The organism is Pseudomonas sp. P8_241, assembly GCF_034008315.1.
GTDB lineage: Bacteria > Pseudomonadota > Gammaproteobacteria > Pseudomonadales > Pseudomonadaceae > Aquipseudomonas.
Genome location: NZ_CP125377.1, coordinates 1511991 through 1569661, shown reverse-complemented (window position 1 = coordinate 1569661; position 57671 = coordinate 1511991). Strand labels below are relative to the sequence as shown.

General features: G+C 54.1%; 54 protein-coding genes (1 of these 54 only partly in view). 28 read left to right on the top strand and 26 right to left on the bottom strand.

The features are described from left to right. On the bottom strand, positions 1-266 hold the beginning of the coding sequence (locus QMK58_RS07020) for a dicarboxylate/amino acid:cation symporter (RefSeq protein ID WP_053162048.1). The gene continues 1069 nt to the left of window position 1, outside the view; 266 of the gene's 1335 nt are visible here — the first part of the coding sequence; the start codon lies at positions 264-266; the stop codon falls past the left edge of the window. A gap of 338 nt (positions 267-604) precedes the next feature. On the opposite strand from QMK58_RS07020, the gene QMK58_RS07015 reads away from it, so the two are divergent. Next, positions 605-1618 carry an AraC family transcriptional regulator gene (locus QMK58_RS07015; RefSeq protein WP_320396068.1) on the top strand — a complete coding sequence of 338 codons (1014 nt, stop codon included), beginning with the start codon at positions 605-607 and terminating at the stop codon, positions 1616-1618. Positions 1619-1750: 132 nt separating this feature from the next. Here the strand turns inward: QMK58_RS07015 and QMK58_RS07010 are convergent, their stop codons facing one another. From QMK58_RS07010 to QMK58_RS07000, 3 genes are all read right to left on the bottom strand, one after another. Further along, positions 1751-3097 carry an ATP-binding protein gene (locus tag QMK58_RS07010; protein ID WP_053162054.1) on the bottom strand — a complete coding sequence of 449 codons (1347 nt, stop codon included), beginning with the start codon at positions 3095-3097 and terminating at the stop codon, positions 1751-1753. Next, the gene (locus QMK58_RS07005) at positions 3094-3771 is read right to left on the bottom strand and encodes a response regulator transcription factor (RefSeq protein WP_053162056.1); all 678 of its coding nucleotides are present in this window, start codon (positions 3769-3771) and stop codon (positions 3094-3096) included. The genes QMK58_RS07010 and QMK58_RS07005 overlap by 4 nt, the downstream gene beginning before the upstream one ends. 150 nt (positions 3772-3921) lie before the next feature. Further along, positions 3922-4524, bottom strand: coding sequence for a hypothetical protein (locus QMK58_RS07000; protein ID WP_320396067.1), 603 nt, complete (start codon positions 4522-4524; stop codon positions 3922-3924). A 143-nt stretch (positions 4525-4667) separates the two neighbouring features. Here QMK58_RS07000 and QMK58_RS06995 point away from each other — a divergent pair, with 143 nt between their 5' ends. Both QMK58_RS06995 and QMK58_RS06990 read left to right on the top strand, forming a co-directional pair. Then, the gene (locus tag QMK58_RS06995; protein WP_320396066.1) at positions 4668-5459 is read left to right on the top strand and encodes a dienelactone hydrolase family protein; all 792 of its coding nucleotides are present in this window, start codon (positions 4668-4670) and stop codon (positions 5457-5459) included. Positions 5460-5563: 104 nt separating this feature from the next. Continuing rightward, entirely contained in the window at positions 5564-6289 is a 726-nt protein-coding gene (locus QMK58_RS06990; protein WP_218187263.1) for a 4'-phosphopantetheinyl transferase family protein, read from the top strand. Between the two features lie 121 nt (positions 6290-6410). On the opposite strand, the gene QMK58_RS06985 is transcribed toward QMK58_RS06990, so the two are convergent. Further along, entirely contained in the window at positions 6411-8021 is a 1611-nt protein-coding gene (locus QMK58_RS06985; protein WP_053162065.1) for an ATP-binding protein, read from the bottom strand. Next, on the bottom strand, positions 8018-8740 hold the full coding sequence (locus tag QMK58_RS06980; RefSeq protein WP_053162068.1) for a response regulator: 723 nt from the start codon (positions 8738-8740) through the stop codon (positions 8018-8020). Before QMK58_RS06980 ends, QMK58_RS06985 begins: the two co-directional genes overlap by 4 nt. 731 nt (positions 8741-9471) lie before the next feature. Between QMK58_RS06980 and QMK58_RS06975 the strand changes: the two genes are divergently transcribed. After that, positions 9472-12366, top strand: a complete 2895-nt coding sequence (locus QMK58_RS06975; protein ID WP_320396065.1) for a ribonucleoside-diphosphate reductase subunit alpha — start codon at positions 9472-9474, stop codon at positions 12364-12366. A gap of 149 nt (positions 12367-12515) precedes the next feature. Here QMK58_RS06975 and flgE read toward each other — a convergent pair whose 3' ends face one another. From flgE to QMK58_RS06945, 6 genes are all read right to left on the bottom strand, one after another. Further along, on the bottom strand, positions 12516-13856 hold the full coding sequence (gene flgE / locus QMK58_RS06970; protein ID WP_053162072.1) for a flagellar hook protein FlgE: 1341 nt from the start codon (positions 13854-13856) through the stop codon (positions 12516-12518). A 31-nt stretch (positions 13857-13887) separates the two neighbouring features. Then, the gene (flgD, locus tag QMK58_RS06965; RefSeq protein WP_053162074.1) at positions 13888-14610 is read right to left on the bottom strand and encodes a flagellar hook assembly protein FlgD; all 723 of its coding nucleotides are present in this window, start codon (positions 14608-14610) and stop codon (positions 13888-13890) included. Positions 14611-14625: 15 nt separating this feature from the next. Beyond that, entirely contained in the window at positions 14626-15069 is a 444-nt protein-coding gene (gene flgC / locus QMK58_RS06960; protein ID WP_007937507.1) for a flagellar basal body rod protein FlgC, read from the bottom strand. A gap of 3 nt (positions 15070-15072) precedes the next feature. Continuing rightward, the gene (gene flgB / locus QMK58_RS06955; protein ID WP_053162076.1) at positions 15073-15480 is read right to left on the bottom strand and encodes a flagellar basal body rod protein FlgB; all 408 of its coding nucleotides are present in this window, start codon (positions 15478-15480) and stop codon (positions 15073-15075) included. Between the two features lie 364 nt (positions 15481-15844). Then, complete coding sequence (gene cheR / locus QMK58_RS06950; RefSeq protein ID WP_053162078.1) at positions 15845-16672, bottom strand: protein-glutamate O-methyltransferase CheR; 828 nt, start codon at positions 16670-16672, stop codon at positions 15845-15847. Between the two features lie 45 nt (positions 16673-16717). Beyond that, positions 16718-17650 (bottom strand): chemotaxis protein CheV, encoded by a 933-nt coding sequence (locus QMK58_RS06945; protein ID WP_053162080.1) that lies wholly within the window; start codon positions 17648-17650, stop codon positions 16718-16720. 83 nt (positions 17651-17733) lie between these two features. Between QMK58_RS06945 and flgA the strand changes: the two genes are divergently transcribed. From flgA to QMK58_RS06925, 4 genes are all read left to right on the top strand, one after another. Beyond that, on the top strand, positions 17734-18492 hold the full coding sequence (gene flgA / locus QMK58_RS06940) for a flagellar basal body P-ring formation chaperone FlgA (protein WP_053162082.1): 759 nt from the start codon (positions 17734-17736) through the stop codon (positions 18490-18492). Between the two features lie 169 nt (positions 18493-18661). Further along, entirely contained in the window at positions 18662-18988 is a 327-nt protein-coding gene (gene flgM / locus QMK58_RS06935; RefSeq protein WP_053162084.1) for a flagellar biosynthesis anti-sigma factor FlgM, read from the top strand. A 48-nt stretch (positions 18989-19036) separates the two neighbouring features. After that, the gene (locus QMK58_RS06930; RefSeq protein WP_053162086.1) at positions 19037-19504 is read left to right on the top strand and encodes a flagella synthesis protein FlgN; all 468 of its coding nucleotides are present in this window, start codon (positions 19037-19039) and stop codon (positions 19502-19504) included. 91 nt (positions 19505-19595) lie between these two features. Next, positions 19596-20342 (top strand): flagellar brake protein, encoded by a 747-nt coding sequence (locus QMK58_RS06925; RefSeq protein ID WP_053162088.1) that lies wholly within the window; start codon positions 19596-19598, stop codon positions 20340-20342. 151 nt (positions 20343-20493) lie between these two features. On the opposite strand, the gene QMK58_RS06920 is transcribed toward QMK58_RS06925, so the two are convergent. From QMK58_RS06920 to QMK58_RS06900, 5 genes are all read right to left on the bottom strand, one after another. Further along, positions 20494-21864: an MFS transporter gene (locus QMK58_RS06920; protein ID WP_053162090.1), complete on the bottom strand. Its 1371-nt coding sequence runs from the start codon at positions 21862-21864 to the stop codon at positions 20494-20496. 71 nt (positions 21865-21935) lie between these two features. Further along, a complete protein-coding gene (locus QMK58_RS06915; RefSeq protein WP_172681854.1) occupies positions 21936-23180 on the bottom strand; it encodes a glutamine synthetase family protein in 1245 nt (414 codons plus the stop codon). A gap of 301 nt (positions 23181-23481) precedes the next feature. Next, the gene (locus QMK58_RS06910; protein WP_053162094.1) at positions 23482-24174 is read right to left on the bottom strand and encodes a sensor histidine kinase; all 693 of its coding nucleotides are present in this window, start codon (positions 24172-24174) and stop codon (positions 23482-23484) included. Beyond that, the gene (locus QMK58_RS06905; RefSeq protein WP_053162096.1) at positions 24171-25775 is read right to left on the bottom strand and encodes a tetratricopeptide repeat-containing response regulator; all 1605 of its coding nucleotides are present in this window, start codon (positions 25773-25775) and stop codon (positions 24171-24173) included. Before QMK58_RS06905 ends, QMK58_RS06910 begins: the two co-directional genes overlap by 4 nt. A gap of 308 nt (positions 25776-26083) precedes the next feature. Continuing rightward, a protein-coding gene (locus QMK58_RS06900) for an IS3 family transposase (RefSeq protein ID WP_320396064.1) occupies positions 26084-27306 on the bottom strand; the annotation gives its coding sequence in 2 pieces (ribosomal slippage) (positions 26084-26955 and positions 26955-27306; 1224 coding nt in all). A gap of 1877 nt (positions 27307-29183) precedes the next feature. On the opposite strand from QMK58_RS06900, the gene QMK58_RS06895 reads away from it, so the two are divergent. The 8 genes from QMK58_RS06895 to QMK58_RS06860 all read left to right on the top strand — a co-directional run bounded on the left by QMK58_RS06895 (position 29184) and on the right by QMK58_RS06860 (position 37895). Then, complete coding sequence (locus QMK58_RS06895; RefSeq protein ID WP_320396063.1) at positions 29184-30617, top strand: tyrosine-type recombinase/integrase; 1434 nt, start codon at positions 29184-29186, stop codon at positions 30615-30617. Then, complete coding sequence (locus tag QMK58_RS06890) at positions 30614-33916, top strand: hypothetical protein (protein WP_320396062.1); 3303 nt, start codon at positions 30614-30616, stop codon at positions 33914-33916. Before QMK58_RS06895 ends, QMK58_RS06890 begins: the two co-directional genes overlap by 4 nt. After that, complete coding sequence (locus QMK58_RS06885) at positions 33913-34512, top strand: hypothetical protein (protein WP_320396061.1); 600 nt, start codon at positions 33913-33915, stop codon at positions 34510-34512. The genes QMK58_RS06890 and QMK58_RS06885 overlap by 4 nt, the downstream gene beginning before the upstream one ends. 55 nt (positions 34513-34567) lie before the next feature. Continuing rightward, positions 34568-34876 carry a hypothetical protein gene (locus QMK58_RS06880; protein WP_320396060.1) on the top strand — a complete coding sequence of 103 codons (309 nt, stop codon included), beginning with the start codon at positions 34568-34570 and terminating at the stop codon, positions 34874-34876. Positions 34877-35099: 223 nt separating this feature from the next. Then, entirely contained in the window at positions 35100-35771 is a 672-nt protein-coding gene (locus tag QMK58_RS06875; RefSeq protein WP_320396059.1) for a hypothetical protein, read from the top strand. Between the two features lie 89 nt (positions 35772-35860). Beyond that, positions 35861-36484 carry a hypothetical protein gene (locus QMK58_RS06870; protein WP_320396058.1) on the top strand — a complete coding sequence of 208 codons (624 nt, stop codon included), beginning with the start codon at positions 35861-35863 and terminating at the stop codon, positions 36482-36484. 170 nt (positions 36485-36654) lie between these two features. Beyond that, positions 36655-37191 carry a hypothetical protein gene (locus QMK58_RS06865; RefSeq protein ID WP_320396057.1) on the top strand — a complete coding sequence of 179 codons (537 nt, stop codon included), beginning with the start codon at positions 36655-36657 and terminating at the stop codon, positions 37189-37191. Between the two features lie 197 nt (positions 37192-37388). Next, the gene (locus tag QMK58_RS06860) at positions 37389-37895 is read left to right on the top strand and encodes a hypothetical protein (RefSeq protein ID WP_320396056.1); all 507 of its coding nucleotides are present in this window, start codon (positions 37389-37391) and stop codon (positions 37893-37895) included. Positions 37896-38276: 381 nt separating this feature from the next. Here QMK58_RS06860 and QMK58_RS06855 read toward each other — a convergent pair whose 3' ends face one another. Continuing rightward, complete coding sequence (locus tag QMK58_RS06855) at positions 38277-38519, bottom strand: AbrB/MazE/SpoVT family DNA-binding domain-containing protein (protein ID WP_320396055.1); 243 nt, start codon at positions 38517-38519, stop codon at positions 38277-38279. Positions 38520-38633: 114 nt separating this feature from the next. On the opposite strand from QMK58_RS06855, the gene QMK58_RS06850 reads away from it, so the two are divergent. From QMK58_RS06850 to QMK58_RS06840, 3 genes are all read left to right on the top strand, one after another. Further along, entirely contained in the window at positions 38634-39344 is a 711-nt protein-coding gene (locus QMK58_RS06850) for a hypothetical protein (RefSeq protein WP_320396054.1), read from the top strand. A gap of 219 nt (positions 39345-39563) precedes the next feature. Continuing rightward, positions 39564-40889 (top strand): methylamine utilization protein MauJ, encoded by a 1326-nt coding sequence (gene mauJ / locus QMK58_RS06845; RefSeq protein WP_320396053.1) that lies wholly within the window; start codon positions 39564-39566, stop codon positions 40887-40889. 96 nt (positions 40890-40985) lie between these two features. Further along, positions 40986-41237, top strand: coding sequence for a hypothetical protein (locus tag QMK58_RS06840; protein ID WP_320396052.1), 252 nt, complete (start codon positions 40986-40988; stop codon positions 41235-41237). A gap of 96 nt (positions 41238-41333) precedes the next feature. Here the strand turns inward: QMK58_RS06840 and QMK58_RS06835 are convergent, their stop codons facing one another. Together QMK58_RS06835 and QMK58_RS28910 are read right to left on the bottom strand one after the other, a co-directional pair. Continuing rightward, positions 41334-42449, bottom strand: coding sequence for a hypothetical protein (locus tag QMK58_RS06835; RefSeq protein ID WP_320396051.1), 1116 nt, complete (start codon positions 42447-42449; stop codon positions 41334-41336). 211 nt (positions 42450-42660) lie between these two features. Further along, positions 42661-42873, bottom strand: a complete 213-nt coding sequence (locus tag QMK58_RS28910) for a topoisomerase DNA-binding C4 zinc finger domain-containing protein (protein WP_413817423.1) — start codon at positions 42871-42873, stop codon at positions 42661-42663. Between the two features lie 300 nt (positions 42874-43173). On the opposite strand from QMK58_RS28910, the gene QMK58_RS06820 reads away from it, so the two are divergent. The 5 genes from QMK58_RS06820 to QMK58_RS06800 all read left to right on the top strand — a co-directional run bounded on the left by QMK58_RS06820 (position 43174) and on the right by QMK58_RS06800 (position 48031). Further along, positions 43174-44391, top strand: coding sequence for an RDD family protein (locus tag QMK58_RS06820; protein WP_320396050.1), 1218 nt, complete (start codon positions 43174-43176; stop codon positions 44389-44391). Between the two features lie 794 nt (positions 44392-45185). Next, positions 45186-45701, top strand: coding sequence for a DUF2939 domain-containing protein (locus QMK58_RS06815; RefSeq protein ID WP_320396049.1), 516 nt, complete (start codon positions 45186-45188; stop codon positions 45699-45701). Positions 45702-45924: 223 nt separating this feature from the next. After that, on the top strand, positions 45925-46437 hold the full coding sequence (locus QMK58_RS06810; protein WP_320396048.1) for a hypothetical protein: 513 nt from the start codon (positions 45925-45927) through the stop codon (positions 46435-46437). A 450-nt stretch (positions 46438-46887) separates the two neighbouring features. Further along, entirely contained in the window at positions 46888-47511 is a 624-nt protein-coding gene (locus QMK58_RS06805) for a hypothetical protein (protein WP_320396047.1), read from the top strand. Between the two features lie 190 nt (positions 47512-47701). Continuing rightward, the gene (locus QMK58_RS06800; protein WP_150779166.1) at positions 47702-48031 is read left to right on the top strand and encodes a hypothetical protein; all 330 of its coding nucleotides are present in this window, start codon (positions 47702-47704) and stop codon (positions 48029-48031) included. A 51-nt stretch (positions 48032-48082) separates the two neighbouring features. Here the strand turns inward: QMK58_RS06800 and QMK58_RS06795 are convergent, their stop codons facing one another. From QMK58_RS06795 to QMK58_RS06780, 4 genes are all read right to left on the bottom strand, one after another. Then, the gene (locus tag QMK58_RS06795; RefSeq protein ID WP_150779167.1) at positions 48083-49195 is read right to left on the bottom strand and encodes an aromatic ring-hydroxylating oxygenase subunit alpha; all 1113 of its coding nucleotides are present in this window, start codon (positions 49193-49195) and stop codon (positions 48083-48085) included. Positions 49196-49469: 274 nt separating this feature from the next. Beyond that, the gene (locus QMK58_RS06790; protein WP_150779168.1) at positions 49470-49718 is read right to left on the bottom strand and encodes a CsbD family protein; all 249 of its coding nucleotides are present in this window, start codon (positions 49716-49718) and stop codon (positions 49470-49472) included. Between the two features lie 241 nt (positions 49719-49959). Next, positions 49960-51330 (bottom strand): heavy metal sensor histidine kinase, encoded by a 1371-nt coding sequence (locus QMK58_RS06785; RefSeq protein ID WP_320396519.1) that lies wholly within the window; start codon positions 51328-51330, stop codon positions 49960-49962. Further along, entirely contained in the window at positions 51327-51998 is a 672-nt protein-coding gene (locus QMK58_RS06780) for a heavy metal response regulator transcription factor (RefSeq protein WP_320396046.1), read from the bottom strand. Before QMK58_RS06780 ends, QMK58_RS06785 begins: the two co-directional genes overlap by 4 nt. A gap of 146 nt (positions 51999-52144) precedes the next feature. Between QMK58_RS06780 and QMK58_RS06775 the strand changes: the two genes are divergently transcribed. The 3 genes from QMK58_RS06775 (at position 52145) to QMK58_RS06765 (ending at position 53715) form a co-directional block, all read left to right on the top strand. Continuing rightward, a complete protein-coding gene (locus QMK58_RS06775; RefSeq protein WP_320396045.1) occupies positions 52145-52648 on the top strand; it encodes a heme-binding protein in 504 nt (167 codons plus the stop codon). A 10-nt stretch (positions 52649-52658) separates the two neighbouring features. After that, positions 52659-53069: a hydroxyisourate hydrolase gene (gene uraH, locus QMK58_RS06770; protein WP_320396044.1), complete on the top strand. Its 411-nt coding sequence runs from the start codon at positions 52659-52661 to the stop codon at positions 53067-53069. Positions 53070-53313: 244 nt separating this feature from the next. After that, positions 53314-53715, top strand: coding sequence for a 3'-5' exonuclease (locus tag QMK58_RS06765; RefSeq protein ID WP_320396043.1), 402 nt, complete (start codon positions 53314-53316; stop codon positions 53713-53715). A 616-nt stretch (positions 53716-54331) separates the two neighbouring features. Here the strand turns inward: QMK58_RS06765 and QMK58_RS06760 are convergent. Further along, positions 54332-55180: a VOC family protein gene (locus QMK58_RS06760; RefSeq protein WP_259198752.1), complete on the bottom strand. Its 849-nt coding sequence runs from the start codon at positions 55178-55180 to the stop codon at positions 54332-54334. A gap of 48 nt (positions 55181-55228) precedes the next feature. On the opposite strand from QMK58_RS06760, the gene QMK58_RS06755 reads away from it, so the two are divergent. Next, the gene (locus tag QMK58_RS06755; protein ID WP_259198753.1) at positions 55229-56092 is read left to right on the top strand and encodes a GntR family transcriptional regulator; all 864 of its coding nucleotides are present in this window, start codon (positions 55229-55231) and stop codon (positions 56090-56092) included. Here the strand turns inward: QMK58_RS06755 and QMK58_RS06750 are convergent. Then, on the bottom strand, positions 56089-57372 hold the full coding sequence (locus tag QMK58_RS06750) for an FAD-binding oxidoreductase (RefSeq protein WP_320396042.1): 1284 nt from the start codon (positions 57370-57372) through the stop codon (positions 56089-56091). The two genes, QMK58_RS06755 and QMK58_RS06750, sit on opposite strands and share 4 nt — an antisense overlap. Positions 57373-57671 lie beyond the last annotated feature (299 nt).

Here is a 57671-nt window from a genome sequence, read left to right as displayed (position 1 = left end):
ATGGTCGAGACGATCTCGAAATAGAGCAACGCGTAGCCGCCGGTCTTGCCGACCGACTTCATGTCCTGCATGCCGGCGATACCGCTGACAACCGTGCAGAAGATGATCGGAGCAATGATCATCTTGATCAGTTTGATGAACCCGTCACCCAGCGGTTTAACAGCCACACCGAGCTGGGGGTAGAAATGACCGAGCAAGATACCGATGACAATTGCAACGATCACCTGGAAATACAGGGATTTGTACAGTGGCTGACGAGTCGTCATTGCAAAGTTCCTCAAGAGTGCCCGGTGACAACATCCATCTGTTGTCCGCGACACCGAAATTGCGAACCCTCCTGCACTGGAGGGATTTGTTTTTCGAGCTGCACGTCGGCAGACATCTGCTCGTTGTATCGCAAGGCCCGTGCCACCTTGCGCGAATCCCCCGCAAGCCTGCAGGCATCAAGGACCTCCGGATTTTCCTGGCCATTGGTCCGCGGCCGGTGCATGGCGGATTTCCGCCCTTGCGTCCAAAACCATCCCGCGACTTGGCGGAAATCCGCCTTGTTCTACGCGGTACGGCGCAGCTACCATCGGTCGCTCAAAGGACGGACCTGCCCGCTATGCGTGAACGTACCATCGCCAGTCATTTCGCCCGAGCAGTCCTCGGCGGGGCACATCGACGTGGCTACGACTATTCCAGCCTGCTGCTGCAATTGGGGATCAGCTGCGAGTTGCTCGACGAGCCTCGCGCACGCATTGCTCCGGAGCAGTTCACCCAATTGATCCAGGCACTTTGGCTGGCACTGGACGACGAGTACCTGGGGTTTGGACAGACCCCGAGCAAACCGGGCAGCTTCGCGATGATGTGCCATGCCGTGATTCACTGCCGCAATCTGGAGAAAGCGCTCAATCGCGGCTTATTGTTTTATAGCCTATTCCCTGGGGCTCCGCGCCTGACCTTGACCAAGGAGGACGAATGGGTCCGAATCAGACTGGACGACGCGTCGCTTTGGGATCCGGATCATTTTCTGACCGAGAGTCTGTTGGTGATCTGGCATCGCTTCGGCAGTTGGCTGATCGGCCAGCGCATTCGCCTGGAGCACGCCACGTTCAGCTATCCAAGGCCGGAACACGGTGCCGAGTACGATTTGCTGTTTTCCTGCCCGCTGACTTTTTCCGCAGAAAAGAGCAGCACCGCTCAAAGCAGCCTGCTGTTCCACAGTCGCTACCTGAACATGCCGTTGTTACAGGACGAGCGCACGCTCAAGCACTTCCTCGAACGTTCACCCGCCAATCTTTTATCGCGCCCGGATGACGGCGACAGCCTGAGCAGCCGATTGGGGCGCTTGCTCAGCCGCGACAGCTCACGCTGGCCAGACCTGGAAGCGGTGGCCGCGCAACTGCACATCAGCCCGCAGACTTTGCGCCGGCATTTGCGTGAGGAAGGTTCGAGTTTTCAGGAACTGAAGGATCAGTTGCGCAGGGACATCGCGATTTACCACCTGAGCCGCGCCGACCTGTCGTTGCAACAGATCGCCGAGCAATTGGGGTTCTCCGAACCCTCAGCATTTCACCGGGCGTTCAAGAAGTGGACGGGGCTGACGCCGGGGGCTTATCGGGCGCAGGAGAGCTGAGTTTCAGGACTGGATGTTCGAGTGCGAAATCGGCTACTTCGCGGGCAAGCCCTGCGCCTACAGGTTTGTCGCAAACCTTGAGGGAGCCGGCTTGCCCGCGAAGGAGCCGGTCAGAGCACCATCAACCTCTGGTCAAACCAGCGGAAATTGAATCCGGAATGCCGCTCCACCCATGGGTGAATCCCCGAGTGTCAGCTTGGCGCTGTAGCTCTCGATGATGTCTTTGACCACCGCCAGCCCGATGCCCTGTCCCGGATGTTGACGATCCAGACGCTCGCCACGCTGGAGGATTCGCGCACGCTGGTCCGCAGGTACACCGGGACCATCGTCTTCAACGCATAACTCGCTGCCGCCGGGGATTTCGCGCACGCTGATCCGGATGTCGCGCAGGCACAGCCGATAAGCGTTTTCCAGCAGGTTGCCCATCATTTCCAGCAACGCGCCCTGCTCAATAGGCACATAACATTCGTCCGGCAGATCAAAGGCGACTCTCACATCCTTGTCGCGGTAAACCTTGTCCAGCGTGTCACACAGGCTTTGCAGCACCGGGCGCAGACGCACCTGATGCCGCACTAAACCGCTTTTTCGCAGACTCGCGCGTTGCAGTTGATAGCTGATCTGCTGGCTCATGCGTTCGATCTGGGTTTGCAGCACCCGGGCCTGGTCCCGATTTTCCGGACGTTGCGCCATGTCTTCGCTGACGCCCTGCAGCACTGCCAGGGGAGTTTTCAGGCTGTGGGCCAGATCATCGAGAGAATCACGGTATCGGCTGCGCTGCTCGCGCTCGCTGTGCAGCAATCGGTTCAAGGAGCCGGTCAAGCGCAGCAGCTCCCGCGGGTGTTCCTCGCTGAGGCTTTCACGAGTGCCGCCCTCGATCTGGTCCAACTCCTGACTCAAGCGGCTCAACGCTTTCAAACCCCAGGTCAGCCCGCTCCACAGCAGGGCCAGTAACACCAGCAATGCCGCGCCGAAACCCAGGTAGAGATTTTCCCGCAGGCCTTCCAGGGTGATTTCGTATTCGCGCACCGGTTGCAGCGCAACGATGCTGAACGCGGCACTTTTGCCGCCGAGCAGTTTGACCTCGACGTCGTATACAAAAAATTCCTGGCCGTTGGTTTCGCTGAACCGCGCGAACTCGTTACCGTGTCCGTCGTAGCGCGGTTTGTAATTGATGTGCTCTTCCTGCGTGGCCCTGGATCGCCAGACCAGATGACCTTCGCGGTCATAGATATAACCGAGCAATCGGCTGTCGGTGAGATTGAAGCGCTCGTCGGGCAACTGCGCTGGCATCAGCAACGTATTGTTCTCCACCCGGGCGGCAGAGATCAACGTGGTGACGTCCGACGCCAGGCGCTGCTCGATTGAATCCTGCAAAGCCAGGCTAAACGCGCCCTGCATTGCCGGCAGCAACGCCAGCATGAACAACACCGCCAGGATTGTCGCGGCGAGCATCAAGCGGACGCGAAGCGAGCGAATCAAGTGCAGCGCTCATTGAACAGGTAGCCGAGGCCACGTACGGTATCGATGGGCTTGAATCCGGCCGGACCTTCGAGCTTGCGCCGCAGACGACCAACCAGCACTTCGATCACGTTCGGATCACGCTCGTCGTCATCAGGATAAAGTTGCTCCATCAAACGATCTTTGGGTACCACTTGCTGATGATGGCGCATCAGGTATTCGAGGATGCGGTATTCATACGCCGTCAGCGCCAGCGGTTGCTCATCAAGGGAAGCCTGCTTGCGATTGAGGTCAAGCAGCAGCGGTCCGGCGATGATGGTCGACTGAGTGAACCCGCTGGAGCGGCGTAGCAAAGCATTGAGCCTGGCGTCGAGCTCTTCGAACTGGAACGGCTTGACCACGTAGTCATCGGCCCCGGCAGCCAGGCCTTCAACCTTGTCCTGCCAGTTGCCGCGGGCGGTGAGGATCAGGATCGGGAAGCTCTTGCCGCCCGAACGCAACTGCCGAATCAGATCGAGCCCGCTCATCCCCGGTAGACCAAGGTCGATCACCGCGAGATCAAAATTGAACTGCGCCGTCTGATACAGCGCCTCTTCGGCATTGGCCACAGCCTCGACCACGTGGCCGCTCTCCGTCAGGCGGGTTTGCAGGTGATGGCGCAACAGCGCTTCATCTTCGACGACCAGCAACTTCATAACGCTCTCCCGGGCAAATCAGAATTTCCAGACAACCCTCTGTGGGAGCTAGCCTGCCAGCGATTGCGGTTTGGCAGCCGACAATGCTGTCGAATGTCAGGACGCTATCGCTAGCAGGCTAGCTCCCACAGGGTACTAAGGCGAACAGCTTCAGAAAGCGTAGTTGGCGGACAGATAAGTCTGGGCACTGCTGGTCAGGTCCAGCGAACCCTGTTTGCTGCCGCCGCGCTCGCTCATTTCGGTGCTGGCATTGCTACGCAGGTAACGGTAACCCAGTTCAACCGAGGTGTTTTGCGAAACCTGTTGCAAGACTCCCACCTGGCCGCCGATGGCGTAGCCAATGTCGCTGTCGCGGCTATAACCTGGCGACTCCTGTGTCAGTTTGATCAAACCGGCCGTGGCCCCCCCGAACAGTTTGGTACTGCCACCCACCGGATAGAAAAGATCGTAGCTGCCCAGCAGGTTTTCCTGGCGCAGTTTAATACCGTTGTGCGAGCCCGACACATTGTCGTAAGTGGCGTAGTAGCGGCCCTGGCTGTTTTGCTGGCCCAGGCGCAGACCCCAGGTGGTGTCCTTGCCGATCACACCATCAGTGTTCGGATGATCGAGATTATCGTTCAAAGCGTGGGACTTTTTGACCTTGTCGCTGGTCTGCCCAAGAGTAAGGCCGGCGAAGTTGTCGTTGGAAGCGAATGCCGCAGTGCTTGCGCCAAAAACAGTAAACGCCAAAAGCAGTTTTTTGAATCCAGTCATGGGGAAGTTCCTTGTGTGCCGTATGTGTTTTGGGTACGAGGCAAGGTTACGCAGCCCGCCCTGAACTCCCCCTGAACGCTCTCTGAACCTGGGCTGAACCATTTGGCCTCGACTGTTTCGACAATTTTCAAGGAGACTCGACCATGCGCATGTTCCTCGCTGCCTTTCTCTTGGCCCTCAGCGGGCTCGGTCAGGCCGCCATCCAGACCAGTGAAATCCCCTACGAAAGTGCCGACGGTACGAAAATGATCGGCTATTACGCCTACGATGACGCCATCAAAGGCCCGCGCCCCGGCGTCGTCGTCGTGCATGAATTCTGGGGTTTGAACGACTACGCCAAACGCCGCGCCCGGGATCTGGCCGGTCTGGGTTACAGCGCCCTGGCCATCGACATGTACGGTGACGGCAAAAATACCGAGCACCCCAACGACGCCATGGCTTTCATGCAGGCCGTGACGAAAGACAGCGCGGTATCCAGCGCAAGGTTTCAGGCCGGGCTCGATCTTTTGAAGAAACAGCCGCAGACAGATCCGCATAAAATCGCCGCCATCGGCTACTGCTTCGGCGGCGCTGTCGTGCTCAATGCTGCGCGCCAAGGCGTGCCGCTGGCCGGGGTGGTGAGCTTCCACGGCGCGTTGGCGACCAATACGCCGGCAGCGCCCGGCAGCGTGAAAGCAAAAATCCTCGTCGAGCATGGTTCGGCGGACAGCATGATTACTCCGGATAATGTCGCCGCCTTCAAAGCGGAAATGGACAAAGCCGGTGCCGACTATAAATTTGTCAGCCTCGACGGTGCCAGGCACGGCTTTACCAACCCGGATGCCGATCGTTTGGGTCACGGCGATCATGGCGGACCGGACATCGGCTACGACAAGGCTGCGGATGAAAAGTCGTGGGCGGACATGCAGGCGTTTCTCAAGAAGATCTTCAGCTGACACGTCACAAACACATCTGAATGCGGCGAGGGGGGTTATCCCCCCTCTCCACAAAAGCACTCGACTACTACCCAGCCCCAAGGCAACCCGGCAAAATGCCTGACATGAATCCAGCCCCCGCCCTGCCCGCCTGCTGCACCCCTCTCGATGACCATTGGCCGCTGCCGTTTGCACTGCCCGACACCGTTCTGTTGAGCACTCACTTCGACAGTTCGCAACTGGCCCATGATGACTTCCAACGCAGCGCCATCGAAGTGCCGGCGAGTATCCAGCGCTCAGTAGCCAAACGGCAGGCGGAATTTCTCGCGGGACGGGTATGCGCCCGGGCCGCGTTGCTGCGCCTGGAAGGTCTGAGTTTAATTCCGGCCATTGGCGAAGACCGGGCCCCGGTCTGGCCGAGCCATATTTGTGGCTCGATCACCCACAGCACCGGCCGGGCCGCTGCCATCGTCGCGAACAAAAGTCATTGGCGTGGTTTGGGTATGGACCTGGAGAACCTGCTCAATGCCGAACGGGCTGAACGGCTGGCCAGGGAAATCCTCATTCCGGCGGAGCTGCAAAGGATGAAGGCCGGTCCTCGGGACCAACTGGCCTTGCTGGTAACCCTGACGTTCTCGGTCAAGGAAAGCCTGTTCAAGGCGCTCTATCCGATCGTTCAGCAGCGATTCTATTTCGAGCATGCTGAAGTGCTGGAATGGACTGAAGACGGTCATGCACACCTGCGACTGCTCACCGACTTGTCCAGCGAATGGCGCAACGGTACTGAGCTGGATGCACAGTTTGCGGTCAAGGATGGGCAGTTGTTGAGTCTGGTCAGTATCAAGGCCTGAGGTTTCGCTGTTTGTAATGCCCCCATCGCGAGCAGCTCGCTCCTACAAGGGCCAGGATCAGGCAAAATCCCGTGCAGGAGCGAACCTGCTCGCGATGAGGGCAGAACATTCACCACGGCACTCAGCGCTTCTCCTGATTGCGCGGCCAGCTCAAACTGAAACACGCCCCGCCCAGGCTTTTGCTCTTGCCGATCAGCGCACGCCCGTCGTGCCAATGGATGATCCTTCGCACGATCGACAATCCCAGCCCATGCCCACCCGAAGCACGCGTGCGGCTGTCATCAAGACGCAGAAACGGCGTGAAGATTTTTTCCCACGCCGATTCCGGCACGCCCGGCCCGTCATCCTCGATGTCCACGCGACAGCGCTGCTGGCCTACCTGATAACTGATGGTCACCCGAGATTGCGCGTGGCGCATGGCATTAGTGACCAGATTCTGGATCGCCCGGTGCAAATACCGCGGCTCGGCTTCGACCCAGGCGTCGTCACAGTCGGCGGCCGACAGGCACAAGCCCCGTTGCACCGTGACATCGGCCCGCAAAGGCGCGAGCTCTTCGATCACTTGATTGACCAAGGCGTCCAGGTCGATGCGCTGAAAATGCAGCGCCGGCGAACCCTGCTCCAGCCGCGCATAGGTGAGCATCTCGTCCACCAGCCGATCGAGGTCCTCGATGTCGTGGTCCATGCCCTGGCAATATTTCTCCATGGCTTGCGGCGTAGTGGCCGTACCGATCATTTCCAGTCCGAAACGCAGACGCGCCACCGGTGTACGTAACTCGTGCGAAACCGCCCGAACCAGTTCACGCTGAATGGCGAGCAGCTGCTGCAAGTGCTCGGCCATGGCATTGAATGCCGAGGCCAGACGCCCCACCGAATCGGCGCCACGTGCCGGCACGCGGGTTTCCAGGCTGCCCTGGGCGATGCGCGTGGCGGCGGCCTCAAGTCCACGCAAGCGCCGTTCCAGTTGGCGCACCAACAGATAAACAATCAATCCGATGAGCGTCAGCCCCAGGACGGTAATCAATACCAGCCACTCCGGCGGATACGGATTCATCTGGTACAACGGGCCAATTTCCAGCACCCACGGAGTACCGACCATCCCGGCAAACACGCGAATTGAATCACCGCCCTTGCCCAGCGCCATCACGGTGTCACCCTCGGATACTCGACGACTCTGGTCTTCGTCCATGTCCGCCTCATCGACAGTGACCAGCCGCAGGTCGAAACCGAAACCCTTTTCCTCCTTTAATTTCGCCAGGTGACTGGGCTGCTCGGCCACGGGTGAGCGCACCAGCTCGTCGGCCAACAGGTAGATCGTCGCCCGAGCCAGTTGTTCGCTGATCTGCTGCACCTCCCCCGTGAGGACCAACTGTTCCTTGTCGCTGACCAGTCGATACACCTTCGCCGCGTGCGGTCCGGTCTGCTCGACCAAGGCCTGACCACGCAATACCCGAGTGCGCTGGGTCAGGTCAAGATCGGTTTCGTTGAAGGTTTTCAGCGCAAGAGGGATACCGAGTAACCGCTCCCACACCAACAAAGCCCGATGGCGCTCGGTCTGATTCATTGGCTCCAGGTTGTCGGCCATCAGCGAAAACGTGCCGTGGGCCAGGCGCTCGCGGTACTGCTCGCTGCGCACCTGATTGAGCAAGTGCATCGCCAGTACGCCGAGCACTGCCACCAGAATCAGCGCGGCGCACATGCCGCCATAAATGCGCAGGAAGATCGAGTTCACAGTGTCGGGTCTACGCAGGCCTCGGGAACGAACAGGTAACCTTTGCTGCGCACGGTCTTGATCAGGCGCGGGTGCTCAGGGTCATCGCCGATTTTCGGCCGGATGCGCGAGATTCGCACGTCGATGGAGCGGTCCTGGCCGTCATAACCGATGCCGCGCAGCGCGGTGAAGATTTCTTCCCGGGACAGGATGCGCCCGGCATTGGCCACCAGCAGCCACAGCAGATCGAATTCGGCGCTGGTCAGTTCGATGCCATTGCCCTGCAACCATGCCTCGCGCAAGGCGTTGTCCACCACCAGCGGGCCAAATTGCAGGCGCCGTTGTTTTTCCGGGGCCACCTCGGGCGCTTCGCTGCGTCGCAGCAAGGCCTGAATACGCGCCAGCAACAGGCGCGGACGCACAGGTTTGCACACATAGTCGTCGGCACCCAGGTCGAGGCCGAGGATCTGGTCAGTATCGTCGGTGCGGGCAGTGAGCATCAGGATCGGGCCGTCATACCGGGCGCGGACCTTGCGGCAAATGCTCAGGCCATCTTCACCCGGGAGCATCAGATCGAGGATTACCAGATCCGGTTGTTCCTTGATGATGCGCTCTGCAGCCAGCGCCCCATTACCTTCAATCGAGACGCGCAGGCCATTGGCTTCCAGGTAATCGCGGGTCAGCTCAGCCAGTCGCTGGTCGTCCTCCACAATCAATACCTGCCAGGCTTCTTGCTCCACGGGTGACCTCTGCTTGCCAAAACGCTAATAAGGAAGGATCCGCCCGTCTTTTTGTAATGATTCGGGGGGATAAATATGTAGACACGCTGGCCGATTGTATAAACGCCGCCTGCCGAGAACACAAGCGGGTAAATGCGTTCGGACAACCGGGTTTTTTGTGATAGGGTTCGCGCCCTTAAAAATCTGATCTGGCGTTTTCAGCCGTTGAAAACGCCTGAAAAAAGCTTCGATCCAGCTAGGTCGCGGCCTACACGCCAGTTGCTTCTTTCACACACAATTTACGCACAGGTTTATCCACAGGTAGTACGTTGCAACACCCCCAGAAACGCATTATCTTGTACCCCAGCGCGAAAAAAACCCTACATGTAGGGTTTTAGTGAAAAAGCCCAACCACATTTCAGACCAGAAACTCAAGCGCTTTATTGCCTGTTTATGGTTGAACCAAGCGTGGATTTTCAAGCCCAAACCGCACAAGCGGGTGGCACCGTTTTTTCAGGCCAGTGCGGTCAAAACGGTACGGGTGTTGCAGTCATTACTGACACCCCGAAAGGAATCGGTTTCGAACCCAGGTTCGTAGCCAAAGACTTCTGGCAAGGATGGCCTCATTAGCCTTTTTCCTACTGTCCTGAAGTCGTTATGCCCGACGCCCGTCGGTTGTAGTGCTTCAGGACAGAACGGTGGGCACCGTGATGGTGCCCAAACAAACATAGAGAATGTGGAGACACTCCCCCATGCAAACCGACACAACTCGCGAGAACCCGCAGGGCACCTTGCCGCAGGCCGCTGATTCGAATTCGGATCTGTCCGCCACTGCGCCAGGGCAGCTGCGCGTGATCAAGCGTAACGGCACTGTCGTTCCTTACACCGATGACAAGATCACCGTCGCCATCACCAAAGCGTTTCTCGCAGTTGAAGGCGGCACCGCCGCCGCCTCGTCGCGAATCCATGACACCGTGGCCCGCCTGACCGAACAGGTCACTGCGACCTTCAAGCGCCGTATGCCATCGGGCGGCACCATCCACATCGAAGAAATCCAGGACCAGGTCGAACTGGCCCTGATGCGTGCCGGCGAGCAGAAAGTTGCGCGCGACTACGTGATCTACCGTGACGGTCGCTCGAAAGAACGCGCCGCCCACGCGCCGGCCGAAGAAGCGGTCAACGCTCACCCGTCGATCCGCATCACCCGTGCCGACGGCAGCCTGGCGCCGCTGGACATGGGCCGCCTGAACACCATCGTCACCGAAGCGTGCGAAGGCCTGGAAGAAGTCGACGGCGACCTGATCCAGCGTGAAACCCTGAAGAACCTGTACGACGGCGTGGCCCTGACCGACGTCAACACCGCCCTGGTAATGACCGCCCGTACCCTGGTCGAGCGTGAGCCGAACTACTCGTTCGTGACCGCCCGCCTGCTGATGGACACCCTGCGCGCCGAAGGCCTGGGCTTCCTCGGCGTCGCCGAAAGCGCTACCCACCACGAAATGGTCGACCTGTACGCCAAGGCTCTGCCTGCCTACATCGCCAAGGGTATCGAGTTCGAACTGCTGAACCCTGTTCTGGCCTCCTTCGACCTGGAAAAACTGGGCAAGGCGATCAACCACGAACGCGACCAGCAATTCACGTATCTGGGCCTGCAAACCCTGTACGACCGTTACTTCATCCACAAGGATGGCGTGCGCTTCGAACTGCCGCAGATCTTCTTCATGCGCGTGGCCATGGGCCTGGCGATCGAAGAGAAGCACAAAGAAGACCGTGCGATCGAGTTCTACAACTTGCTGTCGTCCTTCGACTACATGTCGTCGACCCCGACCCTGTTCAACGCCGGTACCCTGCGTCCACAGCTGTCTAGCTGCTACCTGACCACCGTGCCGGATGACCTGTCGGGCATCTACCACGCGATCCACGACAACGCCATGTTGTCGAAATTCGCCGGTGGCCTGGGCAACGACTGGACGCCGGTGCGTGCGCTGGGTTCGTACATCAAGGGCACCAACGGCAAGTCGCAAGGCGTGGTTCCGTTCCTGAAAGTCGTGAACGACACCGCCGTTGCCGTTAACCAGGGTGGCAAGCGCAAAGGCGCTGTCTGTGCCTACCTGGAAACCTGGCACATGGACATCGAAGAGTTCATCGAGCTGCGCAAGAACACCGGTGATGACCGTCGTCGTACCCACGACATGAACACCGCCAACTGGATCCCTGACCTGTTCATGAAGCGCGTCTTCGATGACGGCCCGTGGACCCTGTTCTCGCCGTCCGAAGTACCGGACCTGCACGACCTGACCGGCAAGGCCTTCGAAGAGCGCTACGAGTACTACGAAGCGCTGTCCCAGTACCCGGGCAAAATCAAGCTGTTCAAGACCATCCAGGCTAAAGACCTGTGGCGCAAAATGCTGTCCATGCTGTTTGAAACCGGCCACCCATGGCTGACCTTCAAAGACCCGTGCAATCTGCGCAGCCCGCAGCAGCACGTGGGCGTGGTCCACAGCTCGAACCTGTGCACCGAAATCACCTTGAACACCAACAAGGACGAGATCGCCGTTTGCAACCTGGGCTCGATCAACCTGCCGAACCATATCGTCAACGGCAAGCTGGACACCGTCAAGCTGGAACGCACCGTGAACACCGCCGTACGCATGCTCGATAACGTGATCGACATCAACTACTACTCGGTGCCGCAAGCGAAGAACTCCAACTTCAAGCACCGTCCGGTCGGTCTGGGCATCATGGGCTTCCAGGACGCTTTGTACCTGCAGCACATCCCTTACGGCTCCGACGCTGCCGTCGAGTTCGCCGACAAGTCGATGGAAGCGGTCAGCTACTTCGCGATCCAGGCTTCCTGCGACCTGGCCGACGAGCGCGGTGCGTACGAGACCTTCAACGGTTCGCTGTGGTCCAAAGGCATCCTGCCGCTGGATTCGCAACAGATCCTGATCGAACAACGCGGTCAGAAGTACATTGATGTCGACCTGAACGAAACCCTGGACTGGGCACCGGTTCGCGCCCGTGTTCAGAAAGGCATTCGTAACTCGAACATCATGGCCATCGCTCCGACCGCGACCATCGCCAACATTACCGGCGTATCGCAGTCGATCGAACCGACCTATCAGAACCTGTATGTGAAATCGAACCTGTCGGGCGAATTCACCGTGATCAACCCGTACCTGGTTCGCGACTTGAAGGCTCGCGGTCTGTGGGACTCGGTCATGATCAACGACCTGAAGTACTACGACGGATCGGTGCAGCAGATCGAGCGCATCCCGCAAGAGCTCAAAGAACTCTACGCGACTGCCTTCGAAGTGGACACCAAGTGGATTGTCGACGCCGCCAGCCGCCGTCAGAAGTGGATCGACCAGGCTCAGTCGCTGAACCTGTACATCGCCGGCGCTTCGGGCAAGAAGCTGGACGTGACCTACCGTATGGCCTGGTACCGTGGTCTGAAAACCACTTACTACCTCCGTGCCCTGGCCGCGACCAGCACCGAGAAGTCGACCATCAACACCGGTAAGCTGAACGCTGTTTCCAGCGGCGGCAACCACGGTGACGATTCGGTCCTGGCGGCTCCTGCAGGTCCCGCTCCAGTGCCGAAGGCTTGCGCCATCGACGAGCCGGATTGCGAAGCTTGCCAATAAGCTGAGCCGGTAAGCGCCGCAAGGCGCTTGCTCGAAACCCCCGATCAGCCTCTGGCGGGTCGGGGGTTTTCTTTTGTCTGTCTGTAATTTTTCGGCCAGCACAAAAAAGCCCCTCTTTCGAGGGGCTCTTTATGCAGCGCAATCCAGCATCAATTCATCTGGATAATGGTCTGCATGATGGTGCTCTCGGTAGAGATGGTCTTGGCGTTAGCCTGGTAGTTGCTTTGCGCCTTGATCAAGTCGACCAGCTCGTTGGTCAGGTTGACGTTGGATTCTTCCAGTGAGTTGGAAACGATCGAGCCCAACGTGCCGGTTTGCGCCGAGTCGTAACCCGGAATGCCCGATACATAGGTCTCTTTCCAACTGGTGCCGCCTACAGGCTGCAGACCTTGTTCGTTGGCGAAGCTGGCCAACGAGATCTGCCCGATGGCTTGGGTCTGGTTGTTGCTGAAGTTCGCCAACAGTACACCGCTGCCGTCGATGGTCAGGTTGGTAATCTGGCCGGTGGCAAAACCGTTCTGTACCGGAATCGAGCGAGCCGTGTCAGCATTGAACTGAGTGGTACTGGCCATGGAAATAGTCACGCCAGCCGGATCGGCCGCCGCGCCATTGGCCTTCCAGACACCATCGGTCACGGTGCCTGGCGTCCAGTTGGTGATCTTCAGGTCATTGCCGAACGTAGCGGTCGGCGGAGTGGTCGGTGGTGTCACGGGAGTACTGACCGAGACAAGTTTGCCGCTGGTATCGAATGACATGGTCGAAGGGATCGGATCAACCGCGCCCGTACCGGTAGTCGAAGTGCCATCAGGATTTCGGCCATCAATCAGGGTGTAGGTATCCCAAGTGTTCGCCCCAGTCTTGACCATGTATTGATCCATGGTGTGCTGGTTACCCTGAGTGTCGAAAATCGGGGTGCTGAACTGTTTGGTGAAAGTTTCCGGTTTGCTCGGATCGAACTTGTTGGTAGCAACCGTCTGGTCGATCTCGGTCGCCGTGGAGTTCAGGTTGATCGTCGACGACACGGTATTGGTGGATTTCGGCGCCAGGTTGGAGGTGTCGATTCGCAGATCGGTCAACACGCCATTGAGAATCTTGCCGTTTTCATCCACACCATAACCCTGCAGACGGGCAGTGCCGTCGCTGTTGGTGACGTAGCCTGCGCTGTCGGTCTTGAATGTGCCGGCACGGGTGTAGGTCAGCGAACCGTTGTTGCTCAGGACAAAGAAACCGTTGCCCTGGATACCCATGTCGAGCACGTTGCCGGTGTTGCCGATGTCACCCTGGCCAAACTGCTGGGAAACGTTGGCCAGGCGCACGCCGTTGCCGACGGTCTTGCTGCCGGTACCCAGTTTAGTTGCCGAGTACACGTCTTCGAATTCCGCACGGGACGATTTGAAACCCGTGGTAGCGACGTTGGCGATGTTGTTGCCGGTTACGTCCAGTTGCTTGTTGGCTGCATAGAGACCGCTAAGGCCGATATTGAAAGACATCATCCACTCCTTTATGCCGGGTTAGTCGGCTCTACATACCAATGGTTTGAACTTTGGACAGGGCAATGCTGCCCAGCCCGGCCAGATTGAGCATCAACTCACCGCCGGTCTGGCTGATGGTCACACTGTTGACGGTCGCTGGCAGGTAAGTGATCAACGCCACAGACTGGTCATCGATCGTGGTCGTTGCGCCGAAGCTGTAAGTACCCGCGGCCACCGTTTCACCCGCATCGTTCTTGCCATCCCAGATGAAACTGGCGTTACCTGCTTTCTGTGCTCCCAGATCGATGGTGCGCACGGTCTTGCCGTCCGTGTCTGTGATCTTCAGGGTGGCAGAAGCCACCGCTGACGGTACGACCACCGTGCCGCTGAAGCTCTTGGTCGTGTCGACCACTGCCTTGTCGCCAGGTGCGATGACCGAACGGCCCACCAGTGATGAAGCCTGCAAGGCCTGGGACGAGTTGTAGTTACTGGCCAGTCCACTCACGGTATCGTTGAGCGTGGTGATGCCTTCCAGGCTGCTGAATTGCGCCAGTTGTGCGACGAACTCACCGTTGTCCTGAGGCTCCAGCGGGTTCTGGTTTTTCAACTGCGTGACCAGTAACTGCAGGAATGCATCCTTGCCCAGGGCTTTGTTGCCCGAGGCACTGCCGGCCGCCGACGCAAGGCCATCGGTCGTGGTATTGGTCTTGACCGAGGAGTTGGCCAGGATGTCGTTAAGGCTCAAACCACTGGTGGAATCGGTAACACTCATCTGAGTCGCCCCTTATCACTGACCGAGGGTCAGGACCTTCTGCATCATGGTTTTAGCGGTGTTCATCATTTCGGCGTTGGTCTGGAACGAACGGCTCGCGGAAATCATGTCGGCCATTTCTTCCACCACGTTGACGTTCGGGTAATAGACGTAGCCCTTCGCATCAGCCGCCGGATGGTTCGGCTCGTAGCGCGCTTCAAGGTTGCTCTGGTCTTCGACCACGCCCAACACTTGCACGCCCTGGCCGGCGGCGTCCTGGTTCTGGAACAGCGAATCGCTGCCGCCGCTCTGGCCGCCCTGGAACATGGTGGCGAACACCGGGTGACGCGCGCGGTAAGTCTGGTCGATGCTCGACGAGACGGTCTCGGCGTTGGCGATGTTCGAAGCGACGGTGTTCAAGCGAGTGGTCTGCGCACTCATGCCGCTACCGGCAATGTTGAAAACACTGGATAGAGACATGGCTTACTCTCCGCGCAGGGCTGATACCAGCCCTTTGAATTTGCTGTTTAGCAGGGTGAAGCTGGCCTGGAAGTCGACCGCGTTTTGCGCGTAGTTCGACTGCTCCAGTTGAGCGTCCACGGTGTTCTGGTCAATCGACGGTTGCATCGGCGTGCGATACATCAGCGATTCGTCGCCATTGCCCAGGCCTTGCGCTTCGATATGACGGCTGTTGGTCATGTTCAAGGCGAAGCCGCCGCTTTTGGTTTTCTCGTTCTGCTCGGCGAGCACTTTGGAGAAGTCCAGATCCCGAGCCTTGTAATTCGGGGTATCGGCGTTGGCGATGTTGTTGGCCAGGACTTCAGCGCGCTGGGCGCGGAAGCCCAGGGCTTGTTCGTGGATACCGAGCGCTTTATCGAAGCTGATGCTCATGTCGGGAAACCTTCGGGTGACCTGATTTTTCGTACGATGGACATAGCAAGCCCCATGCCAATTCAAAAAACCCTGTAAACCGGGGCCTTGCGGGCCATGGCAACGTGGCAATGACAGAAAAGCGGCAACGGTTTTCCGCCGCCTGCCGCTTTTCTGCCGCTTGGCACCGCACTTGAGAACACCACCTCCCCTGTAGGAGCTGGCTTGCCAGCGATGGCGTCGAGTCAGCCGACTTTTAAATTGCGCACACACCGCTATCGCTGGCAAGCCAGCTCCTACAGGGATTGAGAAGCTGTGAGAAATCAGCAGGCATAAAAAAACGGGAACCCCTGAGGACTCCCGTTTTCTGACAACCCCAACGAAATCACTTCGCCTGGTAAATGATCCCCGGACTGCACTGGACCATCTGGTAGTGATCCGGCAAACCGTTCAGCGCTTCAGAGGCGCCGAGGAACAAATAACCACCCGGTTTCAACGTGCTGTGGATGCGCAGCAGGATGTCCTTCTTCACTTCAGCGGAGAAGTAGATCAACACGTTGCGGCAAAACACGATATCGAACTTGCCGAGGCCGGCGTAACTGTCCAGCAGGTTGAACGAGCGAAACTCCACGCGACTCTTGATCGGCGCCTTGATCGCCCAGCGCCCCGGCCCTTTCGGATCGAAGTAACGTTGCAGGCGCTCGGGCGACAGCCCACGACCGATGGCCAGGCTGTCGTATTCGCCGGTCTTGCAGTTGTTCAGCATGGTGCCGGACAGGTCAGTGGCAACAATCTGCACACCCATCCGCAGTTGCCCCAGGTTGACCCGCTCGAACTCGTCGATGGACATCGACAGCGAGTAGGGTTCCTGACCCGAAGAGCACGCCGCCGACCAGATGCGCAGACGTTGGCCAGGATTGGCCTTGATCGCTTCGGGCAGCACCTTGTTCTTCAGCACCTCGAACGGATAGGTGTCGCGAAACCACAGGGTTTCGTTGGTGGTCATGGCATCCACCACCTGCTCGCGCAAACCGCTGCGCGGCTGGGTCGTCATGCGCTGGACCAGTTCACCCAGGCTCTTGATGCCTTGCTGTTCCATCAGTTTGTTGAGACGGCTGGAGACCAGGTACTGCTTGTTTTCACCGAGCAAAATGCCACAGGCTTTTTCCAGGAACACCCGGAACTGTTCGAAATCCAAATTACCCGTAGACAATGATGCCGCCTCTTAAATCGTGTTGATTGCCAGGGGCACAGGCCCCTAGCTGATATCTGCTGCCTTGATCCGGTCGACTACCCGGGATGCCAGGTCATCAGGTCGGAATTTGGCCAGGAAGTCATCGGCACCGACTTTCTTGACCATCGCCTGATTGAATACCCCGGACAAGGACGTATGCAGGATGATATGAAGCTTTTGCATGCGCGGGTCGTTGCGGATTTCCGCCGTCAGGGTGTACCCGTCCATCTCCGGCATCTCGATGTCGGAAATCATCATCAGGAACTCCTCTTCCGGCTTCTTGCCCTCATCGACCAGTTTGCGCAGGTAATCCAGTGCTTGCTTGCCGTCGTTCAGCGCCACCACTTCGACGCCGACCGTTTGCAGGCAACGCGTGACCTGCTTGCGTGCCACGGACGAGTCGTCGACCGTCAGCACGCGTAATGAAAGCGCCTTGTGCTGGGTTTCGACATCGATCACCCCGGCAGAAATCGCTTCAGGCGTTGGTGCGACTTCCGCCAGCACCTTCTCGACGTCGATGATTTCGACTAACTGGTTATCGACCCGGGTCACCGCCGTCAGGTAGTGATCGCGTCCGGTGCCCTTGGGTGGCGGATGGATCTCTTCCCAGTTCATGTTGACGATGCGTTCCACCGAGCGCACCAGGAAACCCTGGGTCTTGGTGTTGTACTCCGTGATGATCACAAACGGATTGTTCTTGTCCTTCAAAGCACCGGAGCCAGTCGCCATCGCCAGATCAAGGATCGGAATGGTCGCCCCCCGGATGTTCGCCACACCGCACACGACAGGACTGGACTTGGGCATCAGCGTCAGTTTGGGACATTGCAGCACCTCCCGAACCTTGAAGACGTTGATCCCGTACAGCTGCTGACCGTCAAGACGGAACAACAACAGCTCAAGGCGATTCTGCCCCACCAGTTGCGTGCGCTGGTTCACCGAATCCATTACACCCGCCATGCCCAAACTCCCACACCAACGCCAAGTGTTGTTGCGACGCGCCTTCGTCACTAAACGGCACGGCGCTTGCTTTTTTAATCGTTATGAACACAGAACCGACATTTTTCCGACGCCTGACTACACCCCGCCGCAAATGGCTCGGTGTGCTGGCGGCTGTTTGCCTGTTCAACGCTGGCAGCCCTGCCCTTGCTGACGCGGTTACCTTGCCTGACATGCTTATCGGCGTCACTCAGGGGTTTCTTGAATTCACCGTAGAGGACTATCTGGCCACCAGTCAAACGCAAGGTCGCTACGAGATCCAGGTCAATCAGCTCGATCCACGCATGCACATGCCCATGTGCGACAAGGAATTGACAGCCACACTCGAAAGTCCAAAGCCGATCGGGCGGGTTACCGTGAAGGTTCGCTGCGAAGGCGCAGCCCCCTGGACAGTCTTCGTACCCGCTCAAGTCCGGCTGTTTCGCGACGTCGTAACCTCCGCCCGTCCCCTGCGCCGCGCAGCCATTGTCGAACCTGAAGATGTGCTCCTGCGCGAGCGCGACATCAGCCTGATCAGCCAGGGCTACCTGACCTCCCTCGACCAGGCGATCGGACAGAGACTGACCCGACCAATGGTCACCGACCAGGTCGTCACACTGGTGAACATCGAACAGGCAGAAGTCATTCGCAAGGGCGATCAAGTGGTAATCACCGCCCGCAGCGGTACGCTCAGCGTGCGCATGCCGGGCGAAGCCCTGTCCAACGGGAGTTTGAGCGAGCAGATCCGGGTGAAAAACCTCAACTCCCAGCGCGTCATCAAGGCACAGGTCACCGCGCCTGGACAGGTGGAAGTGTCTATGTAGAGAAGCTGTCCGATCACGAGAATGTGGCGCTCGCCCCGGCTGTTCCCTAGACTGTGCTCTATGCAGAGCAAGCGCTGACGCGCGCAAGGCTCATTGATAAATGGGCCTAAAGTTTTCCAGGGAATGGCCGAAAACATGGCAAGCGTCCAAATCCCCAGAGGTTTTTATCATGGTCATCGATTTCAGCCGTTTGAACAGCTCCGCGCCCCTTACGGGCAGTACACGTACCAGTGCCAGCAAAGAAAGCATCGAGGCCGGAAAATCTGCGCCACTGGAATCCGCGGCGGAGCAGGTCGGTACATCCAAAAGCGGGGAATCGGTACACCTCAGCAATGAGGCTCAGCAGTTGCAGAAGGTCACTGACAAGCTGCGCGATCAGCCTGCCGTCGACAAAGCCCGCGTGGCCGAGTTGAAAGCAGCGATTGCCGATGGCAGCTACAAAGTCGACAGCAACCGCGTAGCCAGCAAACTGCTCAACTTCGAAGCCCAGCGCTAGGCCACGGCCGGCGCCAGGCTTTTGGACGCTTAACACCCAAGGCCAGCCATGCACGACACTAATCTACTGCAACTGATCACCGACGATTTTGCTCCCCTGCAACAATTGATGGGGTTATTGCAGACCGAATCCCTTGCCCTGCACGGTCGTGACATGCCGCTGCTTGAGGGCATTCTGGCGCAGAAACAGGCACTGATCGTTTTGCTTGAACAGCATGGCCGCAAGCGCAGTGAAATTCTCGCCAGCCTCAACCTGCCGGCCAACAGAAGCGGTCTTGAGCAACTGGCCAGCCAATCGAGCATTGGCGATCAACTTCTGATGCAAAGTGACGCTCTGACCGATCTTCTGGCCCAATGCCAGGCCATCAATGCCAACAACGGGCAGTCGATCCTGACGCAGCAGGCCGCTACAGCCACCCAGCTGAAAATCCTCAACGGCGGCGATACTCCGGCGCTTTACGACGCCAGTGGTACTTTCTCCAGGCTTGCCAAGCCGCGACCGCTCAGTCAGGCTTGAGCCGGTCGGTGACCCGCTCTATCAAGACGCGCAACATACTGGCAAAATGATGGCCAGCCGTAGTCAAATTTTGTCTGGAGATTGATTAACCGTGTCCAATGCCTTAACCGCGGAAGATGCTCCGCAGCCACCCAAGGTGCTCAGCACGCCCTTGGAGATCTCCAGCAATCTGCGCCAGCTGCAAGAAAGTCATGACCCGCTGATCATCACCTTCCACGAACGCAGTCAGCGCTTCCAGAGCTATCTGGTGGACCTCGACCGCGACAGCAACATGCTTGCCCTGGACGAAATGATACCCCGTGATGGCGAACGCTTCTTGCTGGCTGGCGAACCTTACAAGGTCGAAGGTTTCCATGAAGGTGTTCGCATTGCCTGGGAAAGCAATGGTCCGTTGACCATCGATGAATCCGCTGGCGCTCGTTGCTACCGCGGCACCCTGCCCGATGAAGTGGTCTACCACCAGCGCCGCAATGCCTTTCGCGCGGCACTGAAACTGGCGCAACTGGTCAGCGTCAATCTGGACGGTGAAAAACTCAAAACGCCTATCAGCGGCAAGTTGCTGGATATTTCCGCCACCGGCTGCAAATTGCGCTTCGAAGGCGACATCACCGGCAGCCTGCAACTGGGCCAGGTTTACGACCGCTTCAATGCCGACCTGCCTTTCGGCAAGATGACCGCACCGGTCGAGCTGCGTTATCTGCACTTCGAAGAAAGAATCTCCACCACCTTCGCCGGCATCCGCTTCCACAACATGAGCGGACTGGTGCAGCGTCAGGTCGAGCGATTCGTCTACCAGCTGCAACGTGAAGCCCGTCGCTTCGACAAAGACGACTTCTGATCTGACGTTTCGCCCCCTGTAGGAGCCGGCTTGCCGGCGAAGGCGTCGCTGGGTCCTGTGTGGATGCAACAGACGCCTTTGCTGGCAAGCCAGCTCCTACAAAAAACGGGCAGCCCCTTGCGGTGACTGCCCGTTTTTTTATCCCCCCGATTCAGGGTCTGGCTTCGGTAAAGCTCTGCTCGCGCCCCGAGTCAGGGTCTTGCGGTGGTTGATCGTTTTCTGTGGGCAACTCAGGCTCGGATTCAGTCTCAGGGGTGACCGGCGACTGCATCTGTTCCTGCACCACTTGCTCATCGACACGCGGGTCAAGCGCCGCGACCAGGGGCGAACTCGACATGCTGTCCGGCATCGCCACGTGATGCAGCGGCGCATCGTCGACCTGGTGCAGATTGGTTACTGCCTTCGGCCGAATCCGCCAGACCAGCACCAACGCAAAGAAACTGAAAAACGCATACAGGCTCTGACTACCGAACAGCTTCATCAGCACCCCCGCCGCCAACGGCCCGACACTCGCGCCAATGCCGTAGGTCACCAGCAGCATCGCCGTCAGCGACACCCGGCGATCCCCTTCGACATGGTCATTGGAGAACGCCACCGCCAGCGGGTACAGGCAAAATTGCACCAGCGAGCAGAGGAAGCCGATGACGAACAACACCTCCAGCGGCACCTTCGGCAGGATCGCCAGCGGTAACGCCGCGACTGCCAGGCACATGGCAAAACAGCGGATCAGCAGCGCCCGGTCATAACGATCGGACAACCAGCCCAACGGCCACTGCACCACCAGCCCGGCAAAAATGCAGCTACCCATGAACAGACCGACCTGCTCCGTACTCAGCCCTTGCTGCGAGGCATACAGCGGTGCCAGACCATAGAACGAACCAATGATCAGACCCGCACCCAACACCGTGCTCAACGACTGCGGAACGCGCTTGATAAAGAAACGCGGCTCCATCGGAGCCGGATGCAAAGGGGCCGGGTGAATTCGCCGAGTCAAGGCTACAGGCACCAGACACAGCGCAAAACACAGGGCAACCAACATCAGCAGTTCAAGCCCCAGTGCCGGGTGCATGACCAGGATCAGTTGCCCGAGCACCAGTCCCAGATACGACGCGATCATGTAACCGCTGAAGACCATCCCGCGCTGATTGGCATCGGCCTGCTCGTTCAGCCAGCTTTCGATCACCATGTATTGGCACATCATGCCGAGGCCGACGATCACCCGTAAAAACAGCCAGGCCGGCAACCAGTCCACCAGGCCATGACCGAGCACCGCCGCGCCGACGATCCCGGCACAGGCCGAATAGGCCCGGATATGCCCGACCCGGGCAATCAACCGGTGACCGATCTTGCCACCCAGCACCAGGCCGAAATAGTTGGCGGCCATCAACGCACCGACCCACAGGCTGTCGACATGATCGGCCGCCAGGCGCAACGCCAGGTAAGTACTCAACAGGCCCGAGCCGATCAACATCATCAGCGAGGCGAAATAAAGCGCTCGAAAGGATTTCCAGATTTGGCGCATCGGCGTTCCGAGCGGCTCCTTGCAGTGAAGATCGGGCTATCGCTGAACAATAGCCCGATGTCGACGGGACGTCAGGCCTGGGCCGCTAAAACACGCCGTTCCCAGGGAGTAATTTCATCATAAAAGCTGGTCAGCTCCAGGGTCTTCGAAGCGATGTAGCCTTCGATGAATTCCGCACCGAACAGTTCCTTGGCCAACTGGCTACGTTTCAGACGCTCAAGCGCCGCGTGCAAGGTACACGGCAATGAAAGATTGTCCGGCACTTCAAACTCGCCCTGGATCGGCGCGCTCGGCTCCAGCTTGTTCTCGATGCCATGCAACCCTGCCGCGAGGCTCGCGGCAATCGCCAGGTACGGATTGGCGTCAGCCCCCGGCAAGCGGTTTTCGACCCGCCGCGCCACCGGCAAACTCGCCGGAATTCGCAGTCCGGCCGCCCGGTTGTCATGGGACCAGCACGCATTGTTCGGCGACGCATAAGGGTGGCACAAGCGCTGGTACGAGTTCACGTTCGGCGCAAACAAAGCGGTGAAGTCCGCCATGCAGGCCTGCTGACCGGCGATGAAATGCCGGAAAGTCGCCGTCTCCTCCCCCGCCTTGTCACTGAACACGTTACGCCCCGAATCGACCTCAACCACACTCTGGTGAATGTGCATGGAACTGCCCGGCGTATGCGCCAACGGCTTGGCCATGCAGACAACGCTCAGGCCGTGTTTGATCGCGACTTCTTTCAGAAGATGCTTGAACAGGAACGTCTGGTCGGCCAGCAACAGTGGATCACCATGCAGCAGATTGATCTCGAACTGGCTCACGCCCATCTCGTGCATGAACGTATCGCGGGGCAACCCCAACGCTGCCATGCACTCGTAGACCTCATTGAAAAACGGCCGCAAGCCGTTGTTGGAGCTGACGCTGAACGCCGACTGACCGTCCTCGCGACGACCGTCCAGACCCAGGGGCGGCAGGAAAGCTTGAGTCGGGTCGGTGTTGGGCGCAAAAACGAAGAACTCAAGCTCGGTGGCCACCACCGGTGCCAGGCCAAGGGCCGCATAACGGGCGAGCACGGCTTTGAGCTGACCACGGGTCGACAGGTTGGAGCTGGTGGTGGTGCCTAACTCGTTCGCATCGCAAATGGCGAAGGCCCGAGCCGGTTTGCTCCAGGGCAAGCGGTGGATTTGCCCGGGATCGGGAATCAACGCCAGGTCGCCGTCATCGCTGCCGTAAAAGCGCGCTGGCGGATAACCGCCCATGATGCATTGCAGCAGCACACCCCGCGCCAACTGCAAACGCCGACCGTCGAGGAAACCCTCGGAGGTCATCACTTTGCCCCGGGGTACGCCATTCAAATCCGGCGTGACACATTCCACTTCATCAATGCCCGTCAATCGCTGCGCGAGTGAACTCAGGCCAACGGTTGTCATGACGCAATCCTTGTTATTGTGCGAGCCGCGAACGGCGACCGTACAAAATAGACTCCGCATGTTCAGAATATCAAGCAGCCCACATCAATAAAGACACAAAACCTCGTAGGAGCTGCCGAAGGCTCGGGCCGCGTTCGGACGATCGTCTAATTTCCAGGATCAAAAGATCGCAGCCTTCGGCAGCTCCTACGACAAACAATCAAGGGAGATAAAGGCTGAACACTCCACCGCCCAACGGTCCACCGTTGCTGATTTCGGTGCGCCCGCCAACCCCATTGCGCTGATGCAGCGCGGCAATCTGCCCGGCAAAATACAGACCCAGGCCCGTACTGCCACTGCTCTGGTTGATGCCTTGAACATAGTCGGCCTGACGCTCGATCATCTGCGCCGGATAACCCTCGCCGTCGTCGTTGATGGTCAGCACCAGTTGCCCGCCTTCGTCGCTGACGCTGATCAACAACGCATGGCGCGCGTAGCGGATCGCGTTGTTGATGCAGTTGGCCAGAACCGAGGCAATCAACTCGCGGTCGAAGAAACCCAAGGGGCTCAATGGGTCCACTTCATAGGTGACCATGATGCCGCGACTGGCAAACACCTCCTGATGACACGCCAGTTGCGCTTCGATGAAGTCGTCCAGTTCATGGTAGGCCGGTCGCAGGGGCATCTGGTTGACGCCGAGTTTGTACAGCCCCAGCAGCTGCACCAGCATGCCATTGAGGTGGGCGAACTCGAAATCAATCACACCCTGCTCCGGCGTCTGTTGCGCAGGCGCAGGCAAGCGCGCCAGCCATTGGCTGTGGGCTTGCATCAGCAAGGTCAGCGAGTTCTTCATGTCGTGCACGGTGGAAGCGATCACCGTGGAGAAATCCAGGCCCTGCTCGTTGTCGTTCATTCGCCAAACGCCTTGCTTTTGAGCTTCTGATAGCGCGGATACCGCGCGTCCGTTTCGGGCATCAGTCCCACCATTTTCAAGCAGGCCTGGCACTCCTCGAGTTCTGCCGACGCAACGCTGGTGTCGGTGCCATGCAACAACGACTGCGCCATGTTCAGCGCGATACTGATGTTCTTTGGTTGCATCGCCAACGCTTTGCGAAACAGCTGCCGTGCTTCCACCAGGTTGCCGGTCTTGTACACACGCACACCCTGACGGTTGAGGTCCGCCGCAGCGTTGCCTGAGTTGAGGATGGTCGGATCATCGGTTTGCTTGGCGATATCCTTCATCACTACCGGATCGTCGCCGTAGATTTCCACACAGCTTTTCAACATCGCGGTGCCGGCCTCAGACTGGCCCAGCATCTTCAGCTGCTTGGCCACCAGCAGCGCCGCTTCGGCACTCATGAATTGCTCCATGCCATCAAGTCGCAACAAGGCTTGCTCGGTGAGTTTGTCGGCAGTTTCGGCGTCATTGAGCAACAGGCTGGTGGCTTTCATCAGGCGTGCGCGAATTTGCAGCCCTGGATCGCCAGGATTTTCCTTGGCCACAGCACTTAGCGTGGTGTTGATTTCAAGTCGGGTCCGCGTGTCCAGGCCCCGTTCGCTGCCCTTGCTGATCAAGGCGTGGGCCAGGCCAAGATTGCTCTCGGCATCCTTGAAGCGCGACTGCGCGCCTTGGGCCACGGCCTGGCGATAGGCTTTGGAGGCAGTGTCGAAATCTTCGTTGGTCATCGCCAACTTGCCCAGCATCGCTTGCCGGCGCACTGCCAGTGGCGACAGGCGAATCGCTTCTTCCAGCACGCGCTGCGCGCCCCTGGTGTCACCCTCGGTGACCAGCACATCGGCCATGCCATCGTAGAGCGACGGCATCATCGGAAACACTTTAAGGGCCTTTTCGTAAATACCCTTGGCCTGCGCAACCTGGCCGCGCTTGAACAACAACTTGCCCAACCCGGCAAAGGCCCATGGCAAAGGTCGGTCGGCAATGATGCTGTCGTACAAACGCTCCAGTGCTTCGTTTTGATTCAGATCGCGCAGCGCGTCGGCGCGATATCGAAGGCACAGCGGCGAATAGCGAATGTCTTGCTTGCACAGGACGATGCAGGCATTGAGCACTTCCATCGGTTTGCCGCGATCGAGGGCTTGCAGGATCGGCTTGAGCAAGGTCTTGCGCTGCTCCAGCCGCTCCAGGCGCTGGGCCAGGCTGGAACGGTTGAACGGCTTGGTCAGATAGGCGTCAGGCTCATGTTCCAGCGCACTGAGCACCATGGCCTGGCTGGTTTCGGCGGTGACCATGACAAACACCGATTCATGGCTGATCAGCTTCTCCTCCATCAGGTCTTCGAGTACCTGCTGGCCATTCTTTTTGCCATCGCCCAGATGGAAGTCCTGCAGGATGAAATCGTAGGCCTTCTGCGAGCACATTTTCAGTGCCTGCTCGCCGGTATCGGCGGTGTCCACTTCCTTGACCCCCAGTTCGCGCAGCATTGAGCGCACGGAACTGCGGAAGTCCGAGAAATCATCGACGATCAGAAAACGCTTTTGGTGATACGACAGCATCGAAGACTTCCAGGCAATTTAAGAAGAACAACCCAATGGCACATCCACGGATGGACTCAGCTTCGGCGACGCCTGTTTTGGCACGCAGATAATAACTGGCGGCCAGAGGCCATCAACCACCTTCTCATAACTGAGCCCGCATACCGAGCCCGGGAGAGGAACAGATCCGTGATCTGTCCGGGTTATCGGCCAACCATGGCATTCCCTTGAGAACCTCGATTGCCTCCCGAACAATGACCGCGTTTCCACGCAGGTTTTCGATTGTTCGAGGTGTCTAGTCCTGAAATAGGTTTACACCTGTTTCAGTCTCAAAACGCCCGATGCACCGCATCGGGCGTTTTGTATTTCAAGGCCAGATGTGGCCGCTCCGCGTTGTAGATCAGCACCGATTCATCAACCATTCTCACCGCGTCGGCCAGGTTCTTGGGGCGATGCAGCAAAAACTCCGTCTTCAAAATCCCGTTTATTCGCTCCGCCATCGCGTTCTGATAGCAGTCATAGCCATCGGTCATCGAACAAATGACCCCGTGCTTGGTGTGAAAACGCTGATAAAGGTCGGAGCAATACTGCGCCCCACGGTCTGAGTGATGAACCAGCGGCTGCTTGGTTTTCCTTCCTCCTACAGCCTTCTTCAGCGCTTTGAGCACCGACTCTGTATGCAAGCTCTCATGCACATGATGTCCCACTATTTTACGCGAGTAGGCGTCGGTGATCAGGCTCAGATAAGCAACGCTCTCCTGGGTAGGCAGATAGGTTATATCCGCAACCCAAACTTGCTCAGGAGCACAGGCAATGATTTGCTGCGGGCCTGCCTTGAGTAGGTTTGGATGGCGGCGAAATCGATGATGGCTGTGGGTGGTCTTGTGGTATGCCCGCTTGCGAGGGACCAATTCTCGCGCTTCTCGCAGGATGCTGAACAGGCGATCGCGCCCCACCCGCAGACTCGTTTCTGCTTCGGCATGCAGCATATAATGCAGCTTGCGTGTTCCCAGCCTTGGCTGACGCCGCCGCTTTTCCAAGACGAAATCCACGACCTTTTGATCGTCGCTAGCCTTCGCATCAAACGCTCGGTTGCGCTTGTAGTAAGCCTGACGTGAAATGCCCATGAACAGGCAAGCCCTGCTGATACTCAGGTCTTTGACTTGCCCTTGCGCGAGGACTTGCCGGGTCGCTTTTTTACGATGGATACACCGTAGTCGTTCTTCAAGACGTTTACGACAGCCTCGAAAAACAGAGCCTTTTGATTGCTCAGTTCAAGCTGTTCTTCAAGCTCTTTGATCCGCTGCTCGGGTGACAGCGGTACCGTGGACTCGGCCATGGAACTCTTCCTCAGCACTCGAATAGACGCGCCTTGGCTCCAATCCTGCCGACCATGCTTGCGTAACCACACCAACACCGTTGACCGACCCTGGATGCCATAGCGCCGTTGAGCCTCTTTATAACTCAACTCGCCCTTTTCGACCTGATCGACCACCGACAATTTAAAAGCCAGCGTGTAATCGCGCTGACTGCGCCTTTTCCCCGAATCCATTGCTCCCTCCTGAAAATAGGTCAGAAGGTGTAAACCTTATTCAGGACGGGACAAGGTGTACAAAAAAGCCCCTCCAGATCAAAATTCTGGAGAGGCTTTTTTTGACAGCTGAAGGCTGATAATGAGTGGTGTCCCAGGGCAGGTTCGAACCTTTATCTGTGGTACCCCCGGCCTAGCAAGATGGTTACGTTACGACATCTCTGTGAAAAGTAAAGAAAATCAGTGGGCAGCGAGTCTGCTGTCAACAGGAGTCCAATCCCCTGTTGACAGCTAATTCGAGTGGCAGGTCTCCTACCCTTTTAGACCCTGAACGACCCCGTGTACTCCCGCCCTCTGGCAAGCAGCAAATGACCCCTCGACGTCCCACATTGGTGCTGGTTGTGAGCCGCTGTCGTACGCGCACTTGCTCTCACTACGTAGCTCTGCCCAATGTGCTTACTCGTCAGTTCACCAAAGGGCGTGCCCAAACCACAAAAGATTTTCAAGGGATCTGGCGCCCCCACCCAAAAAAAATTCCTGAAAAACGCCCGATAACTAATCCCACCAGTCCATGGGCCAGATTAGGTTCTTTCCACTTAAGTATGCCGACTAATGCGAACGGACACGCCGCATACGCTTCCTCGCGGAATGGATCAGGTTTTTCCATGGAGTGACTTGCTCAGGATGATCACGCGGCTTTCCCCTTAGGGCCTCCGGCAGTGGAAAACCCTACCCTTTGATACGATGCTGCGTATCCGCATTGCACACATATATAGGAGAACAGATTCTTCCTGAGCGATGCGGCCTTAGCACAAATGCGCCGTGAAATACCTCATCACGCTCCAGTTCGCGAGCCAGCCCCTGACTGCGCCGGCCTCACAGATATTACTTCGTGAAATTCCAGCAAGGATCAACCAAATGGAACCCGCGATCCTCGGCATCATCAATAGTTATTTGCAAAAAAAGGCCAACTGCAACGCCATGGCATCATCATAATTCATACCCTTAGTTCAACCGAGGCCGAAGAAAGCAAACCCCTTTCCCCCATGCATCAGGCGAAGTAGCTAACCAACATTTATTCGAATAGAGGCCTATATCCATGGCGAACGGTTGCATGGCGAAGAATTCGCGGGGAATGCATACACCGACACCGCGATGGAGATACCCGTTGTGAAAATTGTGCCGTCATCTGTGTAATCGCCGCACACCGAAGCACTGATTCGAAGTTGACGAAATTCTGCCTGCTGCAAAAGCCGAGCGAGATCGAAGACTGAAAAGCTCAGACACTGCCGGGTTGAGCTACTCGGATGGATTGAGCCGTGAAAGCAGCTGTAAATTGCCTTCACGCCGACGGATAGAAAACATGGAAGGCCTCACGAAAGCCCTCGGTACAGGTTGGATACGGCGCGCTTCAAAAAAATAACGATACGAACCGAAGACTTTTTTGGCTCACCGCCAAAGCGGTAAGTGGAATGGACTGCCTCTGGTCTAGGAAAGCGATACCATTTGTCAGCTAGTTTAAGAGTAAACTATAAGTAGACCCGTTTATTGCGCCACGAAACACATCAAAAACAATACCGTAAGCGCAGCAAGCGCACTCTTAAAAAACCAGTAAATTCATGAATTTAGAAACAGCGCAAAAAAACGTCACTGAGTATCGGAAAACAATACCTAGCAAAACCAGATAGAAATCAGACACTTAAACCATCCGCCCAGAAAATAATTCATTATAAATTGACAAGTTATTATATAAATCCCGCTATTTATTAACTTGATAGTGCCGAAAATTTGCTGTTGACACGCCTCTAAGGCCCTATCTAGAGTCACCAAACGAATGTCCTTCACCTTTGAAAATCTTCCTCCACCACGGCAGACGAGTTATCTGTGGGAGATCGATCATGCTTAATAACTTTTTCTACACGAAAGCCATCTACCTCGGCAAAGAACACCACGTTCTTCGATACGCTGACGAAAAAAAATACGGTATGGAATTCACGCCACTTACAATTCATATGCGTAACTTGATTGAAATCGGCCGACATCATCAAACCATCAGGATGACGGGCCCGTGCACTTCTAACTTCTTAGACTACTTCCTCGAAGGCCTTAAATACATCCAGCCAACGAAACCCGAGGTGAACATGCTTTATCGCGGATACCACTCCTACCTGACGGCGGGAGTGGCAAGTAGCTCTGAGATAGTCCGTTTTATCTGCGAAGCAAAACCATCCCCAATGGTCAGTGTATCAACATCAAAAGCTTACCACTCCTGCATCACGCCATTCCTGGACAGCATAAATACAATTCAACAGACGTATAACGAGTACGTTGAGAACGGTTTGGTTGTTGAACAACCTGAAACTTCTATCCTCATTGAAAGCTTGATGAAGATAACCTCTAATATCATCAAGATTCAGGGCAAGGAAAAGGCGGCAATGAGGCAGCATACTACTCCAATGACTGCCGCTACCGGCAGCAAAATGAGTCGAATCTCCTTCACCAGCCATATTCCATACGAGGAAAATTTCGTGAAAACTCTCGAAGAGCATCAATTTTTCCCTCTTGAGAAAATCTCAGATCTTATTGCAAGTGCTAGCAGCTACCGTAACGCCTGCCTCTATTCATTGATGGGGGCGACTAACGCGCGCGACTCGGAGGCCGATCAAATCCTCTGGCAAGACATCAACTTATCGACACGTGAAATTCTTCTCGTCAATCCCAATACGCGGAAAAATCCAGGCGATGCCTATCGGGGAATTAGTGAAATTGAAAGAAACAAACTGGAATGGAAGGGTCGTAGCACCCCCCTTACAGTTATGTTAGAGCCATATGGAAGCTTCTTCTTTCACAACCTTGAGCTTTATATTCGCTACGAATACAAGGCTAGTTGTGGGCACAACTTTGTATTTCATGACAAGAGCGGAAAGCCATTATACCTCTGCGACTATTCATCAGTGATTTTGCATCAATTTAAGAAAGCAGCGGCAAGAGCCCTCCCTGATCAGCCGCATATCGCAAGTAAACTTGGTCTTCACAGTCTTCGTCATAGCAACATCTATTTCCTTAAAAACTATGTGGAACACAGCAAAGGACAAGGATTGACCGATAGCGAATTGATGTTACTCACGGGCCACAAAGACATTCGTAGCCTTCAAAAATATGCGAAAGTTGACTGGGAAATTTTGCTTGAAAAAATATCTTATGCCAATTATCTAAGGAAGCACGGTGATACTAAATCGAGCACTGAATTCCAAATTCAATATTTAGAGGAACGCTTGAAAACCTTCAAGGAAAAACTGCGCCAACAGGTACATGAGAGTGCGTTAGCATGATAAACCTGACAAAAAAAATGATATTCCTTGCCAACAAGTCCGACCTGCATCTACATGCATCGGCTAGCCTAGAATTAATAATTAAAGTTTTTACGAATACCGGTAAAAACTTCCGCACAGCTATGAAAAAAATTGAAACCTTATTCATACTTCATCCACCCGAACAAATAGAGATCTTGCTGACTGAATGGTATGCGTATGTAGCCTGCAACAAATCCGAGGCTCAACACTCAAAAGATCGACGGCAGCGCTTGTATTTCTCTACACTAACAAAGACAGATATCAAGCCTTCAAAAACGATTATACGATTAATATTTGTTTACCTCCAAAAAAATAAAACCGCAATACTTTCACACAACTTCACTCGCCCTCAAGGCTCAATCACTTCGCTGCCAGAAGTACAGAAGTTATTTTACTGCGAAACAATTCACCCATTCCTTGACCTTGAGACCAACTCAAATAATAACCCAGGGGACGGCAAGCGAAGTTACACTGCGGCACAGCGACTTTGGCAAACTGGGATTAAATCCATTTTAATGTCATCATTCTTCTCACCAGAAGACATCAATACTGCCGATCTTCAGGAGCTTCGGGTAGCGCAGCTTAAAAACAAACGAAATCAGATCCTTCCAATTCCCACTATTCAAATTGCACAAACTCTGTGCAAACGATTTCCCAAAAGAGTGTCAGAAGATGTAGAACGGTGGGTAGCACTATCAATAATCGCGAATGACTCAGCCGCAGTTCAATATAGCAGCTATGAGGCCATAATCATTGATTTACTCAAGAAATATAGCTCGCCCTTTGAAATCACGTTAGGACTAGCTAAATACCGCCGGTATGGGGTTAGCAGTTTCTCCTGCGACACCCTGAGAGGCTACAGAGTTGATCTCCACATTCATCAGGACTGTGAAATATTTATTACAGCGATGAGGGCGTGGTTATCAGCCGAGAAGTCCTTTATTGACCACCAATCACTTGAAAAGCCGAAGAGCCTTCGCTTAGCTTTCGGCAAGTTAAACCTCTATCTATTTGTTTATTTGCCACTGTGGCTCTTGCAGAACCCAACTACTAAATTCAAATATCCCGCTACGCCTTCAAAATTCAGCGGATCTGTACATTACGACTGCCAATTGCCTGAATCGCCAGAAAGACCACTTTCATTGTGCGAGCTATTTCGAGCAATAGGTTACATTGAAAGCAACGGTAGCCAGTCAGAATTTCGCACTTTCTTTAGTTATCTTAGAGATTTCGGTAGCGAGCTAGAAGGATGCTCCGGAATCAGCCAACCCGTGCGAAGCCTTCCCGCGAGCAAAAAATATTCGAATGTCACCAAGAATGTCTTCACCGGCGAACAGCTTAGGCAATTCATTGCATATCATAATGCCTTACACGCCGGAGCTGAATATTTCCTAACGAATTCAAGTCATGTCAAATCATTAGTAGAGAAAGCCAAGCTTCAGAACTCACATGTGGACACGGTCGACTTAGGGTTTGTACCTATTATGTTCTACGAGGGAAAGGTCAGCTATATCCGACGCTTACATCCGGAAACATTCCATTTCGTTACTCATGATCACGCACCCTATTACCATCCTGGATCGGTTATATTCAGTTTATTCTTATTAGAGTGCGGCGTGAGAGGACAGACTCTACAGTGGTTGGATGTAGAGACTTACGACCGCATCTCGCAAAGACTATCACGAGAGTCATTACAGCTCACCACTTTATGGCTTAACACCGATAAAGTTCATAAAATCCCTGTAATCATTCTCACAACGATGGGCAATCTTTGGTTACTTGACGATCAACGGCGCTGGCGCGATTTTATGATCAATGAAGTTGGTGTTAACGGCTTTGAAAAAAAGATTTTTTATGATCATGAGCCGAATTCCCACTGGGGTAAAATCCTTCCATTATTTGTATCCAACCCTGTCACGGGCGACCCGTTTACTGATGGGCAATACACTAGGCTCTGGAATTATCATTGTCTTAACTTCCAAACTTGGCTCAAAGAAACCACAACCGAGCGGAATCCAATTATAGGTTTCTTACCACTGAGAAAAAAACCTGCAAAGACTTTTTTCACTTGGGAGGAGTGGGTCAATAAGATCGACCCTGACGACGTTTTGGTTGTACAGGGCTCTTCTACTAACAGAATGTATCAGGGTGACTACTGTCCTATTTCGCTTCGAGCATATGCAACGCCTCATGGCGCACGGGCTTCTTTCATTACTGACATGTCCATTAATCTGCCGCCAGAGGCTGTCGCTCTACTCACAGGACAAAGCCTTAGTACCATTATTAAATATAATAAAGGACATCACCTGCTTATAGATAGATTAGAGGGGGTATTTAACAATAGAGATTCCGCGTGGTACCTAACTAACTCGTTCAACCCTTCATTCTCTATGGCGGAGACTCGCGACATGCTCGAATGCTCCGCGAGGCAAGGTACTTTACCGAGTGCCATTGATAAGCTTGGACTCTACTCCTTCCCAACGTCCAACAGCCCCCGCGAGATGACTGGATTGAAACTCATAGCGACTGATAGGTCGCTGAGCCTAGGCGCATGCTACACACACATCTGCCCGTACAACTTTATTTGTCCACAGCAAATACTACAGAAATTCGGGGGCCAGAAGAGGTGTGCCCAATGCCCATTTGCTGTGTTTTCAACGCATAACCTTCCTGCGATTGAGGCACACCGGCAGAAGATTGCCGAAGAATATCAAAGCACCTCCAAAGTCTTCGAGAAATACAGCGCCAGTCGCGAAGTCTCACTTGCCGAAATCAGCCGCCTGCAAGAAGAGGTGAAGAATGCAGCTAAGGACGTAATCAGCTGGATGTTCGTTGAGGAAGTTCTGTGGGCGAAAATCGAATTGCAGCAGGAGGCGAATCAGGAAACTGCAGGTAGAGATCTCATCGTTTCCGACAGGAGCACTGTTGTTCAGGAATTGTCTCGATCTGAGTACCGTCCTGATTCGGTCGAAGGATTTCTCACAAGGCTTAGTAGCGTTTGCACTCACCCTGAGTCCATGTCCAGAGATTTCGAATACAAGATTGATCGCGCCACCCGGCTTCTCATGATCAATGACGGCGATATCACGGGGGCGGCGATGATGCCCTCCAGCTTCCCGAGTGCCGTAAAGCTAGCCGGGATGATCCGCTCCAACCTCGATTTCGATAAGTTGGACATTGATCAATTTGTTCGGCTCATAAATCTTGAGGACAGCGATTGGGCGCAAACAATGCTCTCCTACCGACTTACAAAAAGTGAACCTAGGAGCGATGAATGAAAACGCCAAATACATATCGATGGCAGCAAGATCGTATCCAGCAGAGACTGAAAATTATTGAGGATACATTGCTTGAACTAGATGAACGCAAGATGAAATTTGAGCTAGTGACCTATTTGGCTAAATACCTTGCAGATGCCATTTCCACTGAAGAACGTAAGGCGTTGGAGGCAATCAAAAGTTTGAATATAAAAATCTCTACAGTGAAAACTTGCAGGGCGTCCTCGCTTTTGAAATCTAAGACTTATCGTCCAAGGCTGGACATGTGGCTGGGGCGATACAACGACCGAAACGCTCAAGATAGCGCCGAGATCGCTGAGCTCAGATTCAAATTGCTGAGGCTCAGCAACGAACACTCAATTACTCTTGACGAGCTTCATTCTCTTCAGGAGATTCACGGCCGCAGGGCAGATACCTACATTGCCACCACCGAACGCAATGACGGCATGACAATTGCTCAAATGGTTATCCACCACTTTAGTGAATTCTGTGAAATCCATGAGGGAGCACTGGTAGAACCGTCCCCTGGACGCCCGGTAATCGTCCCGAGTAATTTATTCTCTGCCTACCTTAAGTGGAAGTCTAGTCTTTACTAACCCTGCGATTCATCAGGCACATTTCCATGACACAAGAAGCTCCAAAATAACTTCCATGCCTCCGCTCACGGCGCAAGATGTCTGCCAAGTGCTCAAAGACATCACACTGAAGCGCCGCACCATGAAGAGAGCATGCGCACAGTCCTGGGACGAAATTTTCGCCGGGCTTTTCCACATCGAAGTTGAAGGTTGGCACCTCGTGATCTTTAACGATTGCGGCGAGCTCGACTATTGCGATGAGTGCATCAGTCCTGACGGCCGACGCTGGTCATTCGAGAGCGTCGTCCATGATGGTTTAGACCCGATCTTTTTGTTGAGCACTCAAGAACAGGCAGTGCTGGAGCGGCTTCTTCAACAACTGTGAACCGTTCTCCACCCTCTCCCCCACTCTGCGCGTTCTGCTCTGAAGCCAACTAATCAAACCTGCCAACTCCGGCGCGGGGATGCTTCGCCAACCCGCAAAAAAATCAATGGGTATGCGCTTAAGATATTGTTTTGTATGAAAAAACAGTACCACTGATCGACTCACATTGACTCCTAGCCCCTGTCGTCTTTCATACAAAGTAACCAACAGGAAGGAAGCCGTTATGCCCTTTTCAGACTTTTTTCACCCTGAATGCGACCCTATAGAGCGACATGACGCTCCCGATCACTTGGTGTTCAGCTGCATCCAGTGGAAAACCCCAAGCCTTGAAGTAATGCCGCAGCCAGCCAAGCAGAGCTTTGCAGTCATGTACGGCGATCCGTCGAATCCGTTGAATCCATATACAAGCGCGGCCTTGGAGCGCGCGTACATCATGGGAGCGATTTCGGCTGTGAAGCTTATCGCCGTACACGAAGACTCTCTCTACCTTTTTCTGGACGGTGGAGTATCAAGCGCCACCTTCCAAGAGATTGAGTCACTGTGGATACAGGTGATGTGTATGAGCCCCATTCGGCTGTCAGTAGATTTTGCGAACGTTGACGAGGTCTACTCTGGACACTCTGACTACATCTTTTGGCAGGTTGCGAAAGAAATTCTGGAATCCTATAGCTTGGGGATTGAGCAATATGATCTGGCGTCTCTAGATGATTTCTCTCACCTACCATCCATCGACGAGCATGTGTGGCCGTACCTATCGGAAGGAGGCAATGCTCAGCCTGAGGCTATTCAGCACTGCCAGGTCGAAATGCAAAATTTGGCAGACATGATGGGACATTCCAAATGTGTCTGGTCACCGTATTACATCAATCCGGATAATCGGAAGCCTGGCGCGTAATACGTTGCCCCAAGGGTCACGCTTCATTAAAGGCACTGGCCTACCCCACATCGCCTGTCATTACCGTAGCTTTGCCAAAAGGTGCGTACATGATCTATTCCCGACTGCTGTATACAGAACATGAGCATCCCCATGATGAACATGGTGAGGGTGCATACACTATTTTCAGCACTCAGCAGACAATGGACGGTAATTCCACGCCTCTTAGTGCAGTTTCTTTGCAGAAGTTTGCTGTTTTATGGGAAGGTCGCCCCGACACTCGGGTAATCGACTTGATCGAAAAAGGCATCATCAAAGGGGTGCTGGCCCCTGTAAAGCTGTTACATGCTTCTGAGGGTACACTTTTCATTGCATACGACTCCATGCTGGACGACCGCCATTATGAAGGGTTTGTAAACGCTTGGGCGGATATCGCGCCTGGCGCTTTATATGACTGCTGGACGGCAATATTTATTGTTGATCTTAAAGTAACCAATCGAGTCGAGAGCTGTAGGCTGTTTAGAAATTACGCTCCCGAAATCTTGGAGAACAATGTATTAGGCATTACGGAATTCACATCCGATATGTTTCTGTTTTGGGATGAGTGGGATCCTGAAAATATTTTCGGATCAGAGCCTCAAGAAGAGCCTCAAGAAGAGCCTCAAGAAGAGCCTCAAGAAGGATCTGAGGGTCGATACGATTTTGATTCATTTGATGATGACATTAAATTTTAGTGCCAGCAGTCGAATATCTTCTTGTACGCGCCTCTTCCAGAGGACGGCTGTCGTGAACCAAGCCTCGGCGCAGGCGCCGGTCATGGCCCTTCGGGCTTCCATCCTCGCGTCTGCGCGCTCCGCTTACTAGCAGCGCTCAAGCCGGCGCTACCAACTTTTAGGAGTAAAAAGTGATTACGCAGAAAAGACCGCCCTCAATCCATACCTGCTCCCGCTTCTTCCAGCCGGAGTACGACATGGTCAGTAAGATGAATGGTGAACTGGTGTACACCGTTTATGCCGCGCCTCAGCGCTTTAGTGCGCAACTCGAAATGCAAGATCTTGGACTGCAGCGCTTCGCAATCCTTTGGGACAAAAACCCGCAGTACGAGATTTTTGAGTTAATCGATCGGGCGTTGGTAAGCGATCTTCTATCCCCCGTTTCGATGTTTCATCTTTCCCCAGAAAAACTAACCATCATCGCTACTCTGCCGGAAGGTAAAAACGCTGATGTGATCTCTTTGACTTACGATCGCCGATGGAAGGAGTATCCCTTGAAAACCCAATGGCAAAGCTGGGAGTTGCAGCGGCTAGGCCCAGATGACCTCCTGTCATTGGAGACAAATAGCGTACTTCGTCTCAATGGGCCACATATTTTGAGTACCGAAAACTTCGGAGTTTACGCTTATGAGGAGATGTATTTTGCCTTCAAGGATATTGAATTATAAAGAAGTAAAAACTGACATTTCACTGTTTTGATGCGCTAACAAATTCCTAGCCTATTAAAGCAGAATTAGGTGCAAGACACTTAAAGCAACTCCATCACCGCTAACGAGGCCCGTCTTATGGAACATACGTTAAGTACGACAAAGTCTTGCAGCGTGAAAAATACGGTAGCGGACACCTCTAACGACCGGAGTTTGCGATGATCCTTCCCCTTTTTCCCGCTGATCTTGAACGCCATGGCGGCATTAAGAGAGCTGCTCGCTTCGTCATCAAAACCTGGCCTGGCTTAAAACCGATCATGCATACCCAAGCATTAGAACTGCTCGCTAAAGGTCTAGGCTACCGTAGCTATAGTCACGCCTCTCAGCTTGCATCGTCCTGGACTGATGCCCGACCTGACATCGATATCAATTTGATCGATTGGAGTCTCTCGCATGTACTGAGCGTTGAGTTTCGGAAGCCCGGAAAACCTAGCGTCAGCATCAACCTAGGCAATCTCTTCGCCTACATTCAAACCATCCCCTTGCACCACCTGACGGTCTTCAAGCGCTTTCCTGAGCTATTGGAGCGGAGGCATTCATTCCAGCTTCCTCCACACGACGCTGAATCACCATTCGGGAGGTATCAACATAGTGCAGTCATACCCTTGGCGGGCGACTGGCGGACTCACGACAACGATGACAGTGACGAGTCGGGCCAACCCTGATGAAATTCGAGTAACGGCTTCAACTACTGTAAGCCATGCGCGCCCTTAACAGGAACATTGGCGAATGGGACACCAAATTGGCACAAGGAATTATAATTCGTGAATAACGACTACGTTGAAAAGGCCAAAGGCCTTCTGTCTGAGATTGGCGTCTATCAGCTTTCGGTAGGTGTATGGGCATTCACGAATACTCACACTGCCAGCCAAGCCTACATCCACCACTAGCTACAACCAGTCGCCCTTGCTGCCTATGCGGCGGTTAACCCCAGGTTCGCTGCTGGCCGTTTCCAGCCTCCCATCAGCTCCAAGACGGCGTTCTAGCCCCCTGTTTTCCCTTGCGTGCCAATGCCGGAGATACAGCAAGCTTCGGTACACTCTGCGCTAGCGAGCATCTGCACCTTTAGCGGCGATGGCTGCATTCATGTCCTCTATGCTCACGGCAACTGTCGGCTTTCGGATCATGCCTTTGAGGCTATGCACAGAGTACGTGGCGGCTTTGATGGCAAACTGGCCAACCTCAAATTCTACAAATTCGACTCTATCCCCAGGGCTTAGGCCAAGCGTGGCCCTAACCTCCACAGGAATTGTGATTTGCCCTTTTGAAGACACGAATGCGGTAGTCATCTGAACTCCCTTCTGAGCTACCACATAGATGATAGCCTCGCTTAGGCCCGATGGGCTTCCATACTCGCGCCTTCGGCCTTGCCGGCTTGGCTCATGTTCATAGAGAGGTTCATCATGACCTGTATTTTGGTTGCTCATCTAGGTGATGAGGTCATCATCGCGGCTGACAAGCGTGTCACCCAAATCACCCAAGACGGCGTGAAAATCCCTCATGGTGACAACGAGGAAAAGATTGTTAGGACTAAAGTTGGCGTCATCATTGGCGCAGGCTCAGTGGCGATGCTAGATCCCGTCAAATCGTATGTTAGAGACCACGGTTTCAATAGCCCTGATGATGTCTTGGACTTGATCCTGCGTACCCGCAACTCGTTCTCAGAACTCCATGCCGGAAGCCCTCGCCTTCAAGCAGATCTAGCCGAGACCTCATGGATGTTCACATATCCGACTGTGGTAAATGATCAGGCGGTTACTCGGTTCGTCTACTTCCACCAGCATCACAGCGCCGAATCCTTATGCGGCCTAACCGAGGGAAGAGTAATGTGCTTCCCTGGCGGTTTTTCCTTGGAGCAAGCGCAAGAGCTACAGGCCAAGCTACAGGATGTGGTGACTGCATCAATCGAATCGCATCCTACTGATCAGGTGAGAGAGTTGGTGGTCTCCTACATGCTTAAGTTAATTAGTGAAGTTTCGGCCATCAGCGAAACAGTCTCGAGCACGTGTGACATCGCTCTTGTAGATGGTAAAGAGGTGATGGTTGCGATGTCAGCCTGGGCGGGCGATCAGGCGCTTACGTTCATTCCGATGCCCCACCACGTGGCCGGTTAAGCCAAAAAGGGGCGCGTCTTAAAAGCCTGCGGTGTGAACCCAGGTGCTCTCCCTCAGATGCATCTTGGCTAAGAGGCTTCCATCTTCCCATGTGGCCGGCATGATCGAATGTTCTGCAGGAGCCGGTCTTAAATGGCTAGGCCTTCAGGTCACGCTCACATCGGCAACCAATATAAACTGAGGTTGAACCTGTAACCGCCAAACCCTAGGAGCTTCACAATGCTGGCGACCGATGATCCATTCGAACGAGCAGAGCAATATCAGGCCCAGCGAGGTGAATGGGTGGTTGGCGGGCTGGAAACCCAGGTTTTCTGGCCGAATAGGGCTCAGCTGATAACCTTTGAGGGGCTAGAGTTTCTGCTGCAACCAGCTATATCCGAAGGGCAGCATCGGAGCCTTCCTGCAATCGCGCTTCGAGTTAATGGTCAAGGCATGACTGTCAAAGAAGGGCGAGCTGCAGTGATGCGCCTGGCAACTGCAATTGCCTGGCGTGAGGGTGCGAAAGTTGAGATTGTCATGTGGGGTGGTGGTAGCCATCCACATCGTGTTGGCATGCTTCGCAATAACGCCTTTACCGAGTTTTTTTCTGAGGAGAACCTCCACTCCCCTCAAAGCGATGAAGCCCGCAAAGCAATGGCCTACTATCGTGAAGGGCTATCACTCAGCAATCCCTTCTACTCTTTCCTCGGATTCTACAAAGGCTTTGCTCGCTCCCTGCCTGTTGGCCGAGAACGAGGGCCGTGGATCCAGCAGGCCCTATCGGTATTAACGGACAGAGAGGCAATTGCGCGTCGTGATGAGCTGCAGGCTTCTGGAACGGACATCTCCGAGTATCTTGCAACACAAGGGCGCCATGCTATCGCCCATGCCGAACGCGACGATATCGTAGATCCGGATGACCCGGATGATCACCAGCGGATTCACATGGACAAGCCACTGATGAGACATCTTGCTGAGCTCGCTATGGAGGAGCGTCTTGGGGTGCCAGCACGGTGGGCATATGATCGGGAGCACCTGTATGAGCTCGAAGGATTTCGTGCCCTGTTTGACCAGGAGCAGCTGGACGGGCTAACGCGGGGTGAGCTAGTCCCTAATCGGCAATACGAAATTCCTGATGAGTTTTACGTACTCGCACGCAAAGGAAAGACATGCGCTCCCCTTGGAAACATGCGCCTTATATCCGCTGGCATGGATGACGGGAAGATAGGTGTTCGTCTGGAATCGGCCAATGGTCGAGTGGCGTTTATTTTCTGGATGGATTTCAGAAACGAGCGTCTCTCAATAGATCCTTTTGGGGGATGTGGTTTACTAAACGAGCGGCGTGATAGCAGAAGTGACATCGAGTCAGAGCTGTCTCTACAGGAGTTTAAATTCGCCTTGTACTGCAATGCGTCGGTGGAAATCTGGTCTTCAAACCTGCAGCAGCGCTTAGGTAAATCAGAGCCTTTCATACTAGAGAATGCCATGCCAGACTTGGCGGGCCACCGGCGGATCATCGACGAGCTCAAAGCCGCTTTGGAGAGAATGCCCCCTGAAGAGGGTTAACTGCTCCATGGAGGCGGTGAAGTTATTCGACTCCCTCAATGTGATCACCAGTTGCAGCAGCTCCCTGCCCTGCGCTAAGGGCATTTGAACGTCGCAATGCACTGTGTCGTCATCGTCCGTCATTCTCATCGGAAAATCCTCGCAGACTGGAGCAACAGTGATGATGCGCGACGATTCGCCTGCTACGAGCAGGCGATCTACTACGTTCCCGCCAAGCAGACTCAGTCGATCCTCATTTTCGAAGAGCTTGAACGCCCGGTGCCGAACGGCTATCGCAACAATCGTGACGATGACGATCTCCTGGAAGAACTCGACGGATACCCCGGATGGTCGAAGCCTCGGTACTAGCTAACTCGTAGATGGGCGCCACAGCGGAAGCAGAAGGCACCATCGACCGAAAGCAATCCACCGAATATTTGGGCATCCACGCTATAGACTCTGTACTCATTTGACGCGTGAGTATGTCTTGCCCGCAATAACGCTTCGGATCTGCTCAACCGTCGCTCCAGTCCGCTCTACAATCTCGTCAGAAGAGTGCTTGGAAGACAGGTCTCGTATGGCCACGATCTGCGATGTCGAAAGACGGTCGGAGCGGCTACAAATCTGGGCGGCAGCCCATGTATCGTCCTGCCATCTATCGGTAATACTCGCAGGAGGAAGGCTTTTGCCTTCATGCGTGTGAAGCCATTCGCCGATCGAACGATCTCGATCATCTGGCATAGCAATCACACCTTTGGCGAGAATGGAGTGTTCTCTAAGATAGCGTAGGCCGGCTCTCCCGCCAGGGATCATATTGAGGCGCCTCTCATCCTCCCAGTGACCGTTGATCAAAAATTCTTCGCCATTGTAAAGTGCTTCAAGGTCATCAGTGATCGCCATCACCTTATGGTGAATATACGTAATATGCCCCGCCGCCCTCTCCTCTCTGAACTTTCGATGGAACAGCAACTGGCTGCCTTTCTCCACTGCTCGCAAGTGCTCGGCCCATCTCGTTTGCCAGCGCCGCTTTGTGATACCAACGTAAAAGAACCCGTCATTGGGATAGGAATTTCCCATGCCAAAAATATGCTGGTACAGCGCATATGCCTTATCAGGCCACCGCTGAGGTGAAAGTAAATAATGGGCCGGAATTGAAAAGATCATGCTGGGCGATTTAACGCCAGGAACATGCCCCGACAACTGAAGCCTAAGCGAAGCTTTGATGAGTGCCTCATCAGTCACGACATCCAGGCGTATCTCCGGAGCTATTGCGATCTCGCTGTCAGCAAGGGGGCGCCCTGATGTGAATTCCTTGGCTCCAACGAATCTGTGGCCTTCTCTGACCATTTGTTGAGGAGCAACGAAAATGGGGCGGCTACCAAGCGCAATGAGGTGGACAGCAGGGATGGCTTGACCGGGAAACAATCTGAGCGCCTGCCCAGGGTTTCGAGCCACCTGTAGCCAGTGCTGCCCATAGGGGCTGTTACACCAAGTCGAGAGAATTTTCTCTACTTCACCCAACCGACGGTGCATGGATTTGGGTGCCAGATGCTGCCACCAAATTCGATTCAGCGTTACCAACGAAAGCTCCTTCCAGGCCGTCCAATACGCCTGGCTCACAATCGGTTATAGCCTACGGCTATGACCGGATACACCACGCGGTCGGAGAGGTGCATGGCGCAGCCGAGGATTGGACAGTCACCAACGACACGACGACGAAAGTACGAAGGGGTGACGACCATCACTTGCAGGCCAATCAACCTCAAAAACTACGAGGCCGGAAAGCAGTCCGCTAAGATTGGGAAGAGGTATTTGGTCTTGGCTTGAATTTGCATCGTGGAAAATTTGAACAGGACTTGAAGTCTCCATATTTTCCGGTGCGCTCCACGATGACTCCAACCTTACACACCGGGCATCGATTCTCCTGGACAGCCTCGCCCTTGATATTGGTGATTGTTACTGCGCCACAGGTTTGGAGATAACCTAGATACGCACAGGTCACCATGGTGGTAATCCCGATTTCTATCGCTGCCATGCTTGACTCCGGGAGTTCACCAATTCGCAATGAAACAGCTCTAATTTTCTGAACGCAACTACAAGCGCTTTTGGCCGTCGGTCTAGCCTGACGAAAGAGGCCAGCAGTTGATGAGTAGGACGGCCATGACAAAACAGGAATCTTGTGCTCAAATTGATGTAGAAAATCAGCGCACGATTTTGGACAAACTTCTCAATATCGACAACAAGAATATACGCTACCATCCATACTCTCTTTAATAAAACCATCAACTAACTTCAGGGAAATAATATGAGCACTTGGTGGTATATAATTAAGGATAAGAAAACCGGCCCAGTTGCAATTGAAGCGCTTAAGAAATTATTCCAAGCTGGGGTGATCGGAAAAAAAACCATGCTCTGGCGCGAGGGGATGGAGGGGTGGCAACCCCTAGATGAAGTGGAAGAATTAAGTTCAATGAGGGCATTGATTCCGCCACCACTTCCATCAAAACCAAAAATGAGTGAACACGACTATCCATTGGCAAAGCGCTGGCCAAGATTCTTTGCTCGCATATTTGACATTTGGTGGATAAGTCTTCTTTTTACCTTTGTCGCGGCATATATTTTATCTATGTATTCAGCCGGATTCGTTCGCTTTATAAATTCACCAGGCAGTGGCCAGGCCCTGCAACTTCTGTCACTGCCTCTCGTAATGGTCATAGACGCCATGTTGTATAAGGCTTTTGGTAACACCCCAGGTAAGGCCTTGCTTGGAATAGCAGTTAAAACACGGGAAGGTAAAAACCTAAGCTTTACTCAGTACCTCGCTCGAAATTTCTCGATGTGGGTGAGAGGATTTGGTTTGGGGATTCCTTTGGTCAATCTATTCACAATGGGAGCCCAGTCAGGAAGGCTTGGCAAAGGACTACCAGCGAGCTATGACGAATCACCTGGCTATTTCGTTCGCACTAAACCTACACACTGGGCGAGAATAGTTGCTTTTACTTTGGCCTTTGCGAGCCTCTTGGTAGTTATTTCGGTTCTGAATGTTATAGATAAAGAGTCCGACCGCAAAGCAAGGCTTGAGTCACTTAAGCCCGACTACACCTGGGAAAACCCTAAGACACGCATCAACATTAAAGTAAGTCCTAAGTGGAAGATTACGCCGCAAAAATCAGAAAATGGTATGATGACTTATTTGTTCGAAGACACAGCTGGATACGCTGCGGTTGTTTTCGGAATGGAGGACTTTCCTGGCTATAATTTGAGTGATTATGTGCCTGCATTCAAAAAAGGCACCGCTGCAAATATGACCCTTGATGGCGGTCGTTATTTCGAGAGAAACGGGCACCAGATATGGGAAGGTACTGGCCGTATGACCGTTAGCGATACTGCCCGCCTCAATGTCCAGATCGTCCAGGTAGGATCTTCGTTTTGGAGAACTGTAACAATTCAGTCAAAGCCATTTGACTACTCTGAAGATATGGTCAATCAACTAATAACAAAACTATGGAGCTCTGTAAAGTAACAGAATGCTTGCAAGGCCGAATGCAATTTGGTGGGAGCGTGGAGTAAACGTAGCAAGAATGCATTCTATCAAGATAGGCCCATGTTCGAAGCTCAAAAACATGCGGTGAGCATTGGGGGGGATAGCAGCTCGCCAAGCTAACTCGTCCGAAGGCGCGTGAGAACGTCCTATAAATAGGCATATGAGTCATGCACGCTGAGCCGCGCCAACTGGATCAAATAATGTCGAACTGACCCACGTACCGGCACAAGACTCCCCCCTAAGTTGGCACAAATCCAGCGCAGGCAATGGTTCGCGAAGAATCAGACTAGGTCAGTGATATCTCGGCAACGGGCTCGATTCGGCGGCGGCACCAACACGCAGAATTTCAAGTCTTAGGAAAACCATAACAATCAACATCTCGACTAGGAGGTAATCCATAGCCTTTACGGGGCCGCCTTGCTCTCCGTTCGCGCTACGGCTTTTATCACACCAGCCTCTCTCATGAAAATCATCGTATTTCATCACCCGGCTGGGCGCAATACATACCAATTCAGAGCAGATACTGGACGGGCATGCCCTAATACGTGGCAGAAGCTGACCTGCGCGCCAGCTACGACTGCGCACCGTTGGAGACGTACTCATATGCAATGTCCAGTGTGTAACCATGAAGCTCAACAGTCCGATTTCGGCGATCCGTTGAAGTGCCCAAAGTGTGGCGTGGATTACAATATGGCGCTGTCAGCCAAACAGCGGAACGGAATCGCAATTCCTGCTAAGCGCGCCTCGATCAGACAAAAAAAAGAATGCTAATTATGGTTGGCATTGCAGCTATAGCGCTGACGGGGTTTGCCTTGGCCCCGTACGTAGCGGTCTATCAAATTCAACAAGCTGCTGAAGCTCAGGACGCTGATGCCCTTGAGGAGCACATCGATTTCCCGCGCATAAGAGAAGACCTCAAAGAGCAGATCAATTTGTCCATCATGGCAAAAGCCAAAACAGAGCTTAAGGATAATCCGTTCGGAGGCTTAGCCATGGCAATGGCAAGTGGCATTGCAGATAGAGTGATTTCTAGTTTCGTGACGCCATCTGGTCTAATTGAACTTATGAAAGGAGAGAAGCCAGACAAACCTATAGCGCGCGGTAGCGGCTTAGGTGGAAGTGTTGCACGCTCAGATAAGAAACCATTCGAGAGTGCCAATATGCACTACGATGGCTTTAGCAAATTCGTGATTGAAGTCCCCGGTAAAAATGGCGGAGCCCCGTCCCAGTTTATCCTTCGACGCGATTTGATTACTTGGCGACTAACAGGGGTTAAAATACAATTTTAATGCCGTGCAAATCCACATGAACGGCACAACGCTAAACTGGACGTGCTAATGGTGCAAATGCGGTATAACACTTTAAAAACAAACTTCGGGCTTCGGCCTCATCGTGGCTCTTAACGGTACATCTGAGGCGGACGTCTATTTATATAATGGCGCTTACTATTTGTTGTGGAAAGTGATTTTTATGGATGGTCACGGTGCAATTCGAATTGAGGATCAGTGACGCATGAGTTCTATCAGGAAGTCTACCCCACTCTCCAAAATGGGGTTTATCGTAAGCATTCTAGCTGTAAGCACCTTTGCGCCGCTTGCTTTGGCAGAAAACTATGTAGTTAGCGTGACGAGGAAAGGTGCAAATCTTTACAAAATTGATGGAAAAGATGTCTTTGTTCGAACTCAGTATTGCTACGAATATGCTTATAGTGAAAACGCAATTCTGGAAGCATATGGGACAGTTGGTGATTTAAAGTTCCCCGAGTCCGATTCTGAATGCACAGTGAAAGCCGTCCTTGGAAAGTCAAATCAGGACGCCGGTAAATATGTAGTCCAAGTCAGCCATGATAATGACGATTGGTATGAGGTCTTTGGACAAGGTATCTATATCCATACCAATAGCTGCTTCAGTTTTGCCATGAACGAAGATGCCATTCTCGATTTGTCTTCTGGAGGTTACGGATCACTCCAGATCGATGGTGAGCGCTGTTCAGTGAAAGGAATCTATTCGAAGCTAAAGCTGTAGCTCTGTTCTCCGATTATCAGAAGCTGCAGAAGATCACTCTTCGCCCTACGGAAAATCGCCCATTGTCCTGCGACGCGACTTGATTACTGGGCGCCTAACAGGGGTTAAATTGCAGTTTTAATGACGCGCAAAGCTACGCGCTCGCCAATGAGTCAGGCTGGAGCGAAAGCTGCCTCGATCAAGTGTGCGATAGGGACACCTCGGCGCACGTCCTCTATGGCGCCCTCAACTGCGTCATGTGCAGAGGTTGATTTACGGACAAACTCTAACGCCAGATGACCTGCCCGTCCGACTCCGACCAACGCATCGTCACTGCCTTCAGGCATGTCACCTCCTCAGTACGCATGCTGACGCATCGCAGCGATCGAATTACCTATAGGTTCAATACGATCAACCCTAGACTACAATGAGAGACCGACGGAATGTCAGACCACATATGTCAGGAGCGGTATGCGCGTACTCATTAAGTACCAAGATGGATCAGGCCAAATTTCCGAACGAGAAATTTCGGATCTACGTAAGGAAAACGACGCCAGTATTGATGCGTTTTGCCATACCCGAGAGCAACGGCGTTCGTTCAATCTTGACCGGATAGTGCATGCAGTGGCCCCTGATACAGGAGAGTTATTGAACCCGTATCAATTGGTGCCTTTGATGCGAGATCCTGAGTCACTTGACTCACTAACGTGGAAAATCCGTCAGGCCATCAAGGCATTAAAATTTTTCAGTCTTACTACTCGTGGGTTCGCAAAGCGCGAGCGCAAGCACGTAGACACGTTCGTAAAATCCTCAGTCGACACCTCGCCACACTCAGATGAGGAGGTCAGCGAGTGGGTCTACAACCTTTGGTGTGCAGATCTGTATCAGTACCGTGACGGTGACGTTGCTGAGTACAAAGGCCTGCTGGAGCAAATCCCTCACTCGGTGCTCAATCAGTGCCGAGATTATGCTGAGATGATTGTCATGGGCTCCGGTAGAAAGCCTAACAACCCCGACTGGTTGCAGAGAATATATGAGGAATTTAACCCGCAGCCAGTAGTGCGAAAGCCTATTCGACCAGACGAAGAATACTGACTGTAGACGCCGACGCCGAATTGACCCAAGGGCCGACGCAAGACTGCCCTACCCCAAGTCGGCAGAAATCCTGCATAGGCAATAGTTCGCGAGAAATAAGACTGGGTCAGTGACATCTCGGCCACTGGGTCAATTCGGCGTCAGCACCAACAGTCAGCGCTGGAGTGACGGTTTTTGAGTGGGCTTCCAAATGAACTTCACTACCCCTGACGGTCGATACTTTGTAATCAAAGGACAGCTGTGGCGGTGCTCCGACCCATCACTGAACGAAACTGCGCGGCAACGCTATGTTGACGAACTCATGTCAGCGAGGCGAGAAGTAAAATCCGCGAAAGCCACAAGCAATTCTCAGCAGTTGAAAGCGGCCAGAACACGTGTTCAAGCGGCAAAGGTTGCACTCGGAGAGCGAGGCCCGGTGTGGTGGAACGACGGCAGTTCTGACTTGAATAGACACCAGGTTTCCAATACGCATTACGCGCAATGGTACCGAACGGTGTGTGACGAAGCGTCGAAAATTTAGAGGCCTCAGAGTGGTGCAGAGATCAGGCCTGAGATCTGTCGAGTCGGCTCTCTAATCCTCCTTTTCAACAACTATTGTTGGAATGGTTTCGATAGCCCAGCTACGCACGTTTTGACGCTCGGGGCTTGGCACTGCGCAAGCCTTGCGTCCCGCAAACTCTCGTTGAAGGCGATCTTCATCAATTCGCCAACCGTTCTGCTCCAGCTCCTTCACGCGCCGCCGAAAGAAAATCTGCAACGCATCCGATTTCAGGGAAACCTCATGCTGCCATGAGTCAGGCACTCGCTCTGGTCGTACGTTTTTTAGCACCTCATGATCCTGCTCGAAAATTCGAATGTTGCTGGCAACAAACCTTCGGTCAAATAGTCGGGATCGAAGAAATGTTCGCCCCATCATCCACCAGGTGCGTGTGCGGTTAGCGTCGACCGGAACATGAGCCGCGACGATTTGAATTCTCCATTCATTCGGTAATTTGAGTTCCAACGTTGTGCAGGGGCCGGACAAATGAAAGCCTGGAACGGTGGCTACATTGACAACTTCGCTCGTGGATTTACGTCGGAGCAAGCCAGTACGTTTAGGACGCCGCATCATCATCTGCGCGCGCCCACTCCAGAGGTCACCTTCCACGTGGAACGCATCAATTTGGGGGTGAGCCGGGTCACCAAATGTAGAACCGTGAACAAATGGGGCGTGCGCAAAATCGAGACCATTTTCAATTACGCGATCCCAACTGGCGTCCCAATCGAAATGGCCCGACACCAAACGCACGGCCGCATCATCTATCCAGTCGAGGATAGGTAAAGGTGGCCTTTCTATTTCGGGTAGGTCACCGAGAAATGCCCAGATCCAACCATAGCGTTCGAGCGTGGGGTATGCGTCGATTCGAGCCTTCGCAGGAATGCGTAGCTGCGGCTGTGCCGGAATGTGCGTGCAGATGCCATCTGCTCCAAAACGCCAACCGTGGTATGGGCACTGCACACTCTCCCCAACCTTGGTGCCGGCAGACAGTGAACCTCCACGGTGAACGCAAACATCAGACAGAAGATGCGCTTTCCCCTCGTTATCACGGAAGGCTACAAACGGCTGACCAAGGATCCGGACTGCCGCGAGCTCTTTGGATAATTGCGAGGATGGAAGGACTACATACCAAAGGTTTTTGAGCATGGCGAGAATAACGTCCCAACTGAGCAGAGAATATAAGCACCCTTTATCGTATTTTCAGCTGACGGACGCTGGCTCCTGGTGGCTTGCAAGACGACCGAAAAGTCGATAAATACGCAGTTAACAATAACGACCTTGAAGGATATAGGCGAGGTTACATCTGGCAAACGTACGTTAGGGATAGAGGTACTACAAACGTCGACAAAGTAGGTCGAACTGAGCGGCCAGCGCACGGAGGCCGCAAGTTAGTCTTCCCGACCTCCGTACCCCCCCCCACTCAGCGGCGTAAAAGCCGGCTTACCAGCATCACCATAGCTGCACCTATTGCGAGTGCTGCGACTGGTTTCTCTTTAACGAACGTAGATACGCTGTCTAGTGTATCGCCATAGGTTTTGGTCAGTTGACCAGCAGCCTGGCGTCCAGCACCCTCAGCCTCCAGTGGCGAATCACCAATCAGTTTACCGACTGCGCTCTCCGCCTTGCCGGCCAGCTTTTCTGCAACACCTTCTACCTGTTCACTCTTCATGATTCGTCAGACCTTCGCTTGCAAGTGGGAACTCAGAACCTAACTAATCCAGCAGCACAGGATTACCTGCTGAACAGCTTTAGGGGTGCGGGCTCGGTGGTTAGTTCAATTCCGATGAGCTGCGGGAGCTTCCCTCCAAGCCCTCACGCGAAAGTGGGCAAGCATTCAACGATTCAGAATGCCTTCGCATACCCGAACCCATCGATTTGGAATGCAGACGCTGAATGGTACGGAAGACCACTCAAGCGTTTCGAATCGGAAATACCAAGCGGAAATTTGTTCCTAATTGACTGCTATCGACAGTCACTTGCCCCCCATGCAATTGCATAATTGAGCGAACGATCGCTAATCCCAAGCCACCGGAATCATCTGGTTGATTGCGTGACGGGTCGCACCTGTAGAAACGCTCAAACAGTCGAGGTAGATGCTCCACTGAAATTGGCTGGCCCTGGTTGTGAACAGAGACTTCGATCCTGTCCTCCGCCGCCAAACTGTTAATAACCACTTCAGCAGCGGGAGCCCCATAACGCAGCGCATTGGACAGCAGGTTAGCTAATGCTCGACGGATCAAGACCGGATCAGCCCACAACTCACCATCGGCCTGATTGATCAGCTTTACATCGCGATCTTGCGCAACGCCTTCGAAATACTCACACAGTTGCTCAACCAGATCATTTAGGTCGATGAGCTCGTAATTTAAGGATGCGTGCGAATGCTCGGTACGAGCGAGAAAAAGCATGCTGTCGATCATTCGCGCTAGACGCTCATATTCTTCCTGATTGGAAACCAGCAGGTTCTGATAGTCCTCGATTGAACGACTGTACCTGAGGTTTTGTTGGGTATGCCCCATGAGGTTGCTGAGCGGGGTACGCATCTCGTGGGCGAGGTCTTCCGAGAATCGTGATAGCTGCGCAAAACCATCTTCAAGACGTGCAAGCATATGATTAAGCGCATTGCTGAGCTCTTTCAGCTCACTCAGTTCGTTGAGTTCATCCAGCCGCAAATGCAAATGCTGTACATCAATTCCAGCAGCGTGCTTCGCCAGCATCCGCACAGGCCGTAAGCCTCGCCGGCTGACCCACCAGCCGAGGACAAATGCCAGCAGTGCGCCGACCGACATGGCGAGCCAGAGCTTGAGTCGGTAAGCCGCCAGCATCTGCTCGCGCTCACTCAACAGCTTTCCAGCGATCAGGGTCAAGCCGCGATCACCCTGCATGACGTCCTGCCAGGCAAGCCGCACTGAAGCGGAAGAGTGACCGTCAACGAGGCGAGCATGAAGTGCAGCCGGCAACTTTGGTAAGGTCATGCCCACTGGGTTGATTTCGATCAACACCTTACCGGTGTCATCGACAATCCATAGCAGATTCTCGCGATTGCCCAGCATGTTTTCGTAGAGCTTGGGCCGACCTCGCAGTTGCTCAATGCTGTCGCTATCGCTGATCAACGCTTGCATTCGCTCTAAGCGCCCCAGTAGAGCCTGGTCATCGCGCCAAGCAATCTCTCGCTCTAACGATTGATAAAGATAAAAACCAATGGAGCCCAGTAACGGTGCGCTGACCAATGCGAACATGATCGCCAGGCGCAGGCTCAGGGTGCGCGGAAACAGTTTCAGGATTGCACCTCAAGCATGTAACCGATGCCTCGCACTGTGTGTATCAACTTCACCGTGTAAGGATCGTCAACCTTGGCCCGCAGTCGACGGATGGCAACATCAACCACATTGGTGTCACTGTCGAAGTTCATTTGCCAGATCTGTGAGGCAATCAGCGAGCGCGATAGCACCTCCCCTTCACGACTGAGCAGCAGATGCAGCAAGGCGAACTCCTTGTTGGTCAGGGTGAGACGTTCTCCATTGCGCGTTACCTTGCGTCGCAACAAATCCAGGCTCAGGTCGCCAGCCACAAAATGCTCAACCTCGCGAGGCGGGCCACGGCGTAGCAAAGTTCGAACGCGTGCCAACAGCTCGGCATAGGAAAAGGGTTTGACCAGATAATCATCGGCCCCCAACTCCAGCCCTTTGACCCGATCATCAACTGAATCACGAGCAGTGAGAAACAGTACTGGAGTCTGCCACTTACGCCGGATGATTTGCAGCAATTGCCAGCCATCCAACCCCGGCAGCATGACATCCAGAATGATCAGATCGAACTCACTCTCCTGTGCCAAATGCTGGCCATCCAGCCCATCAAGGGCGATCTCTACCACATAGCCCGATTCAGTCAGGGCTTTGCGCAGGTAATCCGCCATTTTCGCTTCATCTTCAACCACCAAGATACGCATTTTTTCCTCCAATACTGGAGCACAGGCTAGCCCGCTTCGCTGATTTCTCACATTACATATTGGTAATCAGGAGGCAATCATTCTGACGGGGTGCGCTGGTCATGATGTCTGGCAATGACTCAGACAGACTCAACCAAGGAAAAAGCATGCGTACAAGCCTTTCGACTTCATTGCTGATCACGCTCGCAATGAGCCCTGCATTCGCTGTTGCAGCCCCGGATCAAGTTGTGCAGCGCAAGGACGTGTCACTTGCAATGGCCAACGATTTGCTAAATGCCGCGCTGACGGCCTGTCACGCCGATGGCCGCACAGCCGTTGCCGCCGTTGTTGACCGTGGTGGCAATCTGGTTGCCGTGCAACGCGACGACAATGTCGGCCCGCACAACACGTTAGCCGCGCAACGCAAAGCCTATACCGCCCTCTCGACCAAGATTTCGACGCGTTTGTTGGCTGAACGTGCTCGCGCTAATCCGGATGCTGAAAACCTCAACACACTTGATGAGTTGTTGTTGCTGGGCGGAGGCGCGCCATTGAAATTCGATGGTCAGGTCATCGGCGCCATCGGAGTGGCCGGTGCAGGCGGCGCTGCAAACGATGAAGGTTGTGCAGAGGTCGCTATCAACAAAGTTTTACCTGCTGTTAAAAACTAAGGACATCACCATGACTGTATTGAAAAGTTTCTTCGCTGGCGCTGTATTGAGTGCCCTTTCATCCTTTGCATTCGCGACAGCAAATCCATTGAGCGTGCATGTGCTCAACTTGCAGGATGGCCTGCCCTCCCCTGGAGTCAACGTTACGTTGGAAAAACAGGATGGGAAAAACTGGGACGTTCTCAACAGCGCGGCAACCAACGAGCAAGGTCGTATAACCGGGCTGTATCCGGAAGGCCGGGGTCTGGAGAAAGGTACCTACCGTGTCACCTTCAAAACCGGTGAGTGGTTCAAGGCTCACAATACGTCCAGCTTCTTTCCTGAGGTACCAGTCATATTTGAGGTTGACGGCACCGTCCCGCACTACCACATTCCGTTGCTTCTCAGCCCCTACGGTTTCTCCACCTACCGAGGGAATTGAGCTTCTGCCAGACAAGGAAACAAGGCCGCCCCTGATGACAAGGGCGGTATCTTTGCTTTATTAAAATTCCAATCAACGTAAATCGTACACGAGCAAACCCACGGTTCAAGACAAGGCTTTTAACAAAGAGCTCGAGCAGATGCGTGCAGACGCCGAAGCTGGAGTGATTCATACGCCTAAGCGCGAGCCGGAGGATGCGGGTGCTCCTAGCCTAAGGCTTGACGACTATCCGGATCTGTAAAACTTGCCACTGAGAATCTACAAGCAGGAGCGACTCCTCACCGATTTCTGCAAAAAGCTGACGTCCATTCAGCAAGCGGATGTGGACGGTGCAGGAACCTATGTGGAGGTTGGCCAGGAGTTAGGAGCGCTTATTGCGCGATATCCAAACGCGGCCTGGGCGTCATCGGGTGACTATGATGCAAGACAGCTTGAGCACGATGCTGGCTTAGCTAGGTGCCCTTCCCTGCTCGAAGGCTTGCCGCATTTCAATGCCAGGAAATGGCATGCCGGCTTATATGACGATCGACCGAAATCACTTAAGCAAACAGTAGAGTCGTTGGGCCTGGTTTGGCTGGGTACCTATCACCGAGGAATCGACGATGCCAGGAACGTCGCATCCATCATCAAGGAGATGCTTTGCTGATTTGGTGAGCCGGGCCCATTGGCCCGAAGGGGCGACCACTCCATTTACGTCACACCACAGCTTATCTATGGGCATGAGATGACTTGGACACAGAATGATTTGAACACAACCGCCCCTCCCACCTCCCGCGAAGTCTCTGTCCTCACACAGAGAATCATTGCGCCCTGTCATAAATTGTCTCAGCTCAGTCCTGCATAATGGTTGAAATCATGGAGTCATACCGGTACTCCTAAAGCACCAGTTTCAGCAGGGACGCACCATGCATTCACGATTCAGGGTCATCGAAACAACCAGGCTGGATGATGGCATTAAGCAATATCGAGTTGTGGATCTCGTCGAGGGAGGCTCTGCTAGCAAGCACGGGGTTTTCAAGGCCAGGGTCGAGGCGGAGGCTGTTTGCTCGCTCCTAAATGCTGAGCATCCTCGTCAGAGTGGTGTAGGTCGTGCGTCCTTAAGCCTGTGATCCACTCGTTTAGTTACTTCGTCCTAGCTCCCTCCAGTCATGGAATGGTGAAAGTCCACATCACTCAGTGTTTCTCAGGTGCACAGAATCCAAAGAAATCATCCTTCAAAGGCATGCCTAAAACAGGTGTTCCTCAATGGTCATATCAGGCAGTCAAGCCTGCTGAAAATAGAGATGTGCACCACAGGCATCTTTTGGGTTCACCTTAAGTATTCCCTCCGATACCTGCGTGAACTCGACACCATTCTCTTCAAACACGTGGGCGGTTTTAGCCACGTCCTTGACTAACAATGTAGCGGCGGCGAGATAGGCATCACCTCTGTTTGGATGAGCGTCTCCGCGCGACTCAGCCTCCTTGGCGGTGATCAACTCTACACCCGCGCCCTCCCCGAAGTTCAGCCAAATGCGATCGGTATCTCGACGTACGCTCTCGGGCCCAAGTAGCTTGTTGTAAGCAGTCTGCGCAGCATCGAAATCGCTAATGACACCGACTATACGACCAAACGAAACGACACCATTTCGGTGATTCAGCCAGCCCGGCTGGCGCAATGTGTCCGCGGTGAGGTGCTCGCAGAGATTGGCGTGGGTCAATCCAGGATAAAGACTGTGGTCGAGCATCACCGTCCGAAAATGAAGGTCTAGTACTTTGTCTTCGAGTACGAGTTTACGATTTAACGCCTTTGGCGGTTCAATGCCCAAGCCCGCCCTAATTCCTGCCAGGTAGCTATCGTCAGCGGATTTCGCATTGAAAGCAACGCTGTACAGACCCTCGCCTTTCTCCAGGAATTTATCGACTCCCGCTAAAAATTTACTCGGATCCCCGATTCCGCGGATTTCCAAATAATCCCCAGGGAACATGATGCAAAGATTTTCGGTGCCCCACTCCTGATGCTTCCCGCTAGGCGGGACTACGAAGCCTAGCTTCTGGTACTGCGCACGCGTCGCCCTTAGGTCGTTTACCGCCACAACAGGATGATCAACCCTTCCTACTTTTGCGGTCATAGCTTTTCCTTATTTATTGATACATGAGATCGACGGCTCGGCCTGTCCATGCAAAAACCCGATGGAGTGAGCTTCAATGCCACTTACAAAATCTTCTTTGACCTGCTGTTTGTGATCCGCGGTAAGGCTCGACCATGGAATGCCTCCGCAAATATTAAAAATCTAGATTTGGTATACTTTCTTGCTCCTAAAAAGACAGAACCAAGCGGTCAAACTAAGGTATCCCTGGGCATGCAACCAGCGAAGAAGGCAATCACAGCCGCGCAAAGAGCTTATGAAGAAATCAAGCGGCGTATCTCCGACGGAACACTCGCCGAAGGTGCCCCCATTCGCCAAGATGAAATCGCCGGAGTAATCGGCGTCAGCAAGATACCAGTGCGTGAAGCGCTCACTCGCTTGGAGTCCGAGGGCTTGGTGGTGTTGACACCAAACGCTGGAGCAACCGTTGCAACACTGACCGTCAGTGATTACATCGAAATGCTCGACATGCGCTTGGCGCTGGAGTGTCGCGCGCTGGAGCTGGCAGTCCCAAATATGGCGTCCTCGGACATAGCTAAAGCGCGTCAGCTTCTGGCTGCGTACGACCAGGCTATGACCCAAGAGGAGTGGAGTGATCTTAATATGAGCTTTCATGCCTGCCTCTACGCCCCAGCCAATAGGCCACGTCTAGTCACAATGATTCGCTCCGTACAAGACCACATGGGCCGTATGCTCCGCTTGCGTGTCTCCGGTGTAGCGGGACATACGAGGTCGCATAAGGAACATATTCAGATCCTCGATGCTTGCGAACAGGGTGATACAGCCAAGGCCGTAGCGCTGCTTCGTAAACACATAGAACAAACACAACGCGAGGTTCAGGGTTCGTTCCGCCATTCGATTCGTGGTGAACTTTCAGAATCAACGCCCTCCTAACCTCGTCGATCCTGAAGCCGTTTGAAGGCCGTTGCCGCTTTGACACCAATCCCTCGAAACATGTGGAAATGGACGGTTTTGATCGACGAAACAGGAACAGCCAATTCCGCAGCAGACGCTCCAAGGATTCGATTGGCAATCTGAATTCCGAGTGAGGTAGAGACGGCAATTCCTCGGCCATTACAGCCAACCGAAATGTGCAAATTGCGCTCGGGCTCATGCACATGCGGTAGGTGATCTGTAGTGACAGCAAAATAGCCACTCCAATGAAACTCCCATTCCATTCGTCCTAAGTGACCAAAAAGCTCCCGACCCGCTTTATGCAGGTAAGGAACAATTGCAGAATGATCCAAGCAAGCCGTTGCACCGGAGCCCCCCATGACAAGGCGTCCGTCCGGCGATAATCGGAAAGAGGTGAGTAATTGCCGTGTGTCCGATGAAACGTGACCATTTGGAAGGATGACTTGGCGCATTGCCTCGGGAAGTGGCCGAGTCGCCACCTGTGCAGTACGCACGGGTACAAACGAGGTACGAAGTTTAGGAACCAGCTGGTCAGCATATGCCACTGTAGCGACCAACACATGCCGACCTGTGACCTTGTGTCGGCCGACTGATGCAGTCCACTTCCCTGTGCTCGGACGCAAATCATCTACCTTCGCTGAGCCGAATATGCGTACATCAAGTGCCACGGCGACCTTGGCAAGACCACGCGCATAACTCAGAGGCTGCACAGACCCACCACGCGGATCCAGCCACCCCAAGCTGTACTTCGTAGTGCCTAAAAGCTGGTGCAAACGTGCCCCTTCTAACAACTGCACGTCCACCTTGCGTTGTTGCCAAGCCAAGTGTCGTGACCTTACTGCCGTAGCGCCTGCTGCTGTGAAGGCTGGCTGAATCCATCCTTGTTGGTTCGGCGCGCAGCTAATTGAATGTCTCTCCACCAGCCTCCATACCTCGGCTGGCGCGTCACTGCCAAACTGCACCAATCTACGCCCCTGCTCACCAGGGTAGAGACCTTCGATGACATCGGGATCCTGTTTAAGACCTGCGATTACTTGACCGTTGTTTCGTCCAGACGCGCCCCATCCCGGCTCAGCTGCTTCGAGTACCACACAAGAAAGCCCAGCCTCTGCCAAGTGAATGGCTGCCGAAAGACCAGTAAATCCTGCCCCCACAATGATGACGTCCGCCGCCTCACTCCGCATCAAGTGCTCCGATGGCGGGCGAGCCTCGGCAGTAGTAGACCAAAGCGAAGTAGGCATATTGAGTGGTTCACCCAATAGGGAGTCCTTGCGGTGTCTGCTCATTCTTAAACCTCAGTTCGCCCGAAGCCGCAAAGACTTTGAGCAATCCAGAGTGGGGATTGATGGTCGACGGTGACCGCCAACCTGCTTCACCTATGTATGCCTTACGCCCCCCATAGCAGCGCAGGTACCACTGGCTCGTGCTTTAAGGCCGTAGGTCGGAATACACATTACTGGAATAGTATACGATTGTACAACTTTGGATATCTGTGTACGGTTGCACCTAGGTGCTACCTCATTCCCTGGAAAGGTGGTGGGTAGGAGTGCCGGCGATG

Bases quoted from the DNA above. Each gene is read 5' to 3' on its own strand.
- mauJ (WP_320396053.1), top strand. From the start codon at position 39,564: ATGCTGGCGACCGATGATCCATTCGAACGAGCAGAGCAATATCAGGCC.
- flgB (WP_053162076.1), bottom strand. From the start codon at position 15,480: ATGAGCATCAGCTTCGATAAAGCGCTCGGTATCCACGAACAAGCCCTG.
- QMK58_RS07000 (WP_320396067.1), bottom strand. From the start codon at position 4,524: ATGACTGGATTCAAAAAACTGCTTTTGGCGTTTACTGTTTTTGGCGCA.
- QMK58_RS06860 (WP_320396056.1), top strand. From the start codon at position 37,389: ATGATCCTTCCCCTTTTTCCCGCTGATCTTGAACGCCATGGCGGCATT.
- uraH (WP_320396044.1), top strand. From the start codon at position 52,659: ATGACTGTATTGAAAAGTTTCTTCGCTGGCGCTGTATTGAGTGCCCTT.
- QMK58_RS07005 (WP_053162056.1), bottom strand. From the start codon at position 3,771: ATGAAGTTGCTGGTCGTCGAAGATGAAGCGCTGTTGCGCCATCACCTG.
- QMK58_RS06775 (WP_320396045.1), top strand. From the start codon at position 52,145: ATGCGTACAAGCCTTTCGACTTCATTGCTGATCACGCTCGCAATGAGC.
- QMK58_RS06895 (WP_320396063.1), top strand. From the start codon at position 29,184: ATGCTTAATAACTTTTTCTACACGAAAGCCATCTACCTCGGCAAAGAA.
- QMK58_RS06755 (WP_259198753.1), top strand. From the start codon at position 55,229: ATGCAAAAACCCGATGGAGTGAGCTTCAATGCCACTTACAAAATCTTC.
- QMK58_RS28910 (WP_413817423.1), bottom strand. From the start codon at position 42,873: ATGGTGACCTGTGCGTATCTAGGTTATCTCCAAACCTGTGGCGCAGTA.
- QMK58_RS06915 (WP_172681854.1), bottom strand. From the start codon at position 23,180: ATGACCTCCGAGGGTTTCCTCGACGGTCGGCGTTTGCAGTTGGCGCGG.
- flgC (WP_007937507.1), bottom strand. From the start codon at position 15,069: ATGTCTCTATCCAGTGTTTTCAACATTGCCGGTAGCGGCATGAGTGCG.
- QMK58_RS07015 (WP_320396068.1), top strand. From the start codon at position 605: ATGCGTGAACGTACCATCGCCAGTCATTTCGCCCGAGCAGTCCTCGGC.
- QMK58_RS06975 (WP_320396065.1), top strand. From the start codon at position 9,472: ATGCAAACCGACACAACTCGCGAGAACCCGCAGGGCACCTTGCCGCAG.
- QMK58_RS06880 (WP_320396060.1), top strand. From the start codon at position 34,568: ATGCCTCCGCTCACGGCGCAAGATGTCTGCCAAGTGCTCAAAGACATC.
- QMK58_RS06815 (WP_320396049.1), top strand. From the start codon at position 45,186: ATGGTTGGCATTGCAGCTATAGCGCTGACGGGGTTTGCCTTGGCCCCG.
- QMK58_RS06820 (WP_320396050.1), top strand. From the start codon at position 43,174: ATGAGCACTTGGTGGTATATAATTAAGGATAAGAAAACCGGCCCAGTT.
- QMK58_RS06795 (WP_150779167.1), bottom strand. From the start codon at position 49,195: ATGCTCAAAAACCTTTGGTATGTAGTCCTTCCATCCTCGCAATTATCC.
- QMK58_RS06995 (WP_320396066.1), top strand. From the start codon at position 4,668: ATGCGCATGTTCCTCGCTGCCTTTCTCTTGGCCCTCAGCGGGCTCGGT.
- flgA (WP_053162082.1), top strand. From the start codon at position 17,734: ATGAACACAGAACCGACATTTTTCCGACGCCTGACTACACCCCGCCGC.
- QMK58_RS06870 (WP_320396058.1), top strand. From the start codon at position 35,861: ATGATCTATTCCCGACTGCTGTATACAGAACATGAGCATCCCCATGAT.
- QMK58_RS06920 (WP_053162090.1), bottom strand. From the start codon at position 21,864: ATGCGCCAAATCTGGAAATCCTTTCGAGCGCTTTATTTCGCCTCGCTG.
- QMK58_RS06945 (WP_053162080.1), bottom strand. From the start codon at position 17,650: ATGGCGGGTGTAATGGATTCGGTGAACCAGCGCACGCAACTGGTGGGG.
- flgE (WP_053162072.1), bottom strand. From the start codon at position 13,856: ATGTCTTTCAATATCGGCCTTAGCGGTCTCTATGCAGCCAACAAGCAA.
- QMK58_RS06760 (WP_259198752.1), bottom strand. From the start codon at position 55,180: ATGACCGCAAAAGTAGGAAGGGTTGATCATCCTGTTGTGGCGGTAAAC.
- QMK58_RS06800 (WP_150779166.1), top strand. From the start codon at position 47,702: ATGAACTTCACTACCCCTGACGGTCGATACTTTGTAATCAAAGGACAG.
- QMK58_RS06850 (WP_320396054.1), top strand. From the start codon at position 38,634: ATGACCTGTATTTTGGTTGCTCATCTAGGTGATGAGGTCATCATCGCG.
- QMK58_RS06930 (WP_053162086.1), top strand. From the start codon at position 19,037: ATGCACGACACTAATCTACTGCAACTGATCACCGACGATTTTGCTCCC.
- QMK58_RS06910 (WP_053162094.1), bottom strand. From the start codon at position 24,174: ATGAACGACAACGAGCAGGGCCTGGATTTCTCCACGGTGATCGCTTCC.
- QMK58_RS06840 (WP_320396052.1), top strand. From the start codon at position 40,986: ATGCACTGTGTCGTCATCGTCCGTCATTCTCATCGGAAAATCCTCGCA.
- QMK58_RS06790 (WP_150779168.1), bottom strand. From the start codon at position 49,718: ATGAAGAGTGAACAGGTAGAAGGTGTTGCAGAAAAGCTGGCCGGCAAG.
- flgM (WP_053162084.1), top strand. From the start codon at position 18,662: ATGGTCATCGATTTCAGCCGTTTGAACAGCTCCGCGCCCCTTACGGGC.
- QMK58_RS06855 (WP_320396055.1), bottom strand. From the start codon at position 38,519: ATGACTACCGCATTCGTGTCTTCAAAAGGGCAAATCACAATTCCTGTG.
- QMK58_RS06780 (WP_320396046.1), bottom strand. From the start codon at position 51,998: ATGCGTATCTTGGTGGTTGAAGATGAAGCGAAAATGGCGGATTACCTG.
- flgD (WP_053162074.1), bottom strand. From the start codon at position 14,610: ATGAGTGTTACCGATTCCACCAGTGGTTTGAGCCTTAACGACATCCTG.
- QMK58_RS06905 (WP_053162096.1), bottom strand. From the start codon at position 25,775: ATGCTGTCGTATCACCAAAAGCGTTTTCTGATCGTCGATGATTTCTCG.
- QMK58_RS06885 (WP_320396061.1), top strand. From the start codon at position 33,913: ATGAAAACGCCAAATACATATCGATGGCAGCAAGATCGTATCCAGCAG.
- QMK58_RS06875 (WP_320396059.1), top strand. From the start codon at position 35,100: ATGCCCTTTTCAGACTTTTTTCACCCTGAATGCGACCCTATAGAGCGA.
- QMK58_RS06810 (WP_320396048.1), top strand. From the start codon at position 45,925: ATGAGTTCTATCAGGAAGTCTACCCCACTCTCCAAAATGGGGTTTATC.
- QMK58_RS06890 (WP_320396062.1), top strand. From the start codon at position 30,614: ATGATAAACCTGACAAAAAAAATGATATTCCTTGCCAACAAGTCCGAC.
- QMK58_RS06805 (WP_320396047.1), top strand. From the start codon at position 46,888: ATGCGCGTACTCATTAAGTACCAAGATGGATCAGGCCAAATTTCCGAA.
- QMK58_RS06990 (WP_218187263.1), top strand. From the start codon at position 5,564: ATGAATCCAGCCCCCGCCCTGCCCGCCTGCTGCACCCCTCTCGATGAC.